46 protein-coding genes, 1 tRNA gene, 2 rRNA genes and 9 pseudogenes (2 of these 58 only partly in view) are annotated in these 57,671 nt (G+C 64.7%); 41 read left to right on the top strand and 17 right to left on the bottom strand.

Annotated elements, in window-relative coordinates; genetic code table 11:
- Together B6K69_RS15980 and B6K69_RS15975 are read left to right on the top strand one after the other, a co-directional pair.
- Window positions 1–1,804, top strand: the 3' portion of a protein-coding gene (locus B6K69_RS15980) for a DUF4011 domain-containing protein (protein WP_164681978.1). 3,677 nt of this gene lie to the left of the window's left edge; the window shows 1,804 of its 5,481 coding nt (coding positions 3,678–5,481); its start codon lies off the left edge, out of view; its stop codon occupies window positions 1,802–1,804.
- Window positions 1,805–2,293: 489 nt separating this feature from the next.
- Window positions 2,294–3,565: a tyrosine-type recombinase/integrase gene (locus tag B6K69_RS15975; protein ID WP_108644498.1), complete on the top strand. Its 1,272-nt coding sequence runs from the start codon at window positions 2,294–2,296 to the stop codon at window positions 3,563–3,565.
- A 3-nt stretch (window positions 3,566–3,568) separates the two neighbouring features.
- On the opposite strand, the gene B6K69_RS15970 is transcribed toward B6K69_RS15975, so the two are convergent.
- A complete protein-coding gene (locus tag B6K69_RS15970) occupies window positions 3,569–4,171 on the bottom strand; it encodes a hypothetical protein (protein ID WP_108644497.1) in 603 nt (200 codons plus the stop codon).
- A gap of 623 nt (window positions 4,172–4,794) precedes the next feature.
- Here B6K69_RS15970 and B6K69_RS15965 point away from each other — a divergent pair.
- From B6K69_RS15965 to B6K69_RS15920, 11 genes and pseudogenes are all read left to right on the top strand, one after another.
- Window positions 4,795–5,043: a helix-turn-helix transcriptional regulator gene (locus B6K69_RS15965; RefSeq protein WP_228156760.1), complete on the top strand. Its 249-nt coding sequence runs from the start codon at window positions 4,795–4,797 to the stop codon at window positions 5,041–5,043.
- The gene (locus tag B6K69_RS15960) at window positions 5,040–5,279 is read left to right on the top strand and encodes a hypothetical protein (protein WP_108644495.1); all 240 of its coding nucleotides are present in this window, start codon (window positions 5,040–5,042) and stop codon (window positions 5,277–5,279) included. Before B6K69_RS15965 ends, B6K69_RS15960 begins: the two co-directional genes overlap by 4 nt.
- Complete coding sequence (locus B6K69_RS15955; protein WP_108644494.1) at window positions 5,276–5,671, top strand: VRR-NUC domain-containing protein; 396 nt, start codon at window positions 5,276–5,278, stop codon at window positions 5,669–5,671. Before B6K69_RS15960 ends, B6K69_RS15955 begins: the two co-directional genes overlap by 4 nt.
- The gene (locus tag B6K69_RS15950) at window positions 5,668–6,675 is read left to right on the top strand and encodes a helix-turn-helix domain-containing protein (RefSeq protein WP_108644493.1); all 1,008 of its coding nucleotides are present in this window, start codon (window positions 5,668–5,670) and stop codon (window positions 6,673–6,675) included. Before B6K69_RS15955 ends, B6K69_RS15950 begins: the two co-directional genes overlap by 4 nt.
- A gap of 5 nt (window positions 6,676–6,680) precedes the next feature.
- Window positions 6,681–7,136, top strand: a pseudogene (locus B6K69_RS18445) (DNA cytosine methyltransferase); the annotation flags it as partial.
- Window positions 7,137–7,191: 55 nt separating this feature from the next.
- On the top strand, window positions 7,192–7,764 hold the full coding sequence (locus B6K69_RS18440; protein WP_228156759.1) for a DNA methyltransferase: 573 nt from the start codon (window positions 7,192–7,194) through the stop codon (window positions 7,762–7,764).
- A pseudogene (locus tag B6K69_RS15940) lies at window positions 7,761–8,210 on the top strand (hypothetical protein); the annotation flags it as partial. The gene B6K69_RS18440 and the pseudogene B6K69_RS15940, both read left to right, overlap by 4 nt.
- A 94-nt stretch (window positions 8,211–8,304) precedes the next feature.
- On the top strand, window positions 8,305–8,694 hold the full coding sequence (gene tnpA / locus B6K69_RS15935; RefSeq protein ID WP_107673214.1) for an IS66-like element accessory protein TnpA: 390 nt from the start codon (window positions 8,305–8,307) through the stop codon (window positions 8,692–8,694).
- Window positions 8,695–8,720: 26 nt separating this feature from the next.
- Window positions 8,721–9,044: an IS66 family insertion sequence element accessory protein TnpB gene (gene tnpB / locus B6K69_RS15930; RefSeq protein WP_206340516.1), complete on the top strand. Its 324-nt coding sequence runs from the start codon at window positions 8,721–8,723 to the stop codon at window positions 9,042–9,044.
- Window positions 9,045–9,098: 54 nt separating this feature from the next.
- Complete coding sequence (gene tnpC / locus B6K69_RS15925; protein WP_108642833.1) at window positions 9,099–10,655, top strand: IS66 family transposase; 1,557 nt, start codon at window positions 9,099–9,101, stop codon at window positions 10,653–10,655.
- A gap of 51 nt (window positions 10,656–10,706) precedes the next feature.
- Window positions 10,707–10,907, top strand: a pseudogene (locus B6K69_RS15920) (hypothetical protein); the annotation flags it as partial.
- 15 nt (window positions 10,908–10,922) lie between these two features.
- Here B6K69_RS15920 and B6K69_RS15915 read toward each other — a convergent pair.
- The 4 genes from B6K69_RS15915 to B6K69_RS15900 are packed head-to-tail and all read right to left on the bottom strand — an operon-like array spanning window position 10,923 to window position 21,148.
- Window positions 10,923–14,234, bottom strand: a complete 3,312-nt coding sequence (locus B6K69_RS15915; protein ID WP_108644491.1) for a DUF499 domain-containing protein — start codon at window positions 14,232–14,234, stop codon at window positions 10,923–10,925.
- Between the two features lie 11 nt (window positions 14,235–14,245).
- A complete protein-coding gene (locus tag B6K69_RS15910) occupies window positions 14,246–17,035 on the bottom strand; it encodes a DUF1156 domain-containing protein (protein ID WP_108644490.1) in 2,790 nt (929 codons plus the stop codon).
- A 10-nt stretch (window positions 17,036–17,045) separates the two neighbouring features.
- Entirely contained in the window at window positions 17,046–17,642 is a 597-nt protein-coding gene (locus B6K69_RS15905) for a hypothetical protein (protein ID WP_108644489.1), read from the bottom strand.
- The gene (locus tag B6K69_RS15900) at window positions 17,639–21,148 is read right to left on the bottom strand and encodes a helicase-related protein (protein ID WP_108644488.1); all 3,510 of its coding nucleotides are present in this window, start codon (window positions 21,146–21,148) and stop codon (window positions 17,639–17,641) included. Before B6K69_RS15900 ends, B6K69_RS15905 begins: the two co-directional genes overlap by 4 nt.
- 677 nt (window positions 21,149–21,825) lie before the next feature.
- On the opposite strand from B6K69_RS15900, the gene B6K69_RS15890 reads away from it, so the two are divergent.
- The 3 genes and pseudogenes from B6K69_RS15890 (at window position 21,826) to B6K69_RS15880 (ending at window position 25,427) form a co-directional block, all read left to right on the top strand.
- Complete coding sequence (locus tag B6K69_RS15890; protein ID WP_236939013.1) at window positions 21,826–23,010, top strand: site-specific DNA-methyltransferase; 1,185 nt, start codon at window positions 21,826–21,828, stop codon at window positions 23,008–23,010.
- Window positions 23,007–24,329, top strand: a pseudogene (locus B6K69_RS15885) (site-specific DNA-methyltransferase). Before B6K69_RS15890 ends, B6K69_RS15885 begins: the two are co-directional and overlap by 4 nt.
- A 21-nt stretch (window positions 24,330–24,350) precedes the next feature.
- Window positions 24,351–25,427: an HNH endonuclease signature motif containing protein gene (locus B6K69_RS15880; protein ID WP_108644486.1), complete on the top strand. Its 1,077-nt coding sequence runs from the start codon at window positions 24,351–24,353 to the stop codon at window positions 25,425–25,427.
- A gap of 4 nt (window positions 25,428–25,431) precedes the next feature.
- Here B6K69_RS15880 and B6K69_RS15875 read toward each other — a convergent pair whose 3' ends face one another.
- The 4 genes from B6K69_RS15875 to B6K69_RS15860 all read right to left on the bottom strand — a co-directional run bounded on the left by B6K69_RS15875 (window position 25,432) and on the right by B6K69_RS15860 (window position 26,859).
- Window positions 25,432–25,995, bottom strand: a complete 564-nt coding sequence (locus B6K69_RS15875) for a DUF3489 domain-containing protein (protein WP_108644485.1) — start codon at window positions 25,993–25,995, stop codon at window positions 25,432–25,434.
- A 95-nt stretch (window positions 25,996–26,090) separates the two neighbouring features.
- Window positions 26,091–26,318, bottom strand: a complete 228-nt coding sequence (locus B6K69_RS15870; RefSeq protein ID WP_108644971.1) for a hypothetical protein — start codon at window positions 26,316–26,318, stop codon at window positions 26,091–26,093.
- Between the two features lie 111 nt (window positions 26,319–26,429).
- Window positions 26,430–26,651: a hypothetical protein gene (locus B6K69_RS15865; protein ID WP_164681977.1), complete on the bottom strand. Its 222-nt coding sequence runs from the start codon at window positions 26,649–26,651 to the stop codon at window positions 26,430–26,432.
- Window positions 26,652–26,664: 13 nt separating this feature from the next.
- Window positions 26,665–26,859, bottom strand: coding sequence for a DUF6900 domain-containing protein (locus tag B6K69_RS15860; RefSeq protein ID WP_108644484.1), 195 nt, complete (start codon window positions 26,857–26,859; stop codon window positions 26,665–26,667).
- Window positions 26,860–26,981: 122 nt separating this feature from the next.
- Between B6K69_RS15860 and B6K69_RS15855 the strand changes: the two genes are divergently transcribed.
- The 8 genes and pseudogenes from B6K69_RS15855 to B6K69_RS15820 all read left to right on the top strand — a co-directional run bounded on the left by B6K69_RS15855 (window position 26,982) and on the right by B6K69_RS15820 (window position 34,380).
- On the top strand, window positions 26,982–27,518 hold the full coding sequence (locus tag B6K69_RS15855) for a hypothetical protein (protein WP_108644483.1): 537 nt from the start codon (window positions 26,982–26,984) through the stop codon (window positions 27,516–27,518).
- Window positions 27,466–29,517: pseudogene (locus tag B6K69_RS15850) on the top strand (phage terminase large subunit family protein). The gene B6K69_RS15855 and the pseudogene B6K69_RS15850 overlap by 53 nt, the downstream one beginning before the upstream one ends.
- Window positions 29,517–29,729, top strand: coding sequence for a phage head-tail joining protein (locus tag B6K69_RS15845; protein ID WP_108644482.1), 213 nt, complete (start codon window positions 29,517–29,519; stop codon window positions 29,727–29,729). The pseudogene B6K69_RS15850 and the gene B6K69_RS15845 overlap by 1 nt, the downstream one beginning before the upstream one ends.
- Before the next feature lie 2 nt (window positions 29,730–29,731).
- On the top strand, window positions 29,732–31,243 hold the full coding sequence (locus B6K69_RS15840; RefSeq protein ID WP_108644481.1) for a phage portal protein: 1,512 nt from the start codon (window positions 29,732–29,734) through the stop codon (window positions 31,241–31,243).
- Window positions 31,243–32,565, top strand: a complete 1,323-nt coding sequence (locus B6K69_RS15835; RefSeq protein ID WP_108644969.1) for a S49 family peptidase — start codon at window positions 31,243–31,245, stop codon at window positions 32,563–32,565. The genes B6K69_RS15840 and B6K69_RS15835 overlap by 1 nt, the downstream gene beginning before the upstream one ends.
- Before the next feature lie 41 nt (window positions 32,566–32,606).
- Window positions 32,607–32,987, top strand: a complete 381-nt coding sequence (locus B6K69_RS15830) for a head decoration protein (protein WP_108644480.1) — start codon at window positions 32,607–32,609, stop codon at window positions 32,985–32,987.
- A gap of 47 nt (window positions 32,988–33,034) precedes the next feature.
- Window positions 33,035–34,060, top strand: coding sequence for a major capsid protein (locus B6K69_RS15825; protein WP_108644479.1), 1,026 nt, complete (start codon window positions 33,035–33,037; stop codon window positions 34,058–34,060).
- An 11-nt stretch (window positions 34,061–34,071) separates the two neighbouring features.
- Window positions 34,072–34,380 carry a head-tail joining protein gene (locus B6K69_RS15820; protein ID WP_108644478.1) on the top strand — a complete coding sequence of 103 codons (309 nt, stop codon included), beginning with the start codon at window positions 34,072–34,074 and terminating at the stop codon, window positions 34,378–34,380.
- Here B6K69_RS15820 and tnpC (B6K69_RS15815) read toward each other — a convergent pair.
- The 3 genes from tnpC (B6K69_RS15815) to tnpA (B6K69_RS15805) are packed head-to-tail and all read right to left on the bottom strand — an operon-like array spanning window position 34,372 to window position 36,722.
- Entirely contained in the window at window positions 34,372–35,928 is a 1,557-nt protein-coding gene (gene tnpC / locus B6K69_RS15815) for an IS66 family transposase (RefSeq protein ID WP_108642833.1), read from the bottom strand. The two genes, B6K69_RS15820 and tnpC (B6K69_RS15815), sit on opposite strands and share 9 nt — an antisense overlap.
- A gap of 54 nt (window positions 35,929–35,982) precedes the next feature.
- Complete coding sequence (gene tnpB / locus B6K69_RS15810; protein WP_206340516.1) at window positions 35,983–36,306, bottom strand: IS66 family insertion sequence element accessory protein TnpB; 324 nt, start codon at window positions 36,304–36,306, stop codon at window positions 35,983–35,985.
- Between the two features lie 26 nt (window positions 36,307–36,332).
- The gene (tnpA, locus tag B6K69_RS15805; protein WP_107673214.1) at window positions 36,333–36,722 is read right to left on the bottom strand and encodes an IS66-like element accessory protein TnpA; all 390 of its coding nucleotides are present in this window, start codon (window positions 36,720–36,722) and stop codon (window positions 36,333–36,335) included.
- A gap of 132 nt (window positions 36,723–36,854) precedes the next feature.
- Between tnpA (B6K69_RS15805) and B6K69_RS15800 the strand changes: the two genes are divergently transcribed.
- Window positions 36,855–37,499, top strand: coding sequence for a DUF6441 family protein (locus tag B6K69_RS15800; protein WP_108644477.1), 645 nt, complete (start codon window positions 36,855–36,857; stop codon window positions 37,497–37,499).
- Window positions 37,500–37,574: 75 nt separating this feature from the next.
- Here the strand turns inward: B6K69_RS15800 and B6K69_RS15795 are convergent, their stop codons facing one another.
- Complete coding sequence (locus B6K69_RS15795) at window positions 37,575–38,285, bottom strand: hypothetical protein (protein ID WP_236939012.1); 711 nt, start codon at window positions 38,283–38,285, stop codon at window positions 37,575–37,577.
- Between the two features lie 69 nt (window positions 38,286–38,354).
- Window positions 38,355–38,516 (bottom strand): annotated as a pseudogene (locus B6K69_RS18660) (hypothetical protein); the annotation flags it as partial.
- A 132-nt stretch (window positions 38,517–38,648) separates the two neighbouring features.
- On the opposite strand from B6K69_RS18660, the gene B6K69_RS15790 reads away from it, so the two are divergent.
- From B6K69_RS15790 to B6K69_RS15725, 16 genes and pseudogenes are all read left to right on the top strand, one after another.
- Window positions 38,649–39,071: an acyl-CoA transferase gene (locus tag B6K69_RS15790; RefSeq protein ID WP_108644475.1), complete on the top strand. Its 423-nt coding sequence runs from the start codon at window positions 38,649–38,651 to the stop codon at window positions 39,069–39,071.
- Between the two features lie 22 nt (window positions 39,072–39,093).
- Window positions 39,094–40,032 carry a phage tail tube protein gene (locus B6K69_RS15785; RefSeq protein WP_108644474.1) on the top strand — a complete coding sequence of 313 codons (939 nt, stop codon included), beginning with the start codon at window positions 39,094–39,096 and terminating at the stop codon, window positions 40,030–40,032.
- A 2-nt stretch (window positions 40,033–40,034) separates the two neighbouring features.
- Window positions 40,035–40,471: pseudogene (locus B6K69_RS15780) on the top strand (hypothetical protein).
- 98 nt (window positions 40,472–40,569) lie between these two features.
- Window positions 40,570–40,701: a DUF7697 family protein gene (locus B6K69_RS18570; protein ID WP_257791668.1), complete on the top strand. Its 132-nt coding sequence runs from the start codon at window positions 40,570–40,572 to the stop codon at window positions 40,699–40,701.
- A pseudogene (locus B6K69_RS15775) lies at window positions 40,694–43,156 on the top strand (phage tail tape measure C-terminal domain-containing protein). The gene B6K69_RS18570 and the pseudogene B6K69_RS15775 overlap by 8 nt, the downstream one beginning before the upstream one ends.
- Complete coding sequence (locus B6K69_RS15770; RefSeq protein WP_108644473.1) at window positions 43,156–43,782, top strand: DUF2460 domain-containing protein; 627 nt, start codon at window positions 43,156–43,158, stop codon at window positions 43,780–43,782. The pseudogene B6K69_RS15775 and the gene B6K69_RS15770 overlap by 1 nt, the downstream one beginning before the upstream one ends.
- Complete coding sequence (locus tag B6K69_RS18495) at window positions 43,779–44,438, top strand: DUF2163 domain-containing protein (RefSeq protein ID WP_418260035.1); 660 nt, start codon at window positions 43,779–43,781, stop codon at window positions 44,436–44,438. Before B6K69_RS15770 ends, B6K69_RS18495 begins: the two co-directional genes overlap by 4 nt.
- Entirely contained in the window at window positions 44,380–44,664 is a 285-nt protein-coding gene (locus tag B6K69_RS18490) for a phage BR0599 family protein (protein ID WP_418260560.1), read from the top strand. Before B6K69_RS18495 ends, B6K69_RS18490 begins: the two co-directional genes overlap by 59 nt.
- Window positions 44,645–45,106: an NlpC/P60 family protein gene (locus tag B6K69_RS15760; protein WP_108644472.1), complete on the top strand. Its 462-nt coding sequence runs from the start codon at window positions 44,645–44,647 to the stop codon at window positions 45,104–45,106. The genes B6K69_RS18490 and B6K69_RS15760 overlap by 20 nt, the downstream gene beginning before the upstream one ends.
- A gap of 10 nt (window positions 45,107–45,116) precedes the next feature.
- On the top strand, window positions 45,117–49,115 hold the full coding sequence (locus tag B6K69_RS15755) for a baseplate multidomain protein megatron (RefSeq protein WP_108644471.1): 3,999 nt from the start codon (window positions 45,117–45,119) through the stop codon (window positions 49,113–49,115).
- 11 nt (window positions 49,116–49,126) lie between these two features.
- Window positions 49,127–51,049 (top strand): annotated as a pseudogene (locus B6K69_RS18635) (DUF2793 domain-containing protein).
- A gap of 33 nt (window positions 51,050–51,082) precedes the next feature.
- Entirely contained in the window at window positions 51,083–51,391 is a 309-nt protein-coding gene (locus B6K69_RS15745; RefSeq protein WP_108644470.1) for a hypothetical protein, read from the top strand.
- Between the two features lie 74 nt (window positions 51,392–51,465).
- The gene (locus B6K69_RS15740) at window positions 51,466–52,140 is read left to right on the top strand and encodes a YcbK family protein (protein ID WP_108644469.1); all 675 of its coding nucleotides are present in this window, start codon (window positions 51,466–51,468) and stop codon (window positions 52,138–52,140) included.
- Entirely contained in the window at window positions 52,137–52,382 is a 246-nt protein-coding gene (locus B6K69_RS15735; protein WP_108644468.1) for a hypothetical protein, read from the top strand. The genes B6K69_RS15740 and B6K69_RS15735 overlap by 4 nt, the downstream gene beginning before the upstream one ends.
- Window positions 52,383–52,404: 22 nt before the next feature.
- Window positions 52,405–52,536, top strand: coding sequence for a hypothetical protein (locus B6K69_RS18565; RefSeq protein ID WP_257791667.1), 132 nt, complete (start codon window positions 52,405–52,407; stop codon window positions 52,534–52,536).
- 112 nt (window positions 52,537–52,648) lie between these two features.
- On the top strand, window positions 52,649–54,607 hold the full coding sequence (locus B6K69_RS15725) for a GmrSD restriction endonuclease domain-containing protein (RefSeq protein WP_108644466.1): 1,959 nt from the start codon (window positions 52,649–52,651) through the stop codon (window positions 54,605–54,607).
- A 137-nt stretch (window positions 54,608–54,744) separates the two neighbouring features.
- Here the strand turns inward: B6K69_RS15725 and B6K69_RS15720 are convergent.
- The 3 genes from B6K69_RS15720 to B6K69_RS15710 form a co-directional block, all read right to left on the bottom strand.
- Window positions 54,745–54,821 (bottom strand) — tRNA-Met (locus B6K69_RS15720).
- Window positions 54,822–54,884: 63 nt separating this feature from the next.
- Window positions 54,885–54,999, bottom strand: a 5S ribosomal RNA gene (rrf, locus tag B6K69_RS15715).
- A gap of 86 nt (window positions 55,000–55,085) precedes the next feature.
- A 23S ribosomal RNA gene (locus B6K69_RS15710) occupies window positions 55,086–57,671 on the bottom strand; it runs 246 nt beyond the window's last position.

Genomic DNA, 57,671 nt, shown 5'->3' with positions numbered 1-57,671 from the left:
GAAGAAGCGCCGCATCAGCATCCGCGAGCTGACGAGCCGCGCCGGCCGCGCCCTTGTCGAGCTGAAGCCTTGCTGGATGATGTCGCCGCTCGCTGTGGCTCAGTATCTCCGGCTTGGCATGCGGTTCGACTTGGTGGTGATCGATGAGGCATCGCAGATGACGCCCGAGAACGCCATCGGCGCGATCAGCCGGGCCGACCAGTCGGTGATCGTCGGTGACACCAAGCAGCTGCCGCCAACGAGCTTCTTCCAAAAGGTGCTCGACGATAGCGACACCGACGAGGACCTGCGCGAGGACAGCGAGAGCATCCTCGACATGGCCAATGTCGCTTTCATGCCGGTGCGCCAGCTACGCTGGCACTACCGCTCGCGGCATTCGGCGCTGATCCAGTTCTCCAACCAGTGGATGTACAAGGGCGAGCTGACGATCTTTCCGTCGGCGCAGGAAAACCACCCCGATCTCGGCGTCGAGCTGATCGAGGTGCCCGGCATCTACAAGGGGCGCCGCAACGAGATAGAGGCCCGCGCCATCGTTGCCGCCGCGGTCCATCACATGACGCACCGGCCGGAACTGTCGCTCGGCATCTGCACGATGAACTCGGACCAGAAGGAACTGATCCTCGAGGAGTTCGAGCGCGAGCGCGATCGCAACCCAAAGGTCCAGGCCTTCGTCGAGAAGTGGGAGGAGGAGAACGACGCGCTCGAGGAGTTCTTCGTCAAGAACATCGAGACGATCCAGGGTGACGAGCGTGACGTGATGATGATCTCGACGCTCTACGGGCCGGAGGCGGCCGGTGCCAAAGTGCTCCAGCGGTTCGGACCGATCAACTCGGCCCATGGCCATCGCCGCTTGAACGTGCTCTTCACCCGAGCCAAGCGAAAGATCATAACCTTTACCTCGATGAAGCCAACCGACATCCTCGTCGACGGCAACAAGGCACTCGGCGTGCGGATGTTCCGTGCCTGGCTCGAATACTCGAAGACCGGGCATATCCCAGACGCGGCCGGCCCGCATGGGGGCACCGAGAGCCCGTTCGAGGACTATGTCGCGTCGCAAATCGAACGCCTCGGTTGCGAGGTCGTGCCGCAAGTGGGCGTCGCCGGCTTCCGCATCGACCTCGGCGTCCGGCACCCCGACTGGCCGTACGGCTATATTCTTGGTGTCGAATGTGACGGCGCCGCATACCACAGCTCTAAGTCGAGCCGTGACCGCGACCGGCTGCGCCAGGAGGTGCTTGAGGGTCTCGGCTGGCGACTGCACCGGATCTGGTCGACCGACTGGTTCCGCAATCCGCGCGCCGAGATCGAAATCCTCAAGGAGGCAATCGACGCCGCGCTCGCCGAAGCCAAGACGCGCGGCGTGAAGCATTCCGAGCGTCTCGACGCAATGGCGTCGCTAACTCGCGTCGCCGAGAAAACCACCTCGGTCGTCGAAGATCCGCCCGCGAACGCCGGCAGTGATGCCCGACCTGCGTCCTCTACGACCGCGGTGCCGACACCGCCAAGGCCCAGACAAACGAATTTGCCATTCGAACCGCCCGCGGGCAATGACCTCTTCTCGACGGCCAGCAGGGGCGCAGCCGAGCCGACCGTGGTACTGGGCTCGAAGGTCAAGATCGAAAACATCACCGATGGCAAGAAGCTCGCATTCACCCTGGTCGAGGGCGTGAACGCCCCAGACGAGGGCAAAATCGGGGTTCACACTCCGCTTGGGCAGGCCCTCCTCGACGCGCAGGTGGGCGACGAGGTCGAATACCAGGTCGGCTCGCACATCAAGGAAGTTCGGGTGCTCGAAATCCGTTGAGTTCCTCGATCGCACAAATCTCATGAGGCATTCATCTCGTGAATCCCGTTTGGTACCCCTGACGGAGCGCCAACAATCTCAGGCGGTCATTCCCAGAGCCATGCCCCCGAGGAACCTGACGCTGGTGATGTGCGGCGACTACGTTCATCTCGCGGTCGGACCAGATCGTCAGCGCCCCAATGCGTTTGCGCATTTCGTTTAGGCCGGCCAGATCGTGGTCGTTTGGGGCGGTAGTGTGGGTCGGCTCATGCACTCCAGATAACCCATGCGCGGACCCCGATCAAACCATGGGCGCAGATGGATTCGTGCATCCGTCTGTTTGCCACCTTCTGCGCCGGGCCGGTTCACCCGATCCTTCGTTCTTCCAGCCCGGAACGCTCCACCCCGCCCCAGTTCCACCTTCCGCCTGTATTCCGGTCCCGCCCTCGTGGTCCGACTTGATAGTGGCGCGGGTCTACGCCTGTGTCGTCGGGCAAGGAGGCGGGATGTATGGTCAAAAGACTGAAACTCAATGAGAAAACCCTGCGCGAGGCGGAACCCAAGCCCGGCGTCAGCTATCAGATATTCGACACGGATGTGATCGGTTTCGCCGCCCGGGTGCAGGCCTCGGGCGCGCGGACCTTCACCATCGACTACCGGCATGCCGGGCGGCAGCGGCGGATGACCATCGGGCGCTGGCCGGAGTGGAGCGTCACCGCCGCCCGCGAACGCGCTAAGGAACTCCGCCGCGCCATCGACGAGGGACAGGATCCTCTGGCGATGCGCGACGAGTGGCGCGGGGCCCCGCGTGTCACGGACATGATCGACCGCTACATCGCTGAACACCTGCCCAAACTGGCCAAGACCAATGCGGGCGACCAGGTCTCGATGCTGAAGAAGATGGTGGAACCGGCCTGGGGCAACCGGCTGGTGACGGAGATCACCAAGTCCGACGTCGCGAAGTTCCTCGATTTCGTGGCCGAGGGTCGTCCCCGCCCCTGCAAGGCGAAGCCCAACAACCGAGCCCGCAAGCTGCAGGGTCACAAGCCCACCCCGATCCGCGCCAACCGCATGGGCGAGGTGCTGCGCAAGATGTTCACGCTGGCGGTGGAATGGGAATGGCGGACGGACAACCCCGCGCAGGGGTTCCATCGTCGCATCGAACACGCGCGCGAACGGTTCCTGTCGCCCGAGGAACTGACCCGGCTGGCGGCCGTGCTGGATGCCGCCGAGGATCAGCGCGCCGCGGCCATCATCCGCATGTGCATGTTGACCGGAGCCCGGGTGGGCGAGGTTCGGACGGCACGGTTCGAACAATTCAACCTCGACTATGCGATATGGTCGAAGCCCGCCTCGACCACAAAGCAGCGCAAGATCCACCGCGTCCCGATTTCGCAGGACGTCGCGGCCATCGTGCGGCTGCGCCATCAGGCGGTGCCACGCAGCAACCCGTGGCTCTTCCCCGGCGACACGGTCGGCCAACCGGTGCGGGAAATCCGCCGCTTCTGGGCCAAGGTGCAGAAGGATGCCGGGTTGGCCGACGTCCGCATCCACGACCTGCGCCACACCTTTGCCTCGCTGCTGGTCAGCGGTGGCGCGTCGCTGGAAATGATCGGCAAGTTGCTGGGCCACAGCCAGATGCAGACCACCCAGCGCTATGCACACCTGATGGATTCCCCCCTGCGCGCGGGCGTCGACACGGTTGCCAGCCTCCTGCGCCCACGGCCGCGCCTTGTGCATGACGCGGCGCAGGACGGGGCTGACCTGCCGAAATCGGCCTGACCCTCACGCGGCATCCTCACCGCGCAGCCTGCGCCAGAGCGAGGAGAGCCGCTTGCGGATGGTGCTTTCATCCGGCACCTCCCCCGACTTCGAGTTCTGGACGAACCAGTCCTGCACCAGCGTGACCAGCGCGGTCTGGGTGTCCGGCACCCCCTTTTCGAACAGGAACCACGTCAGCCACGCGTACATCGCATCCCAATCGTATCGCGGGCTGGCACCGATGGTGGAGGCCGGGCGCCGCAGCAGATCGCGCTCCTCCTCGAAGGCCTGCAGCGTTCCGGAATCGAGCAGCAGGTCGGAGGACCGGACCAGCACCCCCTCGGCCGGATCGGGGATCGTGAGCCAGGTCTTGCTGCCGAGCGGCATGACCCGCCTGAGACGCGCCTGCTCGTCGCTCGGCCCCATCCGCCGGAACATCCCCATCAATTCCGCCATCGGCACCTGAACCATCCCCGCCACCGTCTCGTCACCGCAGAGGACGGGAGGAATGCCCGCCACGACATGCAGATACCCTGCCGCTGCCCAGCCCGCCACATCTGCCGGAGGGCAACCCCAGCGCACGGCGATTTCGTAGATCGAGAAGAATGCGACAGGCGGCAGAGGCATCAGGAAACTCCTTTCAGACATGCGGCATCCTTCGGCCAGGGCCGTCGGCATGCAGGTTACAAATGACCCGCCGTGCCGAGCACGTGGGCGTACCGGGGTTCAGAGCACGTCGTCGAGGAAACCCGCCTGTAAGCCAGAGGCACACCGTCACCGGTGTGCGCATCCGACTGCGTTCGTCTTTTCGATTCTTATGGACTGCTCAACGGCGAATCTACTCAGCCGATGGGCGAGTCTGCAACAGGTATCCGGTGCGATTCGACGCATGTCGGCAGAGTTTCGGTGGATATCGTCGAACGCCCCCGGAACCCGACCGGAACAACTCATTCCGGCAATTCCGCACATCGCAGAACAGGCGAATCCGTCTGAATACCGGCCAGAAGGCCTGCCCCGGAGAGAGTGGTGACACTGGCGCACGGATCGCCGTCCGGAACCGACACGAGCGGTGGTGGCGGAGGCGCATTCCTGCGGTGATCGAAGCTGGCCGAGGCCGAAAAGCCCAATGAAACAAGGGGTGGAACGGGGTGGCGGCCTGCAATTCCACCTTCCGCCTGTCTTCCGGTCCTCGCGCTCTGCTTCGCTGAACCGACCCCCACCAGAGGGGTGCCGCGCGAATGGAGCAGCCGATGAAGGACATTCAGACCGATCCCGACGAGGACATCCCCGACCTGCTGGCCGACTGGATCAGCCGAGAGCAGTTGGCCCGGGCGCTGGGCCTGACGGCCGACACGCTGTCCCGGTGGGAAGCCCGCCGCCAGGGGCCGCCCTGCACACGCATAGGTCGAAAGACCTTCTATCGCCGCGCCGCCATTCAGGAGTGGATCCGTTCGCAGGAACAGGCCCATCCGGTGCGCAAGTCGCGGGGGCGGCCATGACCATCCGGCACCGCAATTCCGCTTGGCCAGCCGACCGCGTGGCCGAGGCCCGCGCTGTCATCGCCGATGTCGCGCATCACAGCGATCTCCTGATCCGGCTCGCCTGCAATGTGCTGGTGCAGCATGGCGAGACCCCGGGCGAGCGCGCCGATGCCCAGCGCCTGCTCGTCGTCGTCGATGCGCGGCGGCCGGTCAGCCGCGCCCAGCGCGAGGATCAGGGGAGGGCCGCGCGATGATGCGCCGTGGCACACCAGAGGCCGATCTGCAGCGTGCCGTGGTGCAGGCGCTGCGCATCGCCCTGCCCCGCTCGGCCATCATCCATCACTGCGCCAACGAGGTGACCGAGGCCGGGCCCCGCGGGGCCAAGCGCCAGGCGATCCTTGTCGGCATGGGCGTCCATGCCGGGTTCGCCGATCTGATGGTGCTCTGCGAGGGGCGCGTCCTGTTTCTCGAGCTGAAGGCGCCGAAGGGGCGGCTGCGGCCGGAGCAGGAAGCGTTCCGCGATGCGGTTCAGGCCCAAGAGTTCGGCTGGGCGCTCGTCCGCAGTCTCGACGATGCGCTGGGCGCGCTGGCCGATCACGGCTTCACCACGCGCATCGCCCCAGCCCCGCGGAGGCCCGCGCCATGAGCCACGAGGCCACCAACTGGGCCATCAAGCAGCGCGGGTTGAAGCCCACGACCAAGATCGTGCTCTGGCACCTCTGCGACCGGTTCAACCCTGATTACGGCTGCTTTCCCTCGCAGGGCCGGCTGGCGCATGACTGCGAGATCAGCCGGTCGACGCTGAACGATCACCTTGGCCAGCTGGAGGCCGTGGGCCTGCTGCGGCGTGTGCCGCGGCTCGATCCCGTGACCAAGCGCCAGCTGCCGACCCGCTACATCCTGGGGTTTGAGCCAGGCTTCATACCTGTGGCTGTAGTGCCGTGTCCGGAAATCGGACACGGGGACGGCGACGGTGTGGAAATCGCTGACATGGCAGAGGGTTCGCCCTGTGATGCCATAGCCGATGCCCTGCCGTGTCCGGATTTCGGACACGGGATCGACGCGGGAGCCGTGTCCGAATATCCGGCCGAGCCGTGTCCGGAAAATGCCGAAAGCCGTGTCCGAAATTCGGACACTAACCCTGTAAGGGAACCTCTAAGTAAACCAGTAAAGGAGGAGGAGGGCGCGCAGGCGCGCGAGACGATTTCCGATCAGGTTTTCGGGGACCTGCTCGCTGCGCTGGGCCTCGATCCCGCCACCCTGCCCGGCTGGTGGCAAGGCTGGCCACCCCGGCTGCACGTCCAGCGCTGGCGCGACGAACTGGGGCTGACCGAGGCGGAGATCATCGCCGCGGCCGCGGCCTCCCGTCAGGAACATCCCGAACCGCCCGATGGGCCGATGGCGCTGGACCGGGCGATGCAGCGTGCAGCAGGGCGCAAGGTCGAGGATGCAGGACGGAAGCGCCGGAAGCCCAAAGCGCCCCCCGCCCCGGCCGCGAAGCCGATTACCGACCTGCCCGCCTTCTATGCCGATCTGGTCAATTCCGGCCGCTACCTGCCAGTCAGCGCGATCAGCAACACGATGCGCGACGCCATGCTCGCCCGGGGGCTTGTTACGCCCGAACGCCTGCGCGAGCGCGGAGTGCGGTGAATGGCATGGTGTCACGTCCCCGGCACGGATTATCCCTCTGCGCAGGCGGCGGAGGCCTTGATCTGGGCCTCATGCTCGCCGAACCCGGATATCACACCCGCGCCTTCGTCGAGTGGGAGGACTGGCCAAGGGCGGTGCTCATGGCCGCCCAGCGCGCGGGATACTTTGCCCCGGCCCCGATCTGGACCGACCTGCGCAGCTTCGACGCACGCCCGTTCCGCGGCGCCTTCGATGCCGTCCTGGCAGGATATCCCTGCCAACCCTTCAGCGCTGCCGGAAAACGCGGCGGCGCTGACGATCCTCGGCACCTCTGGCCCGACGTCGCGAGGGTCATTGGCGAATGCCGTCCCGAATGGGTCTTCCTCGAAAACGTCGCCGGTCATGTCACCCTCGGCCTCGAGACCGTCCTCAGAGAGCTTTGGGGATTGGGCTACACGCCTGCGGCGGGCCTGTTCTCGGCGGCAGAGGTCGGCGCGCCGCACGAGCGGCTGCGGATCTTCATCCTGGCCCACGCCGATGAGCCTGCATCCGGGCACCGGCAGCTACAACCCGGCCGGGAACAGCGACTTTACCCGGAAAGCCGAGGCGCTGGCGCTGGGCATCGCGAAGGCCCTGCCGAACCACTGGCCGACCCCGGCCGCCCAGAACTGGAAGGGATCCAGCGAGGCCAGCATCACCCGCGCCGACGGCAAATCCCGGATGGACCTGCTGCACTACCGGGCGGAACAGGGCTTCACCCGCCCGGGCCCGGCGAACTCGCCCGATGGGCCGCGGTCCTTGCCACACGCCCCGATCTCGCGCCCGCTCTGGGCTTCGATGATTGCCTCGCATGGGCGCGTCGTCTCGCGGCGGATCCTGAAGGGCCGGTCGCGGCGGCGGCTGAACCCGCTCTTCGTCGGATGGCTGATGGGCTGGCCCATCGGGCACGCGCTCTGCGCCTGCTCGGCAACGGAGTTCACCCACTGGCAGCAGCACATGCGTGGTGCACTCTCGCAGCTGCCCATGGCCTCGGGCCCGTGGATCTGGCGGCCGACCGATGCGGCCCAACGCCCGGCGCAGATGGATTTCCTTGAAGGATTGCAGACATGAGTTTCCACGGCCGCGTCAGCGGCACCAAGGTCAAACGCGCGCTGGGCGTGCAGGCCGCGCTGGAATGGGCGTTCCGGATCGAGCAGGCGCAGCTGGAACTGCCCCTGCCCCCGGACGTCACCGAGGAAAGTTTCGGTTTCGGCCTGGAATACGTCCTGCTCCAGCGCGCCGTGCTGGGCTGCAAGATCGACGGCGGCCGGCACAAGATCGGCGGCTACACCCACGAGGACGCTGAGGTGATCGCCGCCACCGTCGCCGGGGTCCCTGACAGCCTCGGCGGCAAGCGCATGGCGATCCGCGTCGCCGAACTGGCCCGCGCCGGGCTGACCCCGGACTGGATGCCCTGCGCCGTCCCGCGCTGCGTGCCGTCCATCGTGAAACAGAACCAGCATGGCACGCATGCAGGCGCCATCGTCGTGGGCACCGAACGCATCCGCGTGCGCGGCCCGGGCGCGCGTAAGCGTTTCCAGCCTCCCACCTTCCGGCTCTCATCCTGATCGGTTCTTTGGACTTTGGTGATTGTTGGAATGGATTTTCTCCATGGAGACTACATTGGAGGTTTTCCCGGTTGGCGGTCGCGGCCGTCGGAACCGGAAGTGGCCTGATGAGGTGAAGGCCCGGATCGTGGCGGAGACGCTGACGCCGGGTATCACGGTGAATTCTGTCGCGCGGCGTCATGGTGTTCCGGCGAACCACGTTTCGGCGTGGCGGACGCTGGCGCGCAAAGGGCGGCTGGTGCTGCCGGCGCCGGAGGATCCGGTGGAATTTGCATCGTTGATGATTGGCCCGGTTGGTGATGGACCGCGTTGTGCCGTGGGCGCCGCGGACCGGCCTGAGATCATCGCGGGCGCGGTGGCTATCCGTCTGGAAACCGGAGCCTCGGCGGAGCGGATTGCGTCGGTCGTGCGCGCCTTGGCTGCCAGCCCATGATGTTCCCGTCGAACCGGGTTCGGATCATGGTCGCGACAAAGCCCATCGACTTCAGAAAGGGTCATGATGGCCTGGCAGCGCTGGTGTCGTCTGTGCTGCGCAAGGATCCGTTCACCGGGGCGGTCTTTGTCTTCCGCTCGCGTAAGGCGGACAGGCTGAAGCTCTTATACTGGGACGGCACCGGCCTCGTGATGGCCTACAAAAGGCTGGAGGATGCGACGTTCACCTGGCCCGCGATCAAGGACGGGGTGATGGCGCTGAACCATGCCCAGTTCGAGGCGCTGTTTGCCGGGCTGGACTGGCGCAAGGTAAAGGCGCTGGAGGGGCGTCCACCGGCTGCGGCAGAGTGAACCAACCATTTGGTTTTGCGTGTTTTTGCGGGGATATTATGGTAGCTCCAGCCCATGCAAACCGCACCCGTCATCGACCTTTCCACCATCCCTGCCGCGCAACGTGCGGCTGTTCTGGCGTTGATGGAAACCGTGGCGGCGCTGACGGAAATCACCCGTCGGCAAGAGCATCTGATCGCTGAGTTGAATCATGCCCTGCATGGCAAGCGGTCGGAAAAGCTGTCTGAAGATGAACGGCAGTTGGCATTCGAGGATCTGTCCATCGCGCTGGCCGAGGTTGAAGCGGAAAAGGAAACCCGCGCCGCCAAAGCAGATGACAAGGCGAGCAAACCCGCCCCCAAGCGCACTATCGGCAATCTGCCGGCCGCGTTGCCGCGCATCGAAGAGATCATCGAACCCGCCAGCCTGATCTGCCCCTGTGGCTGCGGTGTCATGCACAAGATCGGCGAAGACCGCAGCGAACGGCTGGACATCGTGCCGGCCCAGCTGCGCGTCATCGTCACCGTGCGTCCGAAGTATGCCTGCCGGTCCTGCACCGACGGGGTGACCCAAGCCCCTGCGCCGTCTCACCTGATCATGGGGGGCCTACCGACCGAAGCGACGCTGGCCCATGTGCTGGTCAGCAAGTATGCGGACCATCTGCCGTTATATCGGCAGAGCCAGATCCTGGCGCGCGCGGGCCTTTATCTGCACCGCGCAGTCTTGGCCGACTGGGTCGGCAAGGCTGCGTTCCACCTGAAACCCATTGTCGACCGGCTGGCTGAACATCTGAAGCGGTCATCCAAGCTGTTCATGGATGAAACCACTGCCCCGGTGCTGGATCCGGGGCGCGGTGTGACAAAGACCGGATACCTTTGGGCGCTGGCCCGCGATGACCGACCGTGGGGCGGCGAGGACCCGCCCGGCGTGGTCTACTTCTATGCCCCCGGCCGCGCGGGAGAGAATGCCGAGACCTTCCTCACCGGCTTCGACGGCATCCTGCAGATTGACGGTTACACCGGCTACAACCGCCTGACCAAACCATCCCGCAAGGGCGGCGCGCCCATTCGGGTGGCCCACTGTTGGGCGCATGCACGGCGCAAACTCAAGGAAGTCTTTGACCGCGACGGATCGGAGATCGCCGCCGAGGGTCTGCGCCGCATCGCCGAACTCTATGCCGTCGAGGCCGACATCCGCGGCATCTCGCCCGGCCAGCGCCTCTCCGCCCGTCAGGCCCGCACCGCGCCGCTGGTGGCCGCCTTCGGCGACTGGCTGCAGGCACAACGCCGCAAGATCTCCGCCAAATCCCGGCTCGGCGAAAAGCTCGCCTACATCCACAATCACTGGGACGGGCTGCAAACCTTCCTGACCGACGGCCGCGTCGAAATCGACTCCAACAGGGTCGAAAACCTGATCCGCCCGATAGCCCTCAATCGCAAAAATACGCTCTTCGCCGGCCATGACGAAGGCGGCATCGCCTGGGGCCGCATCGCCTCGCTGATCGAAACTTGCAAGATCAACGGCATAGAGCCCTTCGCCTATCTCAAGGCCACCTTGACAGCTATCGCCAACGGCCACCCGCAAAGCCGCCTCGACGACCTGCTGCCGTGGAACTTCACGCCGTCAAGATAAGCCGTCCGTGGTCCCCCGCGAACGCTTACGGGCGCGCGCGCCACATGGAAGACCATCGACATCCTGGCCTGTCCGGTGACCTTCTCTCCGCATCCGCAGCAGATCGAATCCGCCCGGCGTGGCTATGACGACTGGTGGCAGGCGCTGGGCTGGGTGCGGGAGGGGCTGATCGCGGGCGAGATGCTGCGGGAGATCGAGGTGACGGCGGCGATGCCGAAGGTGCGGCCATGGAAATCGCGTGACGATCCATGACCGTCACGCGTCACTTCACTTGATCACCTTGTCGATGAAGCCCAGCGTGTTCGCATTCTCTAGCAGCGTGCGCACCTTGCTTCGGTCAAGGCCATTCGGCACTTCAGCATCGATCTCGAGCTTCAGCGTCACTTCGCTGCCGGGCAGCACTGTGAGCTGCTCGATGATCGCCTCAACGATCTGACGCATTTCGTGTGCTGGCCGATCTGCCGAGATCATGACCGTCCCGATAAACCGGGTCGGATCACGTTCGGGCTGCACAATAGCTGCCGTAGCTGACGTTGGCTTCAAGCCGGTCTGTTCTGCTGCAGCTTTCGTCGGGACATGCGTTGGTTCGGTAGTCGCTGCTGCGGCCGCGGTGGCTTCGACAGTCTGCTTCTCCGCCACATCGGGCTTCACGATGACGCTGTCGGCGTCAATCACCACCGGCGCGTTCGCCCCATTCTGCGAAACCAAGCCAACATAGCGACCCGTCTTTTCGTCCCACCGCTCCGCATAGGCAAAGGGTCCGGGCACCATCGCACTGACCGCCGACCGCACCGTCTTGATCAGCACGTTCCGATCCTTGACCCGCGGCAGATAGATGTAGCGGTTCAGATATTCCCAGAGATCCCTGAGCGAGAGGTGGCCCTTGCCGTTCCAGATGTACTTCTGCAATTCGCGGTCGAGGCGCGCAGGACCAAGCTCCGGCAGAAGGCCTTCGTCGCTGGCCAGCTTCTTGCTGGCGCGCGACAACAGCCCATCCTGCGCTGGAACCTTGGAAGTGATCCACTCAAGGTCCGCCTGCGCCCCATCCTGCATGGGATAGATCAGGTAGCACCAGGTCTCCTTCAGCCTGGTCTTCACGGTTTCGGCCGCCTCGGTCACCTTGGCCTTGGCCAGAGCGCTGTCGCGCTGCGTCAGGTTCAGGCGATCCGTATCCTTGACGATCCCCGACCAGGCCAGCGACGCACGCATCGCCTCTTTCAGTCCGTCAAGCTGTCGGGCCTCAGCCGCGAGGAAGATGAGCATGTTGCGATAGACCCGAGGCGTGGATCCGCGCTGAAGAAGGATATCCTTGGCCTCTGCCATGGCATCGGAATTCTCGCGCCCGGTGTGCGGATGGGCGACACCAAGCACAACGGCACGAACGCCACCGGCTTCGTCGGGAACGTCGGCGGAACTGCTGGGCGCGACCTGCACGGTGTCGAAATGCCCACGGTCGCCTAGGCCGTTGATGTAGGTCGCGAGCGCCTTGTCGATCTCCAGCAGGACGAGCGGTTCCTCGATCTGCCCTGCCCGATCCGCGGCAAGACGATTGAGGCTGGCCGACATCGAGTACCAGTAACGGCCGAGGTCGCCATGCATGAACCTGGCGTTGTTCGCCAAGCGCCGAAGGGCATCGCCAAAGATGGCTGGGCGTTCGCCGGGTTGCACGACACCCAGATTGATCTGACGATCATCGAGGCCCTTGTTGTCTTGCCCGTGAGTCGGCGCGGTTCCCATGAAGATCGCCCGGGCCACACGGCGGGTGGCCGAATAGCGGTTGAGGTTCGGGGCGGACTGGTCGATCCGGTAGGGCGTCGAGTTCGGACCATCGACATCGCCCGCGATGATCGACTGCCACGATACGTCGAGGTAATGCAGCAACTCCGGCTCAACGCGCGCCGAACTGATTGACACGCTTCCCGGCATGATCATCACCGAGGGGTCATTGTTCATCCACAACTCGTGGATCACCTGCGCCATCAGACGCAGAACGCCACGCGTCCGCTGGAATTTCTCCAGCGAGCCCCAGCTGGTGTAGAGCTGATCGAACAGCTCCGGATGGATCGGATAAGCCTTCTCCAGCTTCCGGCGATAATCCTCGCCCTCGCAGTTCTGCGGGAACTCGTTCGGGCTGTCGCGATACATCTTCGCAAACTGCTTCAACGTGTTGTCCCGGTGGTGGAACTTGTCGCCCGGGATTTCCTTGAACAGCCGTCGACGGACGATCTCGTAGCTTTCTTCCTGGTCAGCCGGGCGCCAGCCGGTCTCGACCCGGCTGAAGGTTTGCTTCAGGCGCGACAGCGCCTCCTGGCCGCCTTCCCCGCCGACCTCGATCTGCGACGCGGGCAGCGATGCCACCAGCAGCGTGCCCGGGCTGGCCTTCACGGCCTCGGTCAACGACTGGACAAAGGACAGGTTCGAGTCGAAGGACCCCGAGGGTAGCCCCTCAACCTTGTAGATCTGGCGCAGGTACGCGACCCATTCGTCGATCAGGATCAGCGACGGCGCGCACTGCCGGAACAGTTCCTCCAGCAGATTCGACCCCGGCGCGATCCCGTTGGCGTCGTTCTCGGCCACCAGCGCATAGCCCGCCTCTCCGCCAAGCTGAAACGCCAGTTCGCCCCAGGTTGTGCGGATCGGCCGCCCGTAATCCTTCTGCCGCTTGGCCGCATCCGAGGGCCCGTAGGACGTGCCCACCAGCACCGCCCGGTTCACCTTGCCCGGCACGGTCAGCCCTTCGCGCGACAGAAGCTGGTCGAGCCCCGGCAAATCCTCGACCGGCGTGCCCCCCGCCATGTGGTAGAGCGCCAGCATCGAGTGGGTCTTGCCGCCGCCGAAGTTGGTCTGCAGCTCCACCACCGGATCGCCACCGGTGCCCGACAGCCGCTTGGCCGCGCCGATCAGCAGGGTCGACAGGCCCGAGGTCAGATAGGTGCGCGAGAAGAACTCGGTCGGGTTGCGATACTCCGACGGCGCGCTGCCGTTGTGGACCTTGGCAAGGTCGGCCGCGAACTCGGCCTGCTGGAACTCCCCCGTCGCCACGTCCCGATGCGGCTCCACCACCTCGCGCCAGGGCAACAGCCCCGCCACCGTCTCGACCGAGATGTCGGACCGCTGGCTCTTCTTCCGCTCTTCGTTGCGCTGCAATTCGGTGAACTTGGTGCGCAGGATCGTGTCGCGCATCTTGCCCAGCTGGTCGGCCACGTCCGAGGCGCTGATCGCCTCCATCAGCCGCCGCATGCTGTCCAGCGCGCGTTCGGCATCGTCATAGGTGAAGGTTTCGTTGTGCGACAGCTTGTTGCGCACATCGACCAGCTCGTTGACGATCGACCGCTCAGCCCGCCCCAACACGGTCTTGAACGCCTCCATCCAGAAGCGGTCCATCGCGTTCAACAGCGCCGCCTGGTCCCAACCGACCTTGCCCTGACTGTTCGGCCGCAGGCCAGGAATCTTCTCCAGAACCTGAACCTGCCAATGCCCCTGCAACGAGGCTTCGAGCCGCCGTTCGACAAAGGGGATCAGCGCTTCGGGCAGCAGTTCCATGCCCTCGAACACATACTGGCGCGTGCTTTTTGCCATGGCTCTACCCCTTAAACCTCAAATCTCATCTGACCGCTGCGGTTCGTCAGCGGCGCGGTGGCGGCTTCGCGGGTCAGGTCTGTCCAATCCGCGATCAGCGCGTTGTAGGCGGTCGCCTCCTTCGCGTCGCCCCGCTTTTCGCAGATGTTGTAAAGCACATAGGCGAGGTCGCGCACATCATCCGCCTTGGACCCGAACTTCTTCAGCATCACCGCCGCCTCATAGCCGATCCCGTATTTCTCGTGCAGCCGCACCAGATGCTGGCAGCATTCCCAGACCGTCAGGTGGCCATCGGCGTCCGGCTCCCATTCCGCATCCATCTCGTCGCGCTTCAGGATGCGCACCTTTCCAGCTGCGCTTTCCACGATCCCGGCGTGTTTCACGCTTTCGACCGAGATGCCGCGCGCCGTGGCGATGTTGTTCGCCGTGCCATAGTCGCCCGCCTTCAGCCCGTTCTGTTCGAACCAGGTGATGGCAAAGCGGGTGTCGGCGTCGAACTCGCCCTGGATGCCGCCAAGGTATTCGTCGAGCTCGCGGTTGATCAGTTGCAGCGCGGCCTTCACCGTCATCGGGCTGTCATCGGATTCCAGCACCGCCTTGTAGCGCGAGAAGACGCCCATGCCGGGGCCGATGGCCGATTGCGGCATGTCGGCCGGGGCGATGTTGGCGGCCTGAAGCTCGGCGATGGCCGGGGGCAGTTCGCGTTTCAGGGCACGGATGAACTCGGCCCGGGTGATGACTTCGGCCGAGGCTTCCTTCTTGCGGCAGACGAGGACGACGGAGTTTGCGAGGGCGTTACTCTCCTGCCCCCTCATTCGGTTCGCAAGTTCTGTTCGCATCGGCCAAGTACTTACGACTGAATACCCGGCATCTAGAATCCCCTGCAGGAACGTCGCCCAACCAGTTGAACTAATCCCTTCATTCGCGACCTCACTTTGTTTGAAAGCATAGTAGATCGCCGCAGGAAAATCATTGGCGGACTGGTGAGCCATGTTCGCGATTGCTCTGCGCATCCCGTCCAGAAAGAAAACCTCGGCTGCGTCCCTCCCGCCTTGCCGGTGGGGCGCAGCAATCAATTCCTCTGCCTTTGGAGTAGCCAATACACTGAATATATCAGGATATACTGATCGGAGGGCTGGCTTTAGCCAACAAAAGAAGAAGTCTGACAGATCAGCGTAGCCTATATTGTCATAGTAAGGTGGATCAGTAGAAATTACCGCTCCCTCGGGGTAGACAACGGTTTGAGCGTCGTGGTTGATCTCAATACCTTCGCCACTGGGGTGAAATCGCTCAATCACCTTGACGATGCTTCCAAGACTAGTCCGGTAGTCTCCCGCAGCATCGCAAAAAACGTTGTTTTCGCCAAAGTCCCACATCATGGGAATAGCCTGACGACCGAAAAGGTTTCGGACCTGTGTTTTCGACGATTCCCATCTGCAAAGTGAGTTTTGAATGTCAGTCAATCTGCTGACGCCAAACGCCAAATACACACTAACTGCCTCGGCATAGGCTTTGGCGCCTTTGCCAAAGTCGCGCAGCAAGGTGGGATCGGCGGAAAGGGTGGCGGATGCGTCGGCCTCAATCTGTGCCCGCGCCTCATGCACAAGATCGCTGAAGGTGTTCAGCGCCACTAGCTGCCGATCGGTGAAAAGATCACCGAAGGTCTCCATTCCATAATCTGGAGGAGTGAACGCGCGGCGATCGGGCGAAATCGTCATCTCGGGCCGCCATGAGGGCTTCGCAGCGCGGGCGGCTTCGACTTGTTCGGCGATTGGAGCAACAAAAACCCGCTCTCGTGGACCCTCTGCAACAATTGCGATGAGCTGCTCTCCCAAGCCATCCTTTGCAGCACGCCGAACGTGTTCCATTGTGATCGCGGTATCCGAGATCAGGCAGCGGAAGTTTGCCCCGCGCCCGGCCTTTGTTCCTTCTTTCGCCGCCTCCAACTCGGCCTTCGTCCCACCTTGCCGGATTCGATAGGTGATGGTCTTGGCCTGCCGGTCCACGATGGGCTCGATCCACGCCTCTTTCCCGGTCTTGGAGGACAGCAGAAAGCTTGACGCAATCGGCACCTGCACATCCGCAAAGGCCGGGTCCGGGCTCGGCACTGTCCGCGCCCAGATCCATGCGATCACTGTCGCCTTGCCGCCCCCATACTCCTTCGGCAGGTCCACCTGCGGGTAAAGATGACCGATGCGCTCCCACGCCTTCTCGCGCATCCATTCGCCGTAGTATTTCACGTCCTCGGCCAGCCCCTCGGCGTTGCGGTAGAACGACCGCTCCTTGATGCCGGGGTGGATGGGGGGCATGTCCTTGAACTTCGGCGGGATCTCGATCATCGCCTTGCCGATCATCACCGCCACCGGGTTCAGGTCGGACCCATAGGCAGGCAGGCCCAGCCGCTGCGCCTCGAGCGGGATCGACCCGCCGCCCGAGAACGGGTCATAGACCGGCGGCAGCACCCCACCGCAAGACCGCCGGATTTCCGCCCGCGCCCGTTCCAGCACCTCTTCGTTGGTCGAGTTCTCCCACTGCACCAGGTCTTCGATGATGGCAAACAGCCGCTGCCGCTCGCGCTCCTGATCCTCATGGGTGGGGAACTGGTCGGGATGGCTGGAGGGATCGTCCACCAGCTGCGCAAACAGCACCGCCCGACACGCCGCCAACGGCCGCCGCGCCCACCACAGATGCAGGGTGCTGGGGTGCCCATGCCGGATCGACTTCTCCCGCGCCGAGGCGGCGTTGATGGCCTCGAGCGGGATGGCGACTTCGATCAGTTTCTTCTTGTAGGGTTGGGTCATCGTCTTGCTTTCAATAGGGCGCGGCAGCTTCGATCCGTGCCGACATCGCCTTTAGGCTCGTGCAGAGCGCCGCGAAGCGCCCTTGGCGCTTCAACCAAGCACCGCTCGATGACATGCCCTTCCCGCCGATGGCATCTAGAGCGCGCTTCTTCGATACCGCACTATCGTGCGCAGCAAAGTTTCGCAACGCGCTGAGTTTCTTGAGTGCGTCAGTGTAGGCTGCATCTGAAACGATGGCCGGAAGCCAATGGGCGGCAGGAACAACTTTCTTGATCGTCTTGATTAGGCCGTCACGCCCTGCAAAATCGAAGTAGCCATCACCGCAAATGAGGTATTCGCAAACCTCGACGTTCATATGGGCTGGGAAGTTCCTTCCCTTAACCTGTGAAAACGTCGTCGCATCGCTGTTAATCAAGGCGACCAAACAACTGAGGATCAAGTCTTCGAACTCACGATAGACCCTGATGATCGCCAGATCAAAGCACCACGACTGATCCTGATCTGTCAGTGGACCCCCAGCACCGGTGGCGCGGTTGGTGAATGAAATGATTTCGTCGATGTTCGCATTGAACGTCTGCGCAGCAAGCTTAATGCTCTTCTTTCTCAATTTGGCACCTCTGCCCGCTCCAGCAGGCGCTTCAAGTTAAACTGGATGGCCGTGTGTTCGAACGAAGGTTCGTGGTCCGATAGCGCACCCCGGACATACCGAGGCTCCTGGGCGTAGCCGCTTTCGATCTGAACGATGGCCAGGATGTATTTTCCGGGCTCGTGCAGCGAGGTGATGATCTCCTGCCGGGTCAGCATCACGGTGTCAGCCCCATCGATCCGGCCCTTGACCTCGATGAAGCGCAAATGGCCGGATCGAGGATCGTAGGACGCGATGTCGTAGCCGACCTTCTGCGCCGAGACGTCGCGCGGCTCGTTGCCCAGCGCGCGCTCGGCGTTGATGACCGCTTCCATGGCCTTCAATTCGCTGATCCGCCGGGCCTCCGGGTCTTCGGCAAAGGCGCTGGCCTTGACCCCGCTTGCGACGGCCGTCTTCGCCAAGAGCAGCCCCTTCGGCACAACGACCATGCCACCCCGCACCCGCGGCGGCTGAGCGGAGATGAAGCGTTCCTTCTCCAGTAACTCCATCCGGCGTTTCAGTCGGTCGGCAAGGTCCTCGGCCCGGCGTTCGGCGTTCTGCCAATTCAGGCGGGTCTTTTTCCCGGCCTTCTCATCCTCGCGCAGCTCGGCCGCGCGATTGTCCCAGAAGTTGATCTCCTTCTTGAGGCGGGCCTTTACCTCCCGCTCGACCTTGGCGATCTCCGGCAGACGCCGTGCCTTGACCTCGGCCACGTGGCTTTGGGCTAGGTCGACCGTGGCAAAGCGGATCGCCGCCTTTTCCAGATCGTTCCGCAGCCAGTCCTCGTGCAGCTTGTCGGAAACCAGCGCGATTTCCCCGGCCGTGGCAGGGCGCAGGTTCAGGTGCGGGGCGATCCCCGCATTTGCAGCTTTCCCGCTCTTGTCGATCGAGGCGAACTGCAGCTTCTCCGAGATGATGTGGGGTTTGCCAGTGCTGGTCGGGCGGCCATCCTGGACGCTATGTTCCAGCAAGAAGATGGCCGACAATTCCTGGCCAAGGTCGGTTTCATCGACCATGACCGCGCCCTGTTTCATCAGGTGATCGTACTGCTCTCGTACGATGCTGATGACGGCTTCGAGCAGAGGGTGACCGGGACAGACGAACGTTGCCACGGGCTGCTGGTTCACCTTGCCCTTCTCGAAGCAAATGCGTTCGTACTTCTTCTGAACTTGAGAGCCGGTGCCGATCTGCCGATCACGCTCGCGGATGCTGACCGGGACATGGGTGATCTCCCAACGCCCCTCTTCTCGCGGCTTGATCTGACCACCGAGGCGCTTGAACGCCTCGACGAAGAAACTCTGGATATGGTGCGGCTGCAAGCGCTGGGCCTCGGCCCGTTCCATGTCGATGCGGATTTCCTGCACCCTAGCGGCTGGCATCGTGTCGTTAGTCAGGGCCCGGCGCGCCAGAAGATCAAGCATGTGCTGTTGATCGACGGCACCATCGACGGCCTGGAACAGCCGAGCCTTCACATCGGGTTGCTCGCCATATTGGATCGCCTCGAACAACAGATCCTTCAGCGCCGTGCCATCGAACAGCTCGCCAAGGACGTCGTAGACGCGCCCGCCCAGCGCCTCGCGTGCCGCCTCCAACTTTTCCAGAAGCCGGGCGTAGACCTCGCCCTCGCGTGTGTCGGCCGCGACAAGGTTCCAGAGGTGGCAGACCTCGGTCTGGCCGATCCGGTGGATACGGCCGAACCGCTGCTCGATCTTGTTCGGGTTCCATGGGAGGTCGTAGTTCACCATCAGGTGGCCACGCTGGAGGTTCACACCTTCACCAGCCGCGTCGTTCGCGATCAGCACCAGCATGTCGCGGTCCTGCATGAACCGCTCGACGATCTTCCGCCGATCCTCGCGGGACACGCCGCCATGGATCACCTCGACCACATCGGCGCGGCCAAGACGCGACCTTACGCGATCATGCAGGTAGTAGAGGGTGTCCTTCGGCTCGGTGAAGATGATCAGCTTGCGGCGGTTGCCCTGCGAGTCGACCATCAGCTCATCATCGAGGATACGGTTCAGCTGCGACCACTTGGTGTCCTGGCCGGAGCTGAGAACGCCCAGCGCCATTCGTTCGAGGCCTTGCAGCGTTTCGACCTCAAGGGCGAGCTGATCGACGGTTTCGGCCGTGGTCGCGGTCGTGGAAATCCGATCCTCGATATCGTCGATCTCGTCCTGGCCGAGTTCCTCGAGGTTCTGCAGGGCGTCATCTGGCACGTCGGGGGTATCGAAACCGGACCTCTTGCCGCGCACCATCAGTCGCGCCTCGGCTAGTTCCGCCTCAAGCCTTTCGCGCCGCCTTTTCAGGGACTGGTAGATCGCGGCCGGTGAGGACGCGAGGCGGCGCTGTAGGATCTGAAGGGCAAAGCCGACGTTGTTCCGTTTCTTGCCGTCTTCGGCCGCAAAGCGCTGGACCCGATTCATCTCGTTGCGGACGTACTCGGTCACTGCAGCGTAAAGCGCGGCCTCTTCGGGCGACAACTCGTATTTGACCGTGTAGGCGCGACGCTCGGGGAAGAGCGGGCGGCCATCGAAGCGCAGCAGTTCCTCTTTCGTCAGACGCCGCATCATGTCAGCGGTATCCGCATAGTGCACGCCGTCACGGAACCGGCCCTCGAACCGGTCACCATCCAGCAGCGCCATGAACAGCTGGAAGTCCTGCTCATGCCCATTGTGAGGGGTTGCCGACATCAGGAGCAGGTGACGGCAGGCTTCGCCGAGTTTCTGACCGACGCGATACCGCTTGGTGTATTTCGCCTCACCGCCGAAATAGGTCGCAGACATGCGGTGGGCTTCGTCACAGATGATCAGATCCCACTCGGCGGCCTGTGCCAGCTTGTCCTGCAATTCCTCGTTCCGGGCCAGAACATCCAGCCGCGCAATCAGGCGGTTTCGGTCACTGAACGGATTTCCTGACCGGGAGTTCTCGATCATGTCACGGGTGAGGATGTCGAATTCCAGCCCAAACTTCTCTCCAAGCTCATCCTGCCACTGCTCAACCAGGCTGCCGGGGGCAACAACAAGGCAGCGCTCCAGATCGCTGCGGGCGATCAATTCCTTGATCAGCAATCCTGCCATGATGGTTTTTCCGGCACCCGGATCGTCGGCGAGAAGAAAACGCAAAGGCTGGCGCGGCAGCATTTCGCCATAGACGGCAGAAATCTGGTGCGGAAGCGGGTCAACGAGGCTGGTGTGAATGGCGAGATAGGGGTCGAAGTAATGCGCCAGTTTTATCCGATTGGCCTCGGTAACAAGGCGCAGAAGATCGCCATCCGCATCGAAAGACCAAGCCCGGCCGCGGGCATCCAGTTCAATTCGTGCCTGGTCGTCGCGATAGAGGGTTGTTTCAGCAACACCACCGCCGGGCACGCGATAGACTAGATTTATGGCCTGATCCCCAATCCACTCGACAGAAACAACATCGACGGGCTGGCCTGGAACGACGCCGCGCAATTGGGCGCCATTCTTGATGTCTTCCAGAACCGTCATGTTTCCTCCGCCCACTTGCGCCGGGATCGAATCGGCGCAGCACTCCAGTCTACTCGAAACGCATGGTCAAACAGCCTGAAAGCCCAGCAATTTCTATCAGATGGACGTTAGACGCCGATGCATCCGGGAACAAGCGGCGACCGCCGCCGAAAGCCGACGATCTGAGGGCTGACCACCCCTCTGAACCCACCGCTGGTCTGACCTCCCCCCTCGTCTGGTTCCTCCCTGGCTCCGAACGTATGCGGGGGGGCGCAGCGCGGCGGTTCGCTAGCGTGAGGCATTTTCACCGGGGAAGCCAGGCGGAAGCCACCTTGCGACCCGGAGCCGAAAATCTTGAGTCAGATCAGCGGCTTGCGGAATCACGATCTGGCCGGGGTGGATTCCCGGTGGGAAGCCAGGGAAGCCACCTCCGGGGAAGCCAGGTGGGCGGAAGCCACCACGGGAAGCCAATTCATTAGAAGCCGTTGAATCCGCTTCACTTTTCGGGTTGACAGACCTGCCCCCATTGACCTACCCCTTGATCACCGAAGAATTGCGCCCGGAGGACCCCCTCGCGGGCGTTTTTCATTTCCCCTCCCCGACATCCCGAGCCCCGCCCCATGGACCTCGTCTTCGCGCCGAGCTAGGTAGAGTCCTAGCCGATTGCCCGGCTGCGCCCCTATACCCGCAATGCCAAGATGCATGGCGACGATCAGGTGGCGAAGATCGCCGCCAGCATGGCCAAGTTCGGCTGGACCGTCCCCTGCATGGTGGCCGACGACGGCGAACTGATCGCAGGCCATGGCCGGGTGCTGGCGGCCACGATGCTCGGGTTGACCGAAGTGCCGGTCATCCGGCTGAGCCACCTCGACGAGGCGGAACGCCGGGCCTACCGGATCGCGGACAACAAGCTGACCGAGCTGGGCGAATGGGACGAGGCCCTGTTGCGCGACGAGATCGCGGTACTGTTGGCCGAGGATTTCGACCTGACGCTGCTAGGGATCAGCGACGATGATCTGGATGCCTTACTAAGGGATCCCGAGGCACTGGGCGGGGAAGGTCCGGTCGAGGGTGAGGACGATGTTCCCGATCTGCCGGTCACGCCGGTGTCGGTGCCGGGCGACCTATGGCAGCTGGGTGCGCACCGGCTGATCTGTGGCGACAGCACCTTAGCCGATGTCGTTGGGCGCCTGCTCGGAGATGTGCGGCCCCTGCTGATGGTCACCGACCCACCTTATGGCGTGGAGTATGACCCCTCCTGGCGCAATCAGGCTGGCGCGGCCAAGACCAAACGCACCGGCAAGGTGCTGAACGACGACCGGGCCGACTGGCGCGAGGCTTGGGCGCTGTTCCCGGGCGACGTCGCCTATGTCTGGCACGGCGCACTGCACGCGGCGACCGTAGCCGACAGCCTGACCGCCGCGGGTTTCGCCATACGGTCTCAGATCATCTGGGCCAAGGACCGGCTTGTCCTCAGCCGCGGCGATTACCACTGGCAGCACGAACCCTGCTGGTATGCGGTGCGCGCCAAGGGCAAGGGCCATTGGGCCGGGGACCGCAAGCAGACGACGCTGTGGCAGATCGCCAACCGGGATCAGGACGCCGACACCGTGCATGGCACGCAGAAGCCGGTCGAGTGCATGCGCCGCCCGATCCTGAACAACTCCAACCCCGGTCAGGTGGTCTATGAACCCTTCATGGGTTCCGGCACCACGCTGATCGCAACCGAGACCACGGGCCGGGTCTGCTTCGGGGTCGAATTGAACCCCGCCTATGTCGATGTCGCCATCGAACGCTGGCAATCTTTCACCGGCCAGGAAGCGCTGCTGGCGGAAACCGGCGAAAGTTTCGCCGCCCTCAAGGCCAAGCGGCTCGCCGCATGAACGCGCCCCTTCTGCCCGGACAGATCGAGCATTGGCCGCTGGCCCGCCTCCGGCCCTATGCCCGGAATGCCAAGTCCCACGACACCGATCAGGTAGCGAAGATCGCCGCCAGCATGGCCGAGTTCGGGTGGACCGTCCCCTGCCTGGTTGCCGCCGATGGCGAGCTGATCGCTGGCCATGGCCGCATCCTGGCCGCAGCCCAGCTCGGGCTGCCGGAGGCCCCAGTGATCGTGCTGGGCCACCTGACCGAGGCGCAACGTCGTGCCTATCGCATCGCCGACAACAAGCTGACCGAACTGGGCGGGTGGGACGAGGCGCTGCTGCTCGAGGAACTGCGCGGGCTGATGGCCGAGGATTTCGACCTTGGGCTGATCGGCATCCCCGAGGACGAACTGGACGCGCTGCTGCACGATGCCGACGACCGCGCGCCCATCGACGATGATACGGCCGACACCATCCCCGAGGCCCCGACCGATCCGATTACCCGCCCCGGCGACATCTAGGCGCTGGGCGATCACCGGCTGATCTGCGGCGATGCCACCGACCCGGCCGTGGTCGCGCGGCTGATGGACGGCGCGCAATCGTCGCTCATCTTCACCTCCCCGCCCTACGCGCAGCAGCGCGACTATGGCGCGGCGAAGGAGAAAATCGGCGATTGGGATGCGCTGATGCAGGGGGTGTTCGGCGCGGCGCCCGTCACCACCGATGCCCAGCTGCTGGTCAACCTCGGCCTCGTTCACCGCGATGGCGAGTGGATCCCCTATTGGGAAGGCTGGGTCGACTGGATGCGCGCGCAGGGTTGGCGGCGGTTCGGCTGGTATGTCTGGGACCAGGGGCCCGGCCTGCCCGGCGACTGGAACGGCCGCCTCGCGCCCTCGCACGAGTTCATCTTCCACTTCAACCGCCAGCCTCGGAAGCCGAACAAGACGGTCGGGAGCAAGCACGCAGGCGAAACCCTCGGCGGCGGTGGCCTCCGCGGGGCCGACGGCACGGTCCATCGCAAGACCGGTTCCGGCAACGCGATCCAGAGCCACCGCATCCCGGACAGCGTGTTCCGCATCATGCGCCACAAGGGCGGGCTAGGTGCCGCTGGATCGCACCCGGCCGTGTTCCCGGTGGCGCTGGTCGAGGCGGTTCTGGAAGCCTTCACCGCCCCCGGCGACCTGGTGTTCGAACCCTTCTGCGGCTCCGGCACCCAGCTGATCGCCGCCGAACGCACCGGGCGGCGCTGCTGCGCGGTGGAACTGGACCCGGTCTACTGCGACGTCGCGGTGCGACGGTGGGAGATGGCAACGGGGCGGACAGCCAGCCGCGATTGACCAGTTGGCCCGAACTTGCGAATGTTCGCCCAGAAGGAGAACGGGAAATCGGCCTACCACCTTCGGCACTTGAATGGTCGAATCTCGCCGGAGCAGTTGATGCGTAGCCCTTCCCTTTCGTCCCCCGGCAAAGCCGACCAACTCATTGATATCTTTGAACGCGAGGTGGAGGTCGAATATCGGGGCGAGCGGTATCGGGTTCGCGACAATGGTTCCGCGCATCGTCTGCCCCAGAAACGGCAGAAGACCAGACCGCTTGATGACCAATGGACCTTTGGGCGGCAGGGGTTGTCCACTGGCTACATGTATCTGAGCGGCGTGCCCGTTCATCGGATCGTCTGCTGGGCTTTTCATGGCGAGCCGCCCACCGACCGCCATGTCGTTGATCACATCGACACGAACAGGGCGAACAATCGACCGGAAAACCTGCGGTGGGTCACGCGGCTGGAAAACGTCCTGCTCAACGAAATCTCTGCTCGGCGCATCGAACTGGTCTACGGCTCGATTGAAGCCTTCTTCGCTGACCCCAACCGAGTCCAGACCGATAAGGTGTTTCCCGACATATCCTGGATGCGCACCTTGTCGAAGGACGAGGCGGCAGCCGCAAAAGCACGTTTGCAGGAATGGGCAAAGAGCGGTTCTGTCCCAAGCGGTGGCGCGCTGGGCGAGTGGCTGTATGGGACAAGAGAGCGGGCAAGCTATGAACCACCGCCGGAAGAATATGAGTCGCTGACGCCGTCTGTTGTGCAGGTCAAATGGAAGGTGCCGACAGAGTTCCCACTTTGTCCGGAGGCCGTGACCGAGGACGCGCTCGAACGCTACGCGGAAAACCTAAAGTTTGGCCGAGTTTTCGCACGAAACCATCTCTACCAGAGTTTGGTCGTGCAACATGGCATGACCGAGGACAGCCTCGTGGTTCTTACTCACGATCCTAGCGACAATGCGATCAAGGACTGGGCGGTCGCGCATGTCGGTGTCCGCGGCGAATTCTTCTACCACCGCAGCGAACACCAGTATTTTACCCTGCAGGGGGCCCTCAAAACCTTCTGTGAACTGACTGGCGATAGCTACGACGACTGCATGGACGACTACTGCTGATCGATCAGCTACCTTCGGGGAGCCGGTACACCATCCCCCGGCCCTCGACCTTCTCGGCGGCGATGGGCAGACCCAGCTTCTTCTTCAGGGCGCCAGAGATGCAGCCGCGGACGGTATGCGCCAGCCATCCGGTGGCTTCGACCATCTCGGCGACCGTCGCCCCCTCGGGGCGCTGGAGCATGGCGATGATCTGGGCCTGCTTGGTGCCAGCGCGGATGGCGACCGGTTTCGCGGTGTCGGTGTCGTAGGGCGCAGGTTCCGCCTTTGCCTTCGCCTTCCGCGCGCTGGCGACAGCGCTGGCCGCCAGCGGCTCGATCCCGATGGCCTCCAGCCCGGCTTCTGTCGCGATCAGCGTGGTGCCGTGGCCGTCACCGGTCTCGCGCCACATCGGCTCATGGCGGCGCAAGTTGGCCTCGACCTCCTCGAGCCAGCCGCGGGCGATCATCTTGCCGACCACCATCTTGGCGGCGGCTCCGACCAGCCCCTCAGGCAGCGGCAGGGCGAGGTTGCCGGGCCGGGTCGCAGCGCGGGACAGGATCAGGGACTGGGTATCGGACGGGGTGGTCATCGGGGCCTCCGGGCGCTGTGGCGCGCGGTGTGCGCGCCTTCTACGAAGGCAAGCCCCGTCATCGGACGGGGCGGCCGTCGCGCCGTGTGGGCGCGTCAGGCGGCGTGTTCGCCTTCCTTGAAGGCGCTGTCGGTGATCTGGCGCAGCAGGCCTGCGTAGTGCTTCAGCGTCCCGACATGGCCCCAATGGATCTCTTCGGGGTGGGTCTCGAAATGGTCGTCGCTGAGGGCCTTCAGGCGTTCCAGCATCGTGTCGATCTCGGCCTTGGCGGTGATGAAGGCGTCGAGGGCCTTGTAGTTCGGGGCAGCGCGGCGGGTGGTCATGGCGGGGCGTCCTTCGGTGAGTTGCATCGTTCCGGTGCGAACACCATCGCTCTGTCGGGCGGATGATCGTAGGCAAATCGGAGCAATATCAGTGCTTTCTGATCGCTCCGGTCAGATCAGCCGCATCTCGGCCAGCGTGCGGCTGGCGGCACCCAACTGAGCGGTGGGCAGTTCGATCTTCAGGTGCGACAGGACGTCGGAGGCGTCCGCCGGGATCCCGATCTCGCGCAGCGCCTGCTCGATGACCTCGGCGATGGCGTCCGGGCGGCTCAGGTCGAAGCCCTCGGGAAAGGTGGCATAGTCAATGCGGATGGTGGTGATGGCCATGGTCATGTCGTTGCCCCCTTCAGCGCTTGGCCGCGGCGAGGCCCGCGGCATAGGCCTCAATCAGGGCGGCGCGGATCGACCAGACCGCGACGTCGTGGAAATCCAGCCCGTCGCTGTTCCGGGTATCCAGCGTCTCGACGAAGAAGTGGCGCTTCGCGATGTCGAGCATCAGCGCCTCGGGCGCGGTGGGGGCGGGTTTCGTGGTTGCGGTCATGGTGTGGCCTCCGATCCAGGGTGAGTTCCTGATCGCAGAATCGCTCTGACGGCGGAGACAATCAACGGAAATTATTGTCTTTTCCTGTTTATTTTCAATATCTTGATAGGCTTCACGGCGCCATGAAAGGCATGAGCGAACGCGAGTATGCAGCCCATTCCGGGCTGTCGCGCGGCGGGGTGCAGAAGGCCCGGAAGAATGGGCGGCTGGTGGTCCATGACGACGGGTCGATCAATGCCGCGGCCTCGGATGTGCGGCGGGCCGAGATGACGGACCCCGACCAGCAGCGGCGCAGCTTAAGTGGGGATGGGCTGGCCAGCGGCCCCGGCGACACGACATCGTATATCAAGGCGCGCACGGCGCTGACGGTCTATGCGGCGCAGGAACGTCAGCTGGCCGTCCAGAAGAAGAAGGGCACGCTGGTCGACCGAGCGCGGGCGGAAACGCTGGTGTTTCGCCTGGCGCGGCAGGAACGGGATGTCTGGGTGACCTGGCCCGGACGGGTGGCAGCACTTATGGCGGCGCAGATCATGGCGGAGGTGGAACGGCAATCCGGGGCATCGGTGACGATCGAGACCGCGATCATGCAGAGGGTGCTGGAAGCCCATGTCCGCGAACAGCTCGACGCCCTCGCCGACCTCCGGGTCTCGCTTGCATGATGAGGATGACGACAACGACCTGACCACGGGTCTCGACCTCGGCTTTGACGGCGCCGAGGACCTGCTCCGGGTCTGGCGGCAGGGGATGCGCCCCGATCCGAACCTGACGGTGTCGGAATGGGCGGATCAGCATCGCTGGCTGTCGTCGCGCGGCGCGGCCGAACCGGGGCGGTATCGCACCGCCCGCGCTCCCTATCTGCGCGAGATCATGGATGCGCTTTCGCCCGGCCATCCGGCGCAGCGCATCACCTTCATGAAGGCGGCGCAGGTCGGGGCCACGGAAGCGGGCAACAACTGGATCGGCTTCGTTATCCACCACGCCCCGGGGCCGATGCTGGCGGTCCTGCCGAGCCTGGAACTGGCGAAACGCACCTCGCGGGGTCGTCTTGACCCGCTGATCGCAGATAGCCCGGCGCTGCGCGAGCGGGTCAGTCCGGCCCGATCCCGCGATGCCGGGAATTCGATGCTGTCGAAGGAGTTTCCCGGCGGCATCCTGGTGCTGACCGGCGCGAACTCGGCCACCGGCCTACGGTCGATGCCCGCGCGCTATGTGTTTCTGGACGAGGTCGACGCCTATCCGGCCTCGGCCGACGAGGAAGGCGATCCGGTCACGCTGGCCGAAGCCCGCACCACCACCTTCTCGCATCGGCGCAAAGTGTTCATGGTGTCGACGCCCACGATCCGGGGGCTGTCCCGGATCGAGCGCGAGTTCGAGGCGTCCGACCAGAGGCGCTACTTCGTGCCCTGCCCGCATTGCGGAGCGATGCAGTGGCTGCAGTTCGACCGGCTGCGCTGGGCAAAGGGGAAGCCGGAAACGGCGGCCTATCACTGCGAGGGCTGCGAACGCCCCATCGCCGAGCACCACAAGACCGAGATGCTGGCCAAGGGCGAATGGCGGGCGACGGCGGTTTCCAGGGATCCGAAGGCCATCGGCTTCCACCTCTCGGCGCTCTATTCACCGCTCGGGTGGAAAAGCTGGTCCGACGTCGCGCGGGAATGGCTGGCGGCCCAAGGCTCGGACGAGACGTTGCGCGCTGCGCGCAACACGCTGCTGGGCGAGACATGGGTCGAGACCGGCGACGCGCCGGAATGGCAGCAGCTGGCAGATCGGCGGGAAGCCTGGAAGCCGGGCACCGTGCCGATGGCGGGGTTGTTCCTGACGGCCGGTGCCGACATCCAGAGGGACCGCATCGAGGTCGACATCTAGGCCTGGGGCCGGGGTTTGGAAAGCTGGCTTGTTGATCACATCGTCATTCCCGGCGGGCCTGACGATCCGGCCGCCTGGGACAAGCTGACGGCCCTCCTCGGCCGGTCGTGGCAGCATGCCAACGGCGCCTTCATGACGGTGGCGCGGCTTGGCGTCGATACCGGCTACGAGGCCGCGGCGGTCTATGCCTGGTCGCGCAAGGTCGGGTTCGAACAGGTGGCGCCGCTGAAGGGGCTTGAGGGCTTCAACCGCGCCGCCCCAGTTTCTGGCCCGACCTATGTCGATGCGACCGTGGCTGGCCGCCGCCTGCGCCGCGGGGCCCGGCTCTGGTCGGTGGCCACGGCGACATTCAAGGCCGAGACCTATCGGTTCCTGCGGATCGAGCGGCCCTCGGACGAGGACCGCGAGGCTGGAATGCTCGACGCCCCCGGCACGATCCACCTGCCCGGCTGGGCGGACACCGAATGGCTGAAGCAGCTGGTAGCAGAGCAGCTGGTCACGATCCGCAACAAGCGCGGCTATGCCCATCAGGAGTGGCAGAAGATGCGCGAACGGAACGAGGCGCTGGACTGCCGGGTCTACGCCCGTGCCGCGGCGTGGATCCTTGGCGCCGACCGCTGGGACGAAGCGACCTGGCGGCGGCTTGAGGCACAGGCTGGCGTGGAAACGCGCATGCCAGCAGCCGTCGCAGCGGAAAGCGCACCACCCGATCCGGCCCAACCCAAGGCCGGAACCCTGACCACGCCGCGCCGGAGACGGCGGGCCTACACCCCGAACTTCATGAGGGACTGATGGACCTTGAACGCATGCAGGCCCTGCTCACGGCTCTGCAGGAAGCCCGTTTCACCGGGCTACGCAGCGTCAGCTACGACGGCAAGACCGTGACCTATGGCTCGGACGCGGAACTTGCCGCCGCGATCCGGGATCTGGAGGGGCGCATCGCCACCGCATCGGCCACACCGCGCCGCCGCCGCTGGGGCACGGTCGCGACGAAGGGTCTGTGACCATGGTCTTCGACGCCTTCCGCGCGCGGCTCGGGTCCATCATCGGCGGGTTTGACGCCGCGCAGTCCCACCGTCGCATGCGCGGATTCCGCGCCACGCGGGCGCATGTGAACACTCTGATCGCCGCCTCGGGCGGGACCATCACCGCCCGGGCGCGCTGGCTGGTCCGGAACAATGGCTATGCCGCGAATGCGGTCGACGCCTTTGCGAACCATGTCGTCGGCGACGGGATCAAGCCTTCTTCGAAAATCGCCGATGCGGCGAAGAAGGAGGAGCTGCAGAAACTCTGGCTCGCCTGGACCGACGAGGCTGATGCTGAGGGGCTGACGGACTTCTTCGGGCTGCAGCGCCGGGCCGCGCGCGAGGTGTTTCTGGCAGGCGAGGTCTTCCTGCGCATCCGCACCCGGCGTCCCGAAGATCGTCTGACGGTCCCCATGCAGCTGCAGATGCTGCCCTCGGAAATGCTGGCCCATGACATGACCCGCGTGCTGCCCGGCGCGGGGTCGATCCGGCAGGGCATCGAGTTCGACGGCATTGGCCGCCGCGTCGCCTATCACTTCCTGCGCCGCCACCCCGGCGACCTGACCGATCCGGGGCTGGCGGGAGAGACAGTGCGCGTGCCCGCGTCAGAGGTCATCCACATCCTCGACCCCGTCGAGGCGGGGCAGCTGCGCGGCGTGTCGCGCTTCGCGGCGGCCGTGGTGAAACTCTTCACCCTCGATCTCTACGACGACGCTGAACTCGAGCGGAAGAAGACCGCGGCGATGTTCGCCATGTTCATCACCTCCCCCGCCCCGGAAACCGCCCTCGATCCCGCCGAGGACGATCTCGAGGTCGAACCGGGTCAGGTGGTGCGCCTTGATCCGGGCGAAGATGTCACCACGCCTTCGACACCGGATTCCGGATCGACATATGAACCGTTCCAGTATCGCCCGCTGTTGCAGATCGGCGCGGCGTTGGGCGTGCCCTATGGCTATCTGACCGGTGACACCGCCAAGGGGAACTTCTCGAACACTCGGATCGCGCTGGTCGACTTCCGCCGCCGCATCTCGGCCTTCCAGCATTCGGTGATGGTCTATCAGCTCTGCCGTGCCGTCTGGACGCGCTGGATGGATATGGCCGTGCTGGCGGGCGCCATCGACCTGCCGAGCTATGCCAGCGATCGGCGGCAATACCTCGCCTGCGACTGGCTTCCGACGAAATGGGACTGGATCGACCCGGCCAAGGATGCCGCGGCGGAGATCCTGCAGATCGAGGCGGGCCTGAAATCCCGCACACAGGCCATCGCCGAGCGGGGCTATGACGCCGAACAGGTCGACCGCGAAATCGCGACCGAACGCAAACGTGAGGCCGAACTGGGTCTCGACTTCCGGCGACCGGGGTCGCCCGCGCAGGCGGCGGGTGGCGGCGCCGCGCCGGGCGATGCCGAGGGCCAGCGGCAGGATCAGCAGGATAGCGGCAATCAGGAAGATGATGGCGAGGACCGGGAAGCCCGGCCCGCAGAGGACGCATGATGCACCACACTCAGATCGCCCAGCGCGCCTTCAACACGCCCCTGATGGTCGATCCCGCCAAGGCACTGGCTTTCCTGACCGGCCTTGGGCCGCGGATCACCGGCAGGGAAATCACTGTCGAAGGAATGGCGGTGGATCCCGCGGATCAGGCTACCGCCACCCTGCCCGCCCGCGCCTCGCTGTTCGGCGATGACCTGACCAACCGCCAGGCAAGGAATGGCGGCCAGCCCTTCGCTGTCGTCGAGGGGATCGCCGTGATCGAAATCGCGGGCACTCTGGTGCATCGCGGGGCGTGGATCGGGCAATCCTCCGGGCTGACCTCCTATGAGGGGATCGCGGCGCAGTTGGAGGCCGCCCTTTCCGATCCGGCGATCCGCGGCATCGCCCTCGACATCGACAGCTTCGGTGGCGAAGTGGCCGGGGCTTTCGATCTCGCCGACCGCATCCGCGCGGCACGTCAGGTCAAACCCGTGCAGGCCTTCGTCGCCGACCACGCCCTCTCGGCCGCCTATGCCCTCGCCTACCAGGCCGACCGGATCATCCTGCCCCGCACCGGCGCTGTCGGCAGCATCGGGGTTGTCGCCATGCACAGCGACATGAGCGGGGCGCTCGATCAGAAGGGCATCGCGGTGACGCTGATCCATGCTGGTGCTCGCAAGGTCGATGCGAACCCTTATCAGTCTCTGCCCGAGTCCGTCCGCGCCCGGATCGCGGGCGAGCTGGAAGACCTCCGCCTGCTCTTCGCCGAAACCGTCGCCGAAGGGCGCGGCCGCCGCCTCGACACCCTACGGGCGCTGGGCACCGAGGCCGCTGTATTCCGCGGAGAGGCGGCCGTCTTCGCCGGTTTAGCCGACGAGGTGGCCGATCCGGTCACCGCCTTCCGCGCTTTCGCCGCCGAACCTCGCGGCACAACCACCCTCAAATCCAACCCCAAGGGAAAGGGCCCGATAATGACCACTGCCCCCGAAGATCATGTGCAGCCTGCGACTGCGCCTGCCGCCAGCACCCCGCCGGAACCGGCCCCGCCCGCGGCAATCGCACCGCCGCAGACGGCGGCGGCCGCGATGTCGCCCGAAGCGATCCGCGCCGAGGCGGCCGAGGTCGCTCAGGTCTGCGCGCAGGCCGCGCGCCTTGTCATCCAGATCGATGCCGCCGATGCGGTCGCCAAGGGTGTGAAACCCGACGCGCTTCGCGCCAAGGTCCTGGCCGATCTTGCCGCCCGCAGCGATGCCGCAGGCATCATCGCCACTGCCCCAGCGGCTGGCACCAAGGAAAGCCCCATCGTCGCGGCCGCGAAAAAGTCGGCCGCCGCCTCGCGCTGATCCCGGCGCATCCCGTCCCCCAACATCCTGGAGACTGAACCATGCCCGTCCTGACGGAACCGCCCAGCATGGGCGACGTCCTCAAATACGAGGTCAACCCGAACTACACCCGTGAGGTGGTGACACTGCTCGCGGGCATGCCCTATCCCGTCGGCGCCGTCCTTGGCCGCATCACCGCAAGCGGCAAATACAAGCTCGCCACCAGCGGCGGCACCGACGGCGCGCAGACCGCCTCGGCCGTCCTGCTCTATGCCGTCGATGCGACGCTGGCCGACGCCACCGGCATCGTCGTTGCCCGCGGCCCGGCAATCGTCTCACGCGCGGGTCTCGCCTACGACGCCACCGTCGATGACGGGGCCAAGATCACCACCAAGATCGGCCAGCTGGCCGCCGCAGGCATCGTCGCCCGCGACGGCGTCTGACGCAGCCCACCAAGCCGCGCCCATCCCTTCATCCCCCGGAGCACCCCATGACCCTCGTCCGCAATCCCTTCGACGCTGGCGGCTATTCGCTGGCCGAGATGACGCAGGCCATCAACATCCTGCCCAACCTCTACACCCGCCTCGCCCAGATCGGCCTCTTCCGCTTCGAAGGGGTCAGCCAGCGCTCGGTCATCATCGAGCAATACGAAGGCGTCCTGAGCCTCCTGCCATCCGTCCCTCTCGGCGGGCCTGCCACGGTCGGCACCCGCGAGGGACGGTCCATGCGGTCCTTCGCCCTGCCGTGGATCCCGCATGACGACGTGGTTCTTCCTGCTGATATCCAGGGGCAGCCCGCGCTGGGCGGCGCCTTCGATGCCGCCGATCCCCTCGTCGAGGTGATGAACCGCAAGCTGCTGCTGATGCGCCGCAAGCACGCCCAGACGCGGGAGTATATGGAGATGAACGCGCTCCGCGGCATCGTGAAGGATGGCGCGGGCACTACCCTCTACAACTACTTCACCGAATTCGGCCTGGCGCAGATCTCGGTCGACTTCGTCCTCGGCACCGCGGGCACCAACGTGCAGGGCAAGGTCCGCGAGGTACTGCGCGCCATCGAGGACAATCTGCTGGGCGAGGCCATGACCAGCGTGCATGCCCTCGTCAGCCGGGAGTTCTTCGACAAGCTGATCGCGCACCCGAAGACCGAGGAAGCCTACAAGTTCTATGCCTCGACCGGCGCGCAGCCCCTGCGCGAGGATGTCCGCCGCAACTTCCCCTTCGGCGGCATCCTGTTCGAGGAGTATTCCGGCACGGTGACCCTTTCGACCAAGGCGACCGAACGGCTTGTCCCGGCAAACGAAGGGATCGCCTTCCCGCTCGGCACGATGGACACCTTCACCACCTATGGCGGCCCGGCGAACCTCTTGGAAACCGCCAACACCATCGGCCTGCCGCTCTACGCCCGCCAGCATCTCGACGAGAAGGGCCGCTGGATCGACGTGATGACCGAGGCCTCGATCCTGCCGGTGAACAAGCGGCCCCGGCTGGCCGTCCGGATCCACAGCTCGAACTGACGGACCCACCCATGTCCGTCTTCGCCGCCGCCATGGACCGCATCTTCACCCATGCCTCCATGGCGGCCCCGGCCCTCTGGATCTCGGCCACCACGTCCGAGGAACGCCCGATCCGCATCATCCGCCGCGCGCCCGACCGCGTCACCGACTTCGGCGCTGGCCGGATCGTCAGCGACACGACGGTGGTGGATGTGCGTGTGGCAGACCTGCCCGCCCCGCGTCCGGGCGATGTGATCGTCATCGGCGCCGACAGCCATGTCATCCAGGGGGAACCGCTGCGGGGTAAGCGTTCGCGGGGGACCACGGACGGCTTATCTTGACGGCGTGAAGTTCCACGGCAGCAGGTCGTCGAGGCGGCTTTGCGGGTGGCCGTTGGCGATAGCTGTCAAGGTGGCCTTGAGATAGGCGAAGGGCTCTATGCCGTTGATCTTGCAAGTTTCGATCAGCGAGGCGATGCGGCCCCAGGCGATGCCGCCTTCGTCATGGCCGGCGAAGAGCGTATTTTTGCGATTGAGGGCTATCGGGCGGATCAGGTTTTCGACCCTGTTGGAGTCGATTTCGACGCGGCCGTCGGTCAGGAAGGTTTGCAGCCCGTCCCAGTGATTGTGGATGTAGGCGAGCTTTTCGCCGAGCCGGGATTTGGCGGAGATCTTGCGGCGTTGTGCCTGCAGCCAGTCGCCGAAGGCGGCCACCAGCGGCGCGGTGCGGGCCTGACGGGCGGAGAGGCGCTGGCCGGGCGAGATGCCGCGGATGTCGGCCTCGACGGCATAGAGTTCGGCGATGCGGCGCAGACCCTCGGCGGCGATCTCCGATCCGTCGCGGTCAAAGACTTCCTTGAGTTTGCGCCGTGCATGCGCCCAACAGTGGGCCACCCGAATGGGCGCGCCGCCCTTGCGGGATGGTTTGGTCAGGCGGTTGTAGCCGGTGTAACCGTCAATCTGCAGGATGCCGTCGAAGCCGGTGAGGAAGGTCTCGGCATTCTCTCCCGCGCGGCCGGGGGCATAGAAGTAGACCACGCCGGGCGGGTCCTCGCCGCCCCACGGTCGGTCATCGCGGGCCAGCGCCCAAAGGTATCCGGTCTTTGTCACACCGCGCCCCGGATCCAGCACCGGGGCAGTGGTTTCATCCATGAACAGCTTGGATGACCGCTTCAGATGTTCAGCCAGCCGGTCGACAATGGGTTTCAGGTGGAACGCAGCCTTGCCGACCCAGTCGGCCAAGACTGCGCGGTGCAGATAAAGGCCCGCGCGCGCCAGGATCTGGCTCTGCCGATATAACGGCAGATGGTCCGCATACTTGCTGACCAGCACATGGGCCAGCGTCGCTTCGGTCGGTAGGCCCCCCATGATCAGGTGAGACGGCGCAGGGGCTTGGGTCACCCCGTCGGTGCAGGACCGGCAGGCATACTTCGGACGCACGGTGACGATGACGCGCAGCTGGGCCGGCACGATGTCCAGCCGTTCGCTGCGGTCTTCGCCGATCTTGTGCATGACACCGCAGCCACAGGGGCAGATCAGGCTGGCGGGTTCGATGATCTCTTCGATGCGCGGCAACGCGGCCGGCAGATTGCCGATAGTGCGCTTGGGGGCGGGTTTGCTCGCCTTGTCATCTGCTTTGGCGGCGCGGGTTTCCTTTTCCGCTTCAACCTCGGCCAGCGCGATGGACAGATCCTCGAATGCCAACTGCCGTTCATCTTCAGACAGCTTTTCCGACCGCTTGCCATGCAGGGCATGATTCAACTCAGCGATCAGATGCTCTTGCCGACGGGTGATTTCCGTCAGCGCCGCCACGGTTTCCATCAACGCCAGAACAGCCGCACGTTGCGCGGCAGGGATGGTGGAAAGGTCGATGACGGGTGCGGTTTGCATGGGCTGGAGCTACCATAATATCCCCGCAAAAACACGCAAAACCAAATGGTTGGTTCACTCTGCCGCAGCCGGTGGACGCCCCTCCAGCGCCTTTACCTTGCGCCAGTCCAGCCCGGCAAACAGCGCCTCGAACTGGGCATGGTTCAGCGCCATCACCCCGTCCTTGATCGCGGGCCAGGTGAACGTCGCATCCTCCAGCCTTTTGTAGGCCATCACGAGGCCGGTGCCGTCCCAGTATAAGAGCTTCAGCCTGTCCGCCTTACGCGAGCGGAAGACAAAGACCGCCCCGGTGAACGGATCCTTGCGCAGCACAGACGACACCAGCGCTGCCAGGCCATCATGACCCTTTCTGAAGTCGATGGGCTTTGTCGCGACCATGATCCGAACCCGGTTCGACGGGAACATCATGGGCTGGCAGCCAAGGCGCGCACGACCGACGCAATCCGCTCCGCCGAGGCTCCGGTTTCCAGACGGATAGCCACCGCGCCCGCGATGATCTCGGGCCGGTCCGCGGCGCCCACGGCACAACGCGGTCCATCACCAACCGGGCCAATCATCAACGATGCAAATTCCACCGGATCCTCCGGCGCCGGCAGCACCAGCCGCCCTTTGCGCGCCAGCGTCCGCCACGCCGAAACGTGGTTCGCCGGAACACCATGACGCCGCGCGACAGAATTCACCGTGATACCCGGCGTCAGCGTCTCCGCCACGATCCGGGCCTTCACCTCATCAGGCCACTTCCGGTTCCGACGGCCGCGACCGCCAACCGGGAAAACCTCCAATGTAGTCTCCATGGAGAAAATCCATTCCAACAATCACCAAAGTCCAAAGAACCGATCAGGATGAGAGCCGGAAGGTGGGAGGCTGGAAACGCTTACGCTGCGGGATCGCGAGCGGCTGATCTGGACGCTCGATCTGAAGCCAGCATGAAACTGAAGCTGGAAATCAGCCCAGATCTCGCTGCCTTGATGCAGGCCGAAATCGCCGCAGGCGAAAGGGCCGTCACCACCGCCATGCGCGAGGCGGGCGCGGGCCTGAAATCCGCCTGGCGCAGCCAGATCACCAGCGCGGGGCTAGGCACCCGTCTCGGCAACTCGATCCGCCTCGCGACATATCCCAAGGGCGGCGAGAGCCTGAACGCCGCGGCGCTGGTCTGGTCCAACGCCCCGGTGATCGTCGGCGCGCATGACACCGGGCCGCTGATCCGGTCGCGCAACGGCTTCTGGCTTGCGATCCCCACCGCCGCCGCAGGCAAATCCACCCGTGGCGGTCGCATCACCCCCGGCGAATGGGAACGCCGCACCGGCCTGCGGTTGCGGTTCGTCTACCGGCGCAGGGGGCCTAGCCTGCTGGTGGCCGAGGGGAGGCTGAATTCGAAAGGCCGGGCTGTGGCGTCGCGCGCGAAGACCGGCCGTGGGCTGACCACCGTACCGATCTTCCTGCTGGTGCCGCAGGTCAAGCTGCGCAAGCGGCTGGACCTCGCGCGGGATGCGGAGCGGGCCATCGACCGCGTGCCGGGGCGGATCGTGGCGGGGTGGGTAGAGGAGAAAGGAAGCGGACTTCTGCGATAGGGACGGATACAACATCGATATTGCGGCGGCAGCACGAGCCAGACAACCAAGTTACAGCGGTAGTTCGGGGGCGTATCAATCCCAACGATCTACCCAACTGTATTGCGGAGGGATAGTTGCGTTCTGGATCAGATCAGGATTGACGATCTCCTGCCCGTCGCAGATCAGCACGGCTGGGCCAACGCAACGATGCTGATACCTTGAGGCTATTTGGTCGGAGAAACTCATCACCTTCTTAGACATTTGCATCGGCGACGTGCTGTACGGATGTGGCAGCTTTGGAGACGGGAACACAACCAGATGATCATAGATCAGCGCAATAGGAAAATAATCGGTCCTAAAGCGCATTAACCCAATGCAAGGATTGGCAATCTCTCTTGTCGGCACCTCAATAAGATAATTCCAATACATGAGCTCAGTATCTGGATTCAGAATTTGCTGCCGGACGATGTCCAAGGACGATTGAAGCACGAACGAGTAGCCAAAGTTCTTGAACCAAAGCCCATAGGCTGCAGTCAGAAAACCTACTTTGACTGAGTTTTCGTTGCTGAAAACTGGCAGCCCTGTTGTGATAGAAATCTTCGCTGGCTTTGGACCATTCCAATGAGCTTCGAAGTCGACCGGATTTGATCTTCTTCGATCAGTTGTAAATTCAAGCGCTCCATCGTCTGCGATAGAAAGTGATCCGTTTAAGGTCCGACCATCAGCTTTCAACTGTGCGCGCTGCTTCTTGGGATCGGAATGGAAAAGTCCATTTCCTTCGTTTAACTCAATCCAGTCTGACAACCACCGTGTCTGTTTGTGCCCAAACGAGCTATTGCACGTCTTGCAAAGGAATGTCGTTATCTTCCCGCCGCATGAGTCTGGAACTATGTGCTCTTCGGTGATCTCTTTGCTAGATATTGGGTAGTCGCGAAGACATGTTGGACAACGGAAAAGCCCGCGCAGTTCATACTTGAAGCGGGTTAGCTCCTGCGAAATTTCCAACAAGGATGCTGACCTAAGATCAGTTGCCATGAAACACCTACAAAGCGGTGCATCATGCTAAGTCTTGCATCCCTTCCTTGCAACGTGGCCTTCACGCGGCGAGCGTAAACGGACTTCTTGTCCGCAAAGACCTCAATCCACCAAACGCCCCTTGGACATCAAATGCCCACCACCCGCGAGACCGTCCTCGCCGCGCTGCACGCGCGGTTGCAGCCGCTTGTCGCCCGCACTCTGCGTGACGAGGTGTTGCCCGAGCGGATCCCGGCGGCCGGGCTGATCATCCTGCGCGACGGCCAGCCGGGCGAGCCGGAAGTGACGCTGTCACCGCTGCGCTATCACTACCAGCACCGGGCCGAGCTGGAGATCGTCGTCCAGGCGGGCACCGGCCGGGCCAGCGCCTTCGATGACCTGATCGCGACCATCGCCGCGGCGCTGGAAGCCGACCGGACGCTGGGCGGCCTCTGTGACTGGGTCGAACTCGAGGCCCCGGCCTCGGTCGATCTGCCCATCGAGGGCACGGCGGCCCTGAAGGCGGCGGTGATCACCGTCGTCCTGCATTACTCGACGACCGGCCCTCTGGCCTGACACACACACATAGGAGACCCCCATGGCACGCGCACACGGCGCGCGGGCGCAGATGGCGCTTGCGTTCGAAACCGTCTACGGCACCCCGCCCGCCAGCGGCTATCGGCTGATGCCCTTCGCCCGGACCACGCTGGGCGCGGAACAGCCTTTGCTGAACAGCGAACTTCTGGGCTACGGCCGCGATCCCCTGGCCCCGATCAAGGACGCCGTCACCGCCGATGGCGAGGTGGTGGTGCCGATCGATGTGGAGGCCTTCGGCTTCTGGCTGAAAGCGGCCTTCGGCGCCCCGACCACGACGGGGACAACGCCCAAGACCCACAGCTTCCAGTCGGGGAACTGGACGCTGCCCTCCATGGCCATCGAAGTGGCAATGCCCGAGGTGCCGCGGTTCGCGATGTATGCGGGCTGCGTGATGGACCAGCTTAGCTGGCAGATGAGCCGTTCGGGGCTTCTGACCGCTACCGGACGCCTGATTGCGCAGGGCGAAGCCATCGCTGCCACCACAGCCGCAGGGACGCCCACCACGCTGGGCCTGCAACGCTTCGGCCACTTCAACGGGGTGGTGAAGCGCAATGGCACCACCTTGGGCAACGTCGTCTCGGCCGAGATCACCTATGCCAACGGCCTCGACCGGATCGAGACCATCCGCAACGACGGCAAGATCGAGGGCGCCGATCCCGGCATGGCCGCCCTGAACGGCCGGATCGAGGTCCGCTTTGCCGACTCTGCACTGGTGACCCAAGCCATCGACGGCACGCCCTGCGAACTCGAGTTCGCCTACAGCCTCGGGGCGAACGCCAGCTTCACCTTCACGGCCCACGCCGTCTACCTGCCGGTCCCGCGGATCGAAATCCCCGGGCCGCAGGGCGTCCAGGCGACCTTCGACTGGCAGGCCGCCAAGGCCACCAGCCCCGCCCGCATGTGCACCGCCGTCCTCGTTAACACCGTCACGGGATACTGACCATGATCCGCCTGAACTTGTCGAACCAGGCCGAATGGCTGGACCTGCTGCCTGGCCTGCGCGTCCTGGTGGCGCCCCTCACCACCGCGCTGATGGTCTCGGCCCGCGCCGATCCGGCCATCGAGGGCCTGTCGGAAGCCTCCAGTCAGGAGGACATGGCCCTCGCAATGGCCAAGGCCGTCGCGCGCCGCGCGGTGCTGGAATGGGAAGGCGTCGGCGACGAGGCTGGCAACATCGTGCCCGTCAGCCCGGCCGGGATCGATGCCCTGCTGGAAATCTGGCCCGTGTTCGAAGCCTTCCAGGCGCAATACGTCGCCCGCGGTCTGATGCTGGACGCGAAAAAAACGTCTCCGCGCCCTCGCCGACTGGTCCTTCGGCGGGGGCGACGGCTATTGCGCGGCCTGCTCGGGCCCCTGCCCTGACTGCCCAGCAAGACTGAACCGGCCGCAGACGGTCGAGGGCTGGCAGGTCTGGGACCTGACCCAGCGCCTTGGCGGTCAGTTGCGCATCGCGCCGGGGGCCGTCATCGGATGGGACATGGGCGCCGCCCTCGCGCTGGCGCAAGCGCTGGGCATCAACCCCCTGATCACCGCCGAACTGCTGCCCGAGATCGAGGCGGTGATGGTGCGCAAACTGAACGAGCAGATGGAAGGACGCCGCCATGGCTGAGAAGAAAGTCTCCGTCCGCCTCGTGGCGGAGGGCGGGCGCCGCGTGCGCGCCGAACTGGAAGGGGTCGGCGAGGCCGGGGCGCGCAGCTTTGGCCGCCTGTCGCGTGAGATGGAACTGGCCAACACCCGGCTTGCAGCCTTCGCACGTCGGGCAGGCATCGCCCTCGGGGCGGCCGCGGCGGCCGCCACCGCCTCTCTCGGGCTGATCGTCCGGTCCACGGCCGAGAGCGCCGCGCAGATCCGTCAGTTTGCGCAGGTCGCCAATGCGACGCCAGAGGCCCTGCAGCGCTGGTCGGCTGGGGCGCGGACGGTTGGCATCGAGCAAGAGAAGCTGGCTGATATCCTGAAGGACGTGAACGACCGGGTCGGGGATTTCCTGCAGACCGGCGGCGGGCCGATGGCCGACTTCTTCGAGAATGTCGCTCCGCGCGTGGGCGTCACGGCCGACCAGTTCGCGCGCCTCTCCGGCCCGGAGGCGCTGCAGCTTTACGTCGACACGCTTGAACGCGCCGGTCTCAGCCAGCAGGAGATGACCTTCTATCTGGAGGCGATGGCCTCGGATGCCACGCGGTTGATCCCTCTCCTGCGGAACGGCGGGTCGGAGATGACGCGACTTGGGGATCAGGCCTCGGACCTTGGCGCGGTTCTGGACAGTGATGCGCTGGAAGCCCTGCGCCGCACGCAGCTGGCGCTGGGCACCGTATCGATGGTCTTCGACGGGTTGCGCAACCGCATCGCGGTCGCAGTGGCCCCTACCATCGAGGCGCTGGCCAATGCCTTCGTGGCGCTGGCCTCCGATGGCGGGATCCTGCGCTCGGCCATCGATGGGCTGATCAGCAACCTTGGTAGGCTGGCATCCTATGCCGCCACCTTCGCTGCTGTCATGGCCGCGCGTTGGGTAGCAGGACTTGCTGCTGCGGCAGTGTCGGTGCGCGGCCTCGCCACAGCCTTGGTCTTCCTGCGCGGCGCGCTGATCCGCATCGGCATCGGGGCGCTGATCGTCGGTGCGGGAGAACTGGTCTACCAGTTCTCGCAGCTGGTGGCCCGGGTCGGTGGGGTGGGCGAGGCCTTCCGGCTCCTCGGCGATCTGGCCCGCGAAGTCTGGTCCCGCATCGGCCTGTCGCTGGATGCGGCGCTCGCGCGGATGGCGGCCGGATGGGAGGGGCTGAAGGCGGCTGGTCTCTCGGCCCTCGAGGGCACCATCACGGGTGTCGTCAGCTTCGGTGACCGAACGGCCGCGATCTTCCAGGGGGCCTACGACGCGGCAGTCGCAATCTGGGGCAGTCTGCCCGGTGCCATCGGCGACTTCGCCTTCTAGGCCGCGAATGGGCTGATCTCGGGCGTCGAGGCGATGCTGAACGGCGTCGTCACGCGCATCAACAGCTTCATCGAGACGCTGAACGCGGCCCTTGCGCTGCTGCCGGAATGGGCCACCGGCGAAGGTGGCGTGCGGATCAGCATCCTCGACCCGGTGGAACTCGGCCGCATCAGCAATCCGTTTGAGGGAGCCGCTACTGCCGCAGGTGCTGCCGCCGCGGATGCTTTCTCGGCCGCGCTGTCGCGGACTTACCTCGAGCCGCCTGACCTCGGGCTCGGTGCCATGGCCGAGGACGCCCGCGCCCGGGCCGACGGCTATCGCGAGGCCGCAGGCATGCTGGCTGACGCTGCTGGTCGGCCGCTCGGCAGCTGGCAGGCGCTGAAGGATGCCGTGACCGGCACGGGGACGGAAGCCGAGGCTGCGTTGGCGGATGCGGCTGGTGCGGCTGATGCTCTTACGTCCGGCCTGAATTACACCGCTACGGCCGCCGATGGTGCAGGTGGGGCCGCGCGCGATGCGGGCGCTGCGGCGGCCGAGGTCGCGGAGACCGCCCTTACCGGCTGGCAAGCTGTCACGGCCGCGCTCGCCGACTACGCCGCCAAGGCGCGCGACATTGGCGGCGATATCGGCAGCGCGCTGGTCGGGGCCTTCCAGAGCGCCGAGAACGCCATCGGTGACTTCGTGAAGACCGGCAAGCTCGATTTCCGCGATCTGGTCACCTCGATGATCGCTGATCTGGCGAAGCTCGCCGCCCGGCGTTTCATCCTCGGCCCGATTGCGAACGCGCTTTCCGGCGCGCTGGGCGGCGCGGGCGGAATTTTCGCGAACATCCTGCATGCGGGCGGCATGGTTGGCGCCCCTGGTCCTGCCCGGATGGTCCCGGCCTTGGCCTTCGCCAATGCCCCGCGCATGCACAACGGCGGTTGGGCCGGTCTGCGGCCGGACGAGGTGCCCGCAATCCTGCAACGCGGCGAACGGGTTCTCTCCCGGCGCGAGGCGGCAGGGTACGGCCAGGCGGGCGCGTCCACCGTCAATGTCACGATCAACGCCCGCGACGCCGAGAGCTTCCGCCAGTCCCGCACGCAGGTCGCCAGCGACATCGCACGCGCTGTGTCGCTAGGTCGGAGGGGGATGTGATGGCCTTTCACGAGGTCCGGTTTCCGGACAACATCAGCCGCGGGGCGCGGGGCGGCCCCGAGCGGCGTACACAGATCGTCGAACTGGCAAGCGGGGCCGAAGAGCGCAATGCCAGCTGGGCCAATTCGCGCCACCGCTATGATGTCGCCTATGGCATCCGCCGCGCCGATGATCTGGCGGCGGTCGTCGCCTTCTTCGAGGCCCGCAACGGCCGCCTGCACGGCTTCCGTTTCAAGGACTGGGCCGATTTCAAGTCCTGCCTGCCATCGCATACACCGGGGCCAGCCGATCAGCCGCTCGGCACCGGCAACGGGTCAGCCACCCTGTTTCAGCTGACCAAGCGCTACACCTCTGGCGCGCAGTCCTGGACGCGGACCATCACCAAGCCCGTCGCCGGGACGGTGACCATCGCGCTGAATGGCACGCCCCAAGCTTCCGGCTGGTTGGTTTCCACGACCACCGGCCTCGTCACCTTCACCACTGCCCCCGCTGCATGCGTCGCGATCACCGCAGGCTTCGAATTCGACGTTCCCGTCCGCTTCGACACCGACGCTCTCGACGTAACCCTCGACATCGAACGCCTCGGCTCGATCACCTCGATCCCCCTCGTGGAAATCCGCACATGAAGTCCCTGAACGCCGCTGTGCAGGCCCATCTCGACGAGGGCACGACGACGCTCGCCTGGTGCTGGCGCATCACCCGCGCCGATGGCGTGACCTTCGGCTTCACCGACCACGACCGAACCCTGTCGTTCGACGGCACCGAATTCGAACCGGAAAGCGGGCTCACGGCGTCAGAGGTGCGATCCGGCTCCGACCTTTCCGTCGATGCGCAGGATGCGCAAGGTGTGCTGTCGTCGGACCGGATCACCGAGACCGACATCCTCGACGGCCGGTGGGACAATGCGTCGGTCGAGGTCTGGCGGGTGAATTGGTCGGCTCCGGCGCAGCGCGTACTCCTTCGGCGAGGGGCCATCGGCCAGATCCGGCGCGGGCGGCTCGCCTTCGTCGCCGAGGTCCGGTCGCTAGCCCATATCCTCGGCCAGACCGTCGGGCGAGCGTTTCAGGCGAGTTGCGACGCCGCGCTGGGAGATGCGCGCTGCGGCGTGAACCTCGAGGCCGCGGCCTTCAAAGGGGTCCGGCGCGGTGATCGATGTGCTGCGCGACCGGACCTTCACGGCTTCGGGCCTCGCCAGTTTCGCGGCGGGCTGGTTCGCCTCCGGGCTGGTCGAATGGCCGACAGGTGCGAATGCCGGGCGGCGGGTCGAGGTGCTGTCGCATGACCTCGTCGACAGCGTCGCGATCCTGACCCTGCTCGAGGCGCCGGTGCGCCCGATCGCGGTGACGGATGCTTTCTTGGTCCGGGCGGGCTGCGACAAGCGGATCGCGACCTGCGGGACGAAGTTCGCCAATGTCGCAAACTTCCGGGGCTTCCCGCACATCCCGGGCCAGGACGCCGTATTGCGCTACGCCACCAAGGACGGCGGCCATGAGGGTGCGGTGCTGTGACCGCGACAGTCCCAACGCCGATCCCGCGCGCGTCATCGCCGTCGCGCGGTCATGGCTCGGCACACCCTATCACGACCAGGCCAGCCTGCGTGGAGTCGGCTGCGATTGCCTGGGCCTGGCACGGGGCGTCTGGCGCGAGATCGTCGGGCCGGAGCCGTTCCCGATCCCGCCCTACAGCCGGGACTGGGGCGAGACCGGCCCGCGCGAGGTGCTGGCCGAGGGGGCGCGGGCGATGATGCCGGGGATCGCACCGGCCGATGCGCCACCCGGCGCGCTGATCCTGTTCCGCATGATGCCCCGCGCCATCGCCAAGCATGTCGGGATCCTCACCGGCCCGGACACCTTCCTGCACGCCTATGAGCGCCTCGGCGTGATCGAAGAACCCCTGACACCAACATGGCGGCGGCGCATCGCCTTCGCCTTTCTGTTCCCTGCTCGCTGAGATTTTCGTAATGGCCACGCTCGTCCTCGGTGCCGTCAGCTCCGCCATCGGCGGGGCCTTTGGCGGTGCGATCCTCGGCTTCTCTGGCGCTGCCATCGGTGGCTTCATCGGCTCGACCATCGGTTCGGTGGTCGACAGCTGGATCGTGTCCTCGTTGGCCCCTGCGCAGAAGATCGAGGGCCAGCGCCTCGACAGCTTGCGGATCACCTCGGCCACCGAAGGGGCGATCATCCCGCGCCTCTACGGCCGCATGCGCATTGGCGGCAACATCATCTGGGCCACGGATTTCCGGGAGGAGACGAAGACCACCACGCAAGGCGGCGGCAAGGGCGGCGGCGGTGGCCGGGTCCAGACGACCGAGTATCTGTACTATGCCAGCTTCGCTGTGGCCCTGTGCGAGGGTCCGATCACCGGCATCGGCCGCATCTGGGCCGATGGCAAGCCGCTCGACATGACGGGGATCACCTGGCGCTGGTATCCTGGGAACGAGGCGCAAGCGGCCGATCCCTTCATTTCGGCAAAGATGGGAGCGGCCAACACCCCGGCCTTTCGCGGGACAGCCTATGTCGTCTTGGAGGAACTGGCGCTTGCCACCTACGGCAATCGCCTGCCGCAACTGTCCTTCGAGGTCTTCCGGCCACTTGCGGATCCCGACACGGCCGAGGGGCTCGTGAAGGCGGTGACGATGATCCCCGCTTCGGGCGAGTTCACCTATGCGACCGAGGCTGTCCGCAAGACGGTGGGCGCCACGACCACGGTCTTCGGCCAGACCACCGGCGGCACCACCTCGGCCGAGAACCTGAACGCGCGGCCCGACGAGGCTGATATCGTCGTGGCCCTTGATCGGCTGCAGGCCATGGCTCCGGCCGTCGAGAGTGTCAGCCTCGTCGTCGCCTGGTTCGGCAATGACCTGCGGGCGGGCAACTGCACGATCAAGCCCGGCGTGGAGGTGGCGACCAAGGTCACCAGCCCCAAGGTCTGGACGGTCAATGGCCTGGCGCGGGCGAGTGCGCATCTGGTGAGCCGCGACGTCGAGGACCGTCCGGTCTATGGCGGGACACCTGCAGATTTCGCAGTGCTGCAAGCGATCCGCGAGATGAAGGCGCGCGGGCTGCGGGTCACCTTCTATCCCTTCCTGCTGATGGACGTGCCGCCCGGCAACACGCTGCCGAACCCCTATAGCGCGAATGCCGCGACGCCCGGCCAGCCGAGTTTCCCGTGGCGGGGCCGGATCACCTGTTCCCCGGCCGCAGGCTATACCGGGACGGCCGACAAGACCGCCGCCGCTGCCACGCAGGTCTCCAGCTTCTTCGGCGTGGCCACCCCGGTGCAGTTCGCGATCTCTGGCGACACGGTCAGCTGGACCGGCCCATCGGGCGATTGGGGCCTGCGCCGGATGATCCTGCACTACGCCCATCTCTGTGCGGTGGCAGGCGGGGTCGATGCCTTCCTGATCGGGACCGAGATGCGGGGGCTGACGACGATCCGGTCGGGGGCCAGCGCCTATCCTGCCGTGACCGCCTTCAAGGCGCTGGCGGCGGATGTGAAGTCGGTCCTCGGGCCGGGCACCAAGGTGGGCTACGCCTCGGACTGGTCGGAGTATTTCGGTCACCAGCCCGGGGACGGCAGCGGCGACGTCTATTTCCACCTCGACCCGCTCTGGTCGGACGCCAACATCGATTTCATCGGCATCGACAACTACATGCCGCTCTCCGACTGGCGCGACGGCTTCGACCACGCCGATGCCCTGCAAGGCTGGCCCGCGATCCATGACCGGGGCTACCTGCAGGCCAACATCGCGGGTGGCGAGGGCTTTGACTGGTTCTACGCCAGCGCCATTGATCGGTCGGCCCAGATCCGGACCCCCATCACCGACGGGGCTGCGGGCAAACCTTGGGTGTTCCGCTACAAGGATCTCCGCGCCTGGTGGTCGAACCCGCATTTCAACCGACCTGGCGGGGTGGAAAGCGGCACGCCGACCGCATGGGTGCCGCAGTCGAAGCCCGTCTGGTTCACGGAACTGGGTTGCCCCGCCACCGACCGGGGCACGAACCAGCCTAACGTCTTCTTCGATCCGAAGTCGTCGGAGAGCTTCACGCCCTACTTCTCCCGCGGCTGGCGGGACGACGCGATCCAGCGCGCCTATCTCGAGGCAAGCTACCTCTGGTGGGGCCAAGGGGCGAACAACCCGACCTCCACGATCTACAGTGGACGGATGGTGCATGTCCCCGAATGCGCGGCCTGGACCTGGGACGCGCGACCCTATCCGTTTTTCCCCGAACTGACCGGTGTCTGGACCGATGGCCCCAACTGGCGGCTCGGCCACTGGCTGACCGGGCGCCTCGGCGCGGTGTCGCTGGCCGCTCTGGTGCGCCATCTCTGCCTGCGCGCCGGGCTCGATGAGGCGTTGATCGACGTCTCGGGCCTCTGGGGCGCGGTCGAGGGCTATGTGATCGGCGCCCTCGAAAGCCCCCGGGCGTCGATTTCCACGCTGGCACGCCACTTCGGCTTCGATGCCATCGAGACCGAGGGCGTGATCCGTTTCGTCATGCGCGGCCGCGCCTCGGTCGCCACGCTGGCCATCGACGATCTGGTCGCCAGCCGGGAAGGCGAGGCCTTCGAGCTGACGCGCGGCCAGGAGACGGAACTGCCGCAGGCGCTGAACTGGCAGGTCGCCCGCCCCGACGAGGATTATGATTCAGCCCTCGTCGAAGCCCGCCGCATCACCGTCGACACTACCCGCATCGCCTCCGAGTCCTTCCCGATGGCGATCCCGCCCGAGGAGGCGGAACGCCGGTGCCGCCGCGCGCTGATGGAAGCCTGGATCGGCCGGGAAAGCGCCACCTTCCGCCTGCCGCCATCGCGGTTGGCGCTGGACCCCGCCGATGTCATCCGGCTCGCGCATGACGGCCGGGAGGTGGAATTCCGGCTCGTCTCGATGGCCGATACCGAGGCGCGCGGGATCGAGGCGGTGCGCCAGGACCGTGCCGCCTACGATCTGCCGCCGGGGGATCCCCGCCCGGCCTCGCTCGCCAGCCCCGTCGTCTTCGGCACGCCGGAGGTGGTGATGCTGGACCTGCCGCAGATCACCGAGGATCAGCCCGCCCATCGCCCCCTGATCGCCGCCCATGCCAGCCCTTGGCCGGGCGAGATCGCGGTGTTCCGGAGCGCCTCGACGGATGGGTTCTCGTTGCTGACGACCTTCGGGAGTCGGGCCCGGATCGGCACCTTGGCTTTCGACTTCTTTCCGGGCCCCACCTCCCGCTTCGATCTGGGCAATGCGCTGGTCGTTGATCTCCTGTCCGGAACACTGGAAAGCGTGACCGACATCGCAATGTTCGGCGGGGCCAATGCCCTCGCAGTCGAAAGCGCCGCTGGCCAGTGGGAAATCGTCCAGGCAAGCGCGGCTGAACTCATCGCCCCGGGCCGCTATCGCCTGACCCGCCTCCTGCGCGGCCAGCGCGGAACGGAACATGCCATGGGCAACCCGGCCCCGGCAGGAGTGCGGGTTGTGGTCCTGGACAACGCGCTGTCATCGCTGCCCATCGCCGAGGCCGATCTCGGACTGCCTTGGAACTGGCGGGTCGGCCCGGCCGCGCGTGCTGTCACCGACGCAAGCTATGCCGCGCTGGGCTTCACCCCGACCGGACGGGGCCTTGTCCCCTTCGCGCCGGTCCATGTCGAACAGCCGTGGCGAACGGCCCGCAGCCCCGGCGATCTGACCATCCGCTGGACACGGCGATCCCGCGCGCTGGTCGCCGATGCCTGGGAGCAGGTCGAGGTGCCGCTGGCCGAGGACGTGGAAAGCTACGACGTCCAGATCCTCGACGGCACGAGCGTCAAGCGCACTCTGACCAGTAGCACCACTTCCGTCCTCTACACCGCCGCCCAGCAGACGGCCGATTGGGGCGCGCTGCTCGCGCCCGGCCAGACGCTGGCGATCCGCATCTTCCAGCTCTCGAACCGCCTCGGTCGCGGCACGCCCGCGAGCCTGACCCTCCAGTTCTAACGGGATTTCCCATGTCCGACACCACGGCCCATCTGGGCCTGCCCTATCTTCTGGCGGCGCAGGCGCAGAAGCATGTCACCCACAACGAGGCCCTGCGCCTGCTTGATGCCATGGTGCAGCTCTCGGTCCTCGACCGCACGCGCACTGCGCCCCCGGCTAGCCCGGCCGACGGCAACCGCCATCTGGTGGCCTCGGGCGCAACAGGCCTCTGGGCCGGGTGGGACCTGAACATCGCCTTCTGGATCGACGGCGCTTGGATCCGCCTCGTCCCGCGCACCGGCTGGCTCGTCTGGGTCGCGGCCGAGGGGATGTTCCTCGTCTGGACCGGCAGCGCTTGGGAGGTAGTGGGCGAGCCGCGCGATGTCTCGGACGCGGTCTTCGGCCTGGTCAACGATGCCGACCCCACGAAGAAGGCAACCTTCTCGCTGGCAGGGATCAGCGCCGGAACCACGCGCAGCTTCACGCTGCCCAACACCTCGTCCGAACTGGCGATCCTAGCAGGCACCCAGACCTTCACCGGCAACAAGACTTTCTCCGGTACGCTGACAGCATCCGGAACCGTGACGGTGTCGGCTGCCAGCGCCTCGATCGGCACGGCGACGACGACCGCCACCTATGGCATGGGCACCGGGGCCACGACGACGGGCGTGACCAAGACCGTGAACCTCGGCTCCGGCGGCGCGTCCGGATCGACCACCGTCGTGAACATTGGATCCGCGACGGCTGGCGCGGGCGGCACAATGGTGGTGAACACGCCCACGGTCACCTTTGCCAATGCCGTGACGTAGGTCGGCATGCCCCAGGCCAACCTGACCGCGCAGCTCCTCGGCCTCGGTGGGGCGACAGCCGACAGCTTCAACCGTCTGTCCATCAACACGCCCGCTGTGCTCCTGAACAACGCAGGCTCCGGGATCGAGGCGACGGTCAACAAGGCCGCCGCCGGGAATGACGCTGCCTTTGCCTTCAAGACCGGGTTTTCGGCGCGGGCCCTGATCGGCCTCCTTGGCAATGACGATTTCAGCTTCAAGGTAAGTCCGGACGGCTCCGCCTTCTACGACGCGATCAGGATCGACCGCACCAACGGCCAGGTGGAACTGCCGCAGCCGACGGTCTTGCCGGGACTGGCGGCCGCGCCAACCCCGCCGCCCTCAGGCAAGGCATCGGTCTATGCGCGCAACCGCGCCGGGGCGCCGTGGATCGACGTCATGCGTCCCTCGGGACGGGATTTCCCGCTCCAGCCGCATTTCGGAGTGAACCGGATCGCGAACTGGTCGCCCTCGGTCACGACGACCATCACAACAGAAGGCCTGCCAATCACCTCGGTCGGCACAGTCTCGCACCCGACGCTGGCCGCCACGAACCTCGCTGCCAGCATGCGCCGCTGGCGCCTGACCTCAGCGGCAGTGGTGGACTCGGTCGCCGACCAGCGATCTGCGGGCTGGGCGTGCTGGCGCGGCAATGCGGCGGGCTTGGGCGGCTGGACCTTCGTCACGCGGATTTCGCTTACGACCCTGCAGGCGACCGGCATGGGCTTCTTCGGGCTTTACGGATCGACTGCCGCGCTGGCGACCACCCTGACGCTGGCCGCAGCCATCAACTGCATTGGCATCGGCTTCCAGCGTGGTACCCACACACGCTGGCAGCTGGTCGCGAACGACGGCACCGGGGCGCCGACCCTGACCGACATGGGCGCGTCCTTCGCCATCGCCACTGGTGGCGTGCTGACGCTCTTCATCGCCGCCCCGCCGAATGGCAGCTCGGTCTGGGTGCGTGTCGTCGACGAGGTTTCCGGCGCGGTCTTCGAGCAGGAAATCGCCGCCGACCTGCCTGCCGCGACGCAGTTCCTGTCGCCGCGGCTGTTCCTCAACACCGGCGCAACGGCGGCGGCGGTCGCTTTTGACTGCGCCGGGGTTTATCTGGAAACAGATTTCTGACCGACCGCAGCCTGCCGCAATGAAAGGAACATCATGAACGACCAGACCACTCTCGCCGGGGAGGTCGCGCGGGCCTTTCGGGACCACGGGATCACAGCCGCGCTGACCGCCCTCATCGGCGGCACCATGGCCCTGATCGCGGCGATCACCCGCAAGGCCTTCACCAACGAGGCCCTGCTGGATCGCCTTGATCGCGAACTCATCACCGAACGCGACCGGACCGACAAGCAGCGCAGCGAAGATCGCAAGGTCGATGGCGACCGCCTCGACCGGATCGAGACCGACATCCGCTCGATGCGCGACATGCTGTTCGACGCCTTCCAGCGCGACCGATCCGACTAACTGCCCAGAGAACAGGCCACACGACCACATCCCCCGCCCCAGAGGCGGGTTTTTCATTTGGAGGATCCACCACCATGCCGACCCTGACCTACCCCCACTGGCGCGACGTGCCCGCCAACACCTGGCGCTGGCTGAACTTCTCGGCCGCCGAGATCGCCTGTCGCGGCACCGGCGCGATCAAGATCAACATGGAAGCCATGGACAAGCTGCAGGCCCTGCGCGACCGCCTCGGCAAGCCGCTGATCATCCGCTCTGCCTACCGCAGCCGCGAACATAATCGCGCCGTGGGCGGGGCCCCGGCATCGAAACACATGCAGGGCACCGCCTTCGACATCGCCATGGCGAACCATGATCCCGCGGCCTTCGAAGCAGCGGCGCGGGCCGTGGGCTTCCTCGGCTTCGGCTATTACCCCCGTTCGGGCTTCATGCACATCGACCTCGGGCCTGCCCGGTCTTGGGGTGATCCCTTCCCGGCCCGGCCGGTGCCCTTCGCGCCGGAACTGCCACCCGCGCGCGAAGTCCTGTCGGAAAGCCGCACCCTGCGCGGTGGCGGCGCGGCTGGCGCGGCCACCGTCGGAGCGGCCGGGGTAGAGGCTGTGAGGGGCGTCCTCGCCGAGACCCAGTCCACGATCCAGCCACTGGTGCCCTACCTCGACACCCTGCGCTGGGTGCTGATCGCCATCGCCCTGATCGGCATCGCCGTCACGATCCACGCTCGGCTCGATGACTGGAAAAGGGGCCAGCGGTGATCGGTTGGTTCCTCACCCATGGCCCGGCGCGGAAAGCGCTGGGCCTCATCCTCACCGCAGCAGCGATCCTGCTGTTCCTGCTGAACCTCCGCCGCGCAGGCGAACGCGCCGGGCGCGCCGCCGAACGGCGTGATGCCCGAGAGAGAAACGATGCCATTCACCGCCAGATGCTCGACGCCGCCGCCCGCCGCCCTCCTGATCGTGATGCTCTGGCTGACCGGCTGCGCGATGGCAGGTTCTGAAGCCCACGCGCCCTGCCCACCCGTGGTCGACTACACGGCCGCCGATCAGGCCCGCGCCGCCGACGAGGTGGAAGCCCTGTCGGAAGGGGCCGTCGTCGTCCGGATGCTCAGCGACTACGCCGTGATGCGCGATCAGGCGCGGGCATGCAGGTAATGATTAACCCACGCACCGAAATGGGTTCGAGATTCTGGCGCTTCCCCTCTTGCGACGACGATGGGCTCCGGGTCATCCTAGGCGTTAGGTTTAACCGTTCGCTGGGCGTTTGATGCAGATTTCCTCGATCCTCGATTACATCGACAATGGCCACATGGCGCTGCCGGAATTCCAGCGTGGGTATGTCTGGGGACGAGAACAGGTTCGAGGACTTTTCCAGTCGCTGTATCGCGGGCATCCTGTCGGGAGCCTTCTGGTATGGGCGACGGACGCATCCACGGCCACGCATCGCGGCGACGGCAAGCTTGCACCAGGGGTCGTCAAGCTCCTGTTGGACGGCCAACAGCGCATCACCTCGCTCTATGGTGTGATCCGGGGAAAACCCCCTCGCTTTTTCGATGGAAACGCAAAGGCGTTCACGGATCTGAGGTTCAACCTCGCCAGCGAAGACTTCGAGTTTTACCAACCGATCAAGATGCGGGACGATCCGCTCTGGATCGACGTTACCGAGGTCATGCAGAAGGGGAATGCTGGCATCGGTGCGTTCCTGACCACGCTCAGCCAGAACCCGGAGAATCTTCCGAAGATCGGTGAGTATGTCGGCCGCTTGAACCAGCTTCTCGGGATCCGCGACAAGGCGTTCCACATTGAGGAGGTCACGGGTGCCGACAAGACGCTCGATGTGGTGGTAGACATCTTCAATAGGGTGAACAGCGGCGGAACCAAGCTGTCGAAGGGCGATCTGGCGCTCGCCAAGATTTGCGCAGATTGGCCCGAAGCGCGCGACACGATGAAAACCAGCATCGCGCGCTGGCGCTCCGAGGGCTACGACTTCACCCTCGATTGGCTGTTGCGGTCGGTGAACACGGTCCTGACGGGCGAGGCAAAGTTCCTCTATCTCCACTCGCAGGGCGCTGACGAAATCGCCAGCGCCCTGAAGCGTGCAGTCAAGCACATCGACACTGCGCTGAACATGATTGGCGGGCGGCTGGGTCTTGACCACGACCGCGTGCTGTTCTCCAAGTTCGCCGTCCCGGTCATGGTTCGTTATCTGGACAGCAAGGGCGGCCATCTCGATGCGAAGACTCGCGACAAACTGCTCTTCTGGTTCGTCCAAACGGGGATGTGGGGGCGCTTTTCGGGATCGGTCGAGAGCTTCATCGACAAGGACCTCGGGATCCTCGAGCAGAGCGGCGGGGATCTGGACAAGCTGATCGGCGAACTGCGGTTGGCACAGGGCGGACTGCGGGTCGAACCTGGTCACTTCCACTCGTGGAGTGTCGGAGCGCGGTTCTATCCGGTGCTGTACATGCTCACCCGCATGACGGAGGCACGGGACTGGGGCACTGGCCTGCCGTTGAAGAACAACCTTCTTGGCAAGATGAGCCGTCTCGAAGTCCACCACATCTTCCCACGCGCGCGGCTGTACGAGGCGAACTACGCACGGGCGGAAGTGAACGCCCTGGCGAACTTCTGTTTCCTGACGAAGGACACGAACCTCGCGATCTCGGACCGCCGACCAGAGGATTACTTCCCCGAGATCGAGGCCGCACACCCCGGCGCGCTGCGTTCGCAGTGGATCCCCGATGAGCCTGCGCTTTGGCGGATCGAGAACTACCGTGACTTCATGGAAGCTCGCAAAGCATTGCTCGCCGAAGCCACGAACGCGTGCCTCGCATCCCTGCTGCACGACGACACGTCATGGCTTGATGGTTCTCGGGCAGCCAGGATCACGGATCGGGTGCTTCTGGGCGGCATCGCGAGCGAAGATGAAGCGAAGGAACTGGAAGCCCTGAATGCTTGGGTGGCGGCTCAGGGGCTTGCGCAGGGCCAGATGGCATATGACTTCGTCGACCCGGAGACGGGAGAACAGCGTGCCATCTTCGATCTGGTCTGGCCGAGTGGAGTTCAGGAAGAACTGACGGAGCCAGTGGCGGTCCTGCTCGGTGAAAGCGCGGAGCTCATTTCGATGGCCAGCGCCGCGGGGTTTCGGTGCTTCACATCGACCACGGCCTTCAAATCCTACGTCGAGGGGCTCAATGCGCCGAACACCGGCCTTGCGGCGGAGTAGCGACGTGGGACAGAACACTGCGGGCACCGCTTTTCAGGGGGACTGGTCGAATGTTGACCAGGTGTTGACAAGAATTCCAAAAGCAAAAACCCGACGGTTTGCGTCGGGTTCTAAGTGTCTGATATCTTTTTAGGATTTGGTTGCGGGGGCAGGATTTGAACCTGCGGCCTTCAGGTTATGAGCCTGACGAGCTACCGGGCTGCTCCACCCCGCGACGGTATGATGTCTGGTTGGTGATATTGTATATGAGATCGTAGAGGGGATGGGCATTGGACAGGTTTGGCGGTGACCTACTCTCCCACGTCTTGAGACGCAGTACCATTGGCGTGACGGCCCTTATCGGCCGAGTTCGGGAAGGGATCGGGAGTTTAGCCGTCGCTATGACCACCAAACCGGTTCAATGCCCAGCGGAATTAATCCGCAACATCAGTGTATTGTTCCAGGTCGTTCTTCTGATTGTGCCTTGCTGTTTCTGGATCAGATCAAGCCAATCGGGCGATTAGTACCGGTCAACTGAACGCATTGCTGCGCTTACATCTCCGGCCTATCGACGTGGTCGTCTTCCACGGCCCTCAAGGGAGACCTTGTTTTGAAGGGGGCTTCCCGCTTAGATGCCTTCAGCGGTTATCCTGTCCGAACATAGCTACCCAGCACTACCGTTGGCACGATAACTGGTCCACCAGTGGTTCGTTCAACCCGGTCCTCTCGTACTAGGGTCAACTCTTCTCAAGTCTCCTGCACCCACGGCAGATAGGGACCGAACTGTCTCACGACGTTCTAAACCCAGCTCACGTACCTCTTTAAATGGCGAACAGCCATACCCTTGGGACCTGCTCCAGCCCCAGGATGAGATGAGCCGACATCGAGGTGCCAAACGATGCCGTCGATATGGACTCTTGGGCATCATCAGCCTGTTATCCCCAGAGTACCTTTTATCCGTTGAGCGATGGCCCTCCCACTTGGGACCACCGGATCACTATGACCGACTTTCGTCTCTGCTCGACTTGTCAGTCTCGCAGTCAGGCTGGCTTCTGCCATTGCACTCAACGAGCGATTTCCGACCGCTCTGAGCCAACCATCGCGCGCCTCCGTTACGATTTGGGAGGCGACCGCCCCAGTCAAACTCCCCACCATGCAGGGTCCCGGACCCGGATAACGGGCCGCGGTTAGACATCAAGAAGGCGAAGGGTGGTATCTCAAGGGAGGCTCCACGAGGACTAGCGTCCCCGCTTCAAAGCCTACCACCTATCCTGCACATCACATTCCTGATGCCAATGCAAAGCTAGAGTAAAGGTTCATGGGGTCTTTCCGTCTAACCGCGGGTAGTGTGCATCTTGACACACAGTTCAATTTCGCTGAGTCCACGTTAGAGACAGCGGGGAGATCGTTACGCCATTCGTGCAGGTCGGAACTTACCCGACAAGGAATTTCGCTACCTTAGGACCGTTATAGTTACGGCCGCCGTTTACTGGGGCTTCAATTCGGAGCTTGCACCCCTCCTTTTAACCTTCCAGCACCGGGCAGGCGTCAGACCCTATACGTCGCCTTACGGCTTCGCAGAGCCCTGTGTTTTAAGTAAACAGTCGCCACCCCCTGGTTTGTGCCCCCCGCCCACAGTTGCCTGCAGACGGGGCTCCCTTCTCGCGAACTTACGGGAGCATTTTGCCGAGTTCCTTTAACGTGGTTCTCTCAAGCGCCTTGGTATACTCTACCAGTCCACCTGTGTCGGTTTAGGGTACGGTCTGATGGAGGGCTATTTCCAGGGACCTCTAAGCAGCTCACCCAATCCGATAAGGGCAAACTACAGTCGAGATCCGTCACATCCTCCTGGCCCAGGAATATTAACCTGGTTCCCATCGACTACGCCTTTCGGCCTCGCCTTAGGGGCCGGCTTACCCTGCTCAGATTAGCTTTAAGCAGGAACCCTTGGACTTTCGGCGACAGGGTTTCTCACCCTGTTTGTCGCTACTCATGTCAACATTCTCGCTTCCGATCTCTCCACCGGATGCCTTACGGCCCGGCTTCACAGAAAGCCCTCCATGTCCGATCCATCCGAGGATGGATAAGACATGATGGACTGTATCACGGAACGCTCCGCTACCACGCACATCGCTGTGCATCCCGAGCTTCGGCTCATGGCTTGAGCCCCGTTACATCTTCGCCGCAGGACAGCTTATCTAGACCAGTGAGCTGTTACGCTTTCTTTAAATGATGGCTGCTTCTAAGCCAACATCCTGGTTGTTTTGGCCGTCCCACATGCTTTCCCACTTAGCCATGAATTAGGGGCCTTAGCTGCAGGTCAGGGTTGTTTCCCTCTTCACGACGGACGTTAGCACCCGCCGTGTGTCTCCCGGATAGTACTCATCGGTATTCGGAGTTTGCTTAGGCTCAGTAAGGCTGTGGGCCCCCATTACCCATGCAGTGCTCTACCCCCGATGGTATTCGTCCGAGGCGCTACCTAAATAGCTTTCGCGGAGAACCAGCTATCTCCAGGTTTGATTAGCCTTTCACCCCTAGCCACAAGTCATCCAGACCCTTTTCAACGGGTGTTGGTTCGGACCTCCAGTTGGTGTTACCCAACCTTCATCCTGCTCATGGCTAGATCACCTGGTTTCGGGTCTGATCCGTCGAACTCATGCGCCCGTTTAAGACTCGCTTTCGCTGCGCCTCCACCTAACGGCTTAAGCTTGCTCGACAGACCAAGTCGTTGACCCATTATACAAAAGGTACGCCGTCAGGGCTCAAGGCCCCTCCGACTGCTTGTAGGCGTTCGGTTTCAGGTACTGTTTCACTCCCCTCGTCGGGGTGCTTTTCACCTTTCCCTCACGGTACTGGTTCGCTATCGGTCAGCAAGGAGTACTTAGCCTTCGGAGGTGGTCCTCCGATCTTCAGACAGGATTTCACGTGTCCCGCCCTACTTAATATGTGCACTGGTGCTTCCAATACGGGACTGTCACCCGCTGTGGTTGGCCTTTCCAGACCATTCTTGTCACACTTCATGCATCGGCTGGTCCGCGTTCGCTCGCCACTACTAACGGAGTCTCTATTGATGTCCTTTCCTCCG

Origin of the sequence: Pseudogemmobacter blasticus (assembly GCF_003071405.1) — a bacterium.
GTDB classification, from domain to species: domain Bacteria; phylum Pseudomonadota; class Alphaproteobacteria; order Rhodobacterales; family Rhodobacteraceae; genus Pseudogemmobacter; species Pseudogemmobacter blasticus.
This window is presented reverse-complemented; position numbering and strand designations above follow the sequence as displayed.

Coding starts and splice junctions, on each gene's coding strand:
- B6K69_RS15955 (WP_108644494.1), top strand. CDS start 5,276: ATGATGCGCCGTGGCACACCAGAGGCCGATCTGCAGCGTGCCGTGGTG.
- B6K69_RS15900 (WP_108644488.1), bottom strand. CDS start 21,148: ATGACGGTTCTGGAAGACATCAAGAATGGCGCCCAATTGCGCGGCGTC.
- B6K69_RS15910 (WP_108644490.1), bottom strand. CDS start 17,035: ATGACCCAACCCTACAAGAAGAAACTGATCGAAGTCGCCATCCCGCTC.
- B6K69_RS15825 (WP_108644479.1), top strand. CDS start 33,035: ATGACCCTCGTCCGCAATCCCTTCGACGCTGGCGGCTATTCGCTGGCC.
- B6K69_RS15890 (WP_236939013.1), top strand. CDS start 21,826: ATGCATGGCGACGATCAGGTGGCGAAGATCGCCGCCAGCATGGCCAAG.
- B6K69_RS15835 (WP_108644969.1), top strand. CDS start 31,243: ATGCACCACACTCAGATCGCCCAGCGCGCCTTCAACACGCCCCTGATG.
- B6K69_RS15950 (WP_108644493.1), top strand. CDS start 5,668: ATGAGCCACGAGGCCACCAACTGGGCCATCAAGCAGCGCGGGTTGAAG.
- B6K69_RS15830 (WP_108644480.1), top strand. CDS start 32,607: ATGCCCGTCCTGACGGAACCGCCCAGCATGGGCGACGTCCTCAAATAC.
- B6K69_RS15870 (WP_108644971.1), bottom strand. CDS start 26,318: ATGACCACCCGCCGCGCTGCCCCGAACTACAAGGCCCTCGACGCCTTC.
- B6K69_RS18495 (WP_418260035.1), top strand. CDS start 43,779: ATGAAGTCCCTGAACGCCGCTGTGCAGGCCCATCTCGACGAGGGCACG.
- B6K69_RS18440 (WP_228156759.1), top strand. CDS start 7,192: ATGAGCCTGCATCCGGGCACCGGCAGCTACAACCCGGCCGGGAACAGC.
- B6K69_RS15800 (WP_108644477.1), top strand. CDS start 36,855: ATGAAACTGAAGCTGGAAATCAGCCCAGATCTCGCTGCCTTGATGCAG.
- tnpB (WP_206340516.1), top strand. CDS start 8,721: ATGGTCGCGACAAAGCCCATCGACTTCAGAAAGGGTCATGATGGCCTG.
- B6K69_RS15740 (WP_108644469.1), top strand. CDS start 51,466: ATGCCGACCCTGACCTACCCCCACTGGCGCGACGTGCCCGCCAACACC.
- B6K69_RS15760 (WP_108644472.1), top strand. CDS start 44,645: ATGAGGGTGCGGTGCTGTGACCGCGACAGTCCCAACGCCGATCCCGCG.
- B6K69_RS15865 (WP_164681977.1), bottom strand. CDS start 26,651: ATGACCATGGCCATCACCACCATCCGCATTGACTATGCCACCTTTCCC.
- B6K69_RS18570 (WP_257791668.1), top strand. CDS start 40,570: ATGGGCGCCGCCCTCGCGCTGGCGCAAGCGCTGGGCATCAACCCCCTG.
- B6K69_RS15845 (WP_108644482.1), top strand. CDS start 29,517: ATGGACCTTGAACGCATGCAGGCCCTGCTCACGGCTCTGCAGGAAGCC.
- B6K69_RS15965 (WP_228156760.1), top strand. CDS start 4,795: ATGAAGGACATTCAGACCGATCCCGACGAGGACATCCCCGACCTGCTG.
- tnpC (WP_108642833.1), bottom strand. CDS start 35,928: ATGCAAACCGCACCCGTCATCGACCTTTCCACCATCCCTGCCGCGCAA.
- B6K69_RS15785 (WP_108644474.1), top strand. CDS start 39,094: ATGGCACGCGCACACGGCGCGCGGGCGCAGATGGCGCTTGCGTTCGAA.
- B6K69_RS15755 (WP_108644471.1), top strand. CDS start 45,117: ATGGCCACGCTCGTCCTCGGTGCCGTCAGCTCCGCCATCGGCGGGGCC.
- B6K69_RS15745 (WP_108644470.1), top strand. CDS start 51,083: ATGAACGACCAGACCACTCTCGCCGGGGAGGTCGCGCGGGCCTTTCGG.
- tnpC (WP_108642833.1), top strand. CDS start 9,099: ATGCAAACCGCACCCGTCATCGACCTTTCCACCATCCCTGCCGCGCAA.
- B6K69_RS15770 (WP_108644473.1), top strand. CDS start 43,156: ATGGCCTTTCACGAGGTCCGGTTTCCGGACAACATCAGCCGCGGGGCG.
- tnpA (WP_107673214.1), top strand. CDS start 8,305: ATGGAGACTACATTGGAGGTTTTCCCGGTTGGCGGTCGCGGCCGTCGG.
- B6K69_RS15725 (WP_108644466.1), top strand. CDS start 52,649: ATGCAGATTTCCTCGATCCTCGATTACATCGACAATGGCCACATGGCG.
- B6K69_RS15820 (WP_108644478.1), top strand. CDS start 34,072: ATGTCCGTCTTCGCCGCCGCCATGGACCGCATCTTCACCCATGCCTCC.
- B6K69_RS15970 (WP_108644497.1), bottom strand. CDS start 4,171: ATGCCTCTGCCGCCTGTCGCATTCTTCTCGATCTACGAAATCGCCGTG.
- B6K69_RS15875 (WP_108644485.1), bottom strand. CDS start 25,995: ATGACCACCCCGTCCGATACCCAGTCCCTGATCCTGTCCCGCGCTGCG.
- tnpA (WP_107673214.1), bottom strand. CDS start 36,722: ATGGAGACTACATTGGAGGTTTTCCCGGTTGGCGGTCGCGGCCGTCGG.
- B6K69_RS15915 (WP_108644491.1), bottom strand. CDS start 14,234: ATGGCAAAAAGCACGCGCCAGTATGTGTTCGAGGGCATGGAACTGCTG.
- B6K69_RS15790 (WP_108644475.1), top strand. CDS start 38,649: ATGCCCACCACCCGCGAGACCGTCCTCGCCGCGCTGCACGCGCGGTTG.
- B6K69_RS15860 (WP_108644484.1), bottom strand. CDS start 26,859: ATGACCGCAACCACGAAACCCGCCCCCACCGCGCCCGAGGCGCTGATG.
- B6K69_RS15960 (WP_108644495.1), top strand. CDS start 5,040: ATGACCATCCGGCACCGCAATTCCGCTTGGCCAGCCGACCGCGTGGCC.
- tnpB (WP_206340516.1), bottom strand. CDS start 36,306: ATGGTCGCGACAAAGCCCATCGACTTCAGAAAGGGTCATGATGGCCTG.
- B6K69_RS15855 (WP_108644483.1), top strand. CDS start 26,982: ATGAAAGGCATGAGCGAACGCGAGTATGCAGCCCATTCCGGGCTGTCG.
- B6K69_RS15975 (WP_108644498.1), top strand. CDS start 2,294: ATGGTCAAAAGACTGAAACTCAATGAGAAAACCCTGCGCGAGGCGGAA.
- B6K69_RS15840 (WP_108644481.1), top strand. CDS start 29,732: ATGGTCTTCGACGCCTTCCGCGCGCGGCTCGGGTCCATCATCGGCGGG.
- B6K69_RS15880 (WP_108644486.1), top strand. CDS start 24,351: ATGTTCGCCCAGAAGGAGAACGGGAAATCGGCCTACCACCTTCGGCAC.